This is a genomic window from Ectothiorhodospira lacustris (assembly GCF_022227845.1).
Classification (GTDB): Bacteria; Pseudomonadota; Gammaproteobacteria; order Ectothiorhodospirales; family Ectothiorhodospiraceae; genus Ectothiorhodospira; species Ectothiorhodospira lacustris.
Window position 1 is genome coordinate 1 of record NZ_JAJNQN010000005.1, and the last position, 57671, is coordinate 57671.

General features: G+C 61.7%; 49 protein-coding genes and 1 tRNA gene (1 of these 50 running past the window's edge). 28 read left to right on the forward strand and 22 right to left on the reverse strand.

All coding sequences use genetic code 11. The features are described from left to right. Positions 1-232: 232 nt before the first annotated feature. Both LQ956_RS05220 and LQ956_RS05225 read right to left on the reverse strand, forming a co-directional pair. Positions 233-661: a Fur family transcriptional regulator gene (locus LQ956_RS05220; protein WP_430733430.1), complete on the reverse strand. Its 429-nt coding sequence runs from the start codon at positions 659-661 to the stop codon at positions 233-235. A gap of 121 nt (positions 662-782) precedes the next feature. Beyond that, positions 783-856, reverse strand: a tRNA-Gly gene (locus tag LQ956_RS05225). A gap of 131 nt (positions 857-987) precedes the next feature. Between LQ956_RS05225 and thiS the strand changes: the two genes are divergently transcribed. From thiS to trmB, 3 genes are read left to right on the forward strand one after another with little or no spacing between them, the layout of a single operon-like run. Continuing rightward, positions 988-1188 carry a sulfur carrier protein ThiS gene (thiS, locus tag LQ956_RS05230; RefSeq protein WP_238623276.1) on the forward strand — a complete coding sequence of 67 codons (201 nt, stop codon included), beginning with the start codon at positions 988-990 and terminating at the stop codon, positions 1186-1188. 25 nt (positions 1189-1213) lie between these two features. Then, entirely contained in the window at positions 1214-2026 is an 813-nt protein-coding gene (locus LQ956_RS05235) for a thiazole synthase (protein WP_238623277.1), read from the forward strand. Between the two features lie 55 nt (positions 2027-2081). Continuing rightward, complete coding sequence (gene trmB / locus LQ956_RS05240) at positions 2082-2798, forward strand: tRNA (guanosine(46)-N7)-methyltransferase TrmB (protein ID WP_238623278.1); 717 nt, start codon at positions 2082-2084, stop codon at positions 2796-2798. On the opposite strand, the gene LQ956_RS05245 is transcribed toward trmB, so the two are convergent. Next, the gene (locus LQ956_RS05245; RefSeq protein ID WP_238630222.1) at positions 2791-3645 is read right to left on the reverse strand and encodes a universal stress protein; all 855 of its coding nucleotides are present in this window, start codon (positions 3643-3645) and stop codon (positions 2791-2793) included. The two genes, trmB and LQ956_RS05245, sit on opposite strands and share 8 nt — an antisense overlap. Positions 3646-3822: 177 nt before the next feature. Here LQ956_RS05245 and LQ956_RS05250 point away from each other — a divergent pair, with 177 nt between their 5' ends. From LQ956_RS05250 to LQ956_RS05265, 4 genes are all read left to right on the forward strand, one after another. Further along, positions 3823-5661, forward strand: a complete 1839-nt coding sequence (locus tag LQ956_RS05250) for an SLC13 family permease (RefSeq protein WP_238623280.1) — start codon at positions 3823-3825, stop codon at positions 5659-5661. Positions 5662-5789: 128 nt separating this feature from the next. Next, positions 5790-6680, forward strand: a complete 891-nt coding sequence (locus tag LQ956_RS05255) for a phosphoribulokinase (protein ID WP_238623281.1) — start codon at positions 5790-5792, stop codon at positions 6678-6680. A 141-nt stretch (positions 6681-6821) separates the two neighbouring features. After that, positions 6822-7856: an NADP(H)-dependent aldo-keto reductase gene (locus tag LQ956_RS05260; RefSeq protein WP_238623282.1), complete on the forward strand. Its 1035-nt coding sequence runs from the start codon at positions 6822-6824 to the stop codon at positions 7854-7856. Between the two features lie 25 nt (positions 7857-7881). Next, on the forward strand, positions 7882-8439 hold the full coding sequence (locus LQ956_RS05265; protein WP_238623283.1) for a thioredoxin family protein: 558 nt from the start codon (positions 7882-7884) through the stop codon (positions 8437-8439). A 52-nt stretch (positions 8440-8491) separates the two neighbouring features. Here LQ956_RS05265 and LQ956_RS05270 read toward each other — a convergent pair whose 3' ends face one another. Continuing rightward, on the reverse strand, positions 8492-9421 hold the full coding sequence (locus LQ956_RS05270) for a histone deacetylase family protein (RefSeq protein WP_238623284.1): 930 nt from the start codon (positions 9419-9421) through the stop codon (positions 8492-8494). Between the two features lie 167 nt (positions 9422-9588). Here LQ956_RS05270 and LQ956_RS05275 point away from each other — a divergent pair, with 167 nt between their 5' ends. Continuing rightward, positions 9589-12270, forward strand: a complete 2682-nt coding sequence (locus tag LQ956_RS05275; RefSeq protein WP_238630221.1) for a bifunctional acetate--CoA ligase family protein/GNAT family N-acetyltransferase — start codon at positions 9589-9591, stop codon at positions 12268-12270. 16 nt (positions 12271-12286) lie between these two features. Here the strand turns inward: LQ956_RS05275 and LQ956_RS05280 are convergent, their stop codons facing one another. Together LQ956_RS05280 and LQ956_RS05285 are read right to left on the reverse strand one after the other, a co-directional pair. Continuing rightward, positions 12287-15316, reverse strand: a complete 3030-nt coding sequence (locus LQ956_RS05280) for an efflux RND transporter permease subunit (RefSeq protein ID WP_238630220.1) — start codon at positions 15314-15316, stop codon at positions 12287-12289. Further along, the gene (locus LQ956_RS05285; protein WP_238622845.1) at positions 15313-16443 is read right to left on the reverse strand and encodes an efflux RND transporter periplasmic adaptor subunit; all 1131 of its coding nucleotides are present in this window, start codon (positions 16441-16443) and stop codon (positions 15313-15315) included. The genes LQ956_RS05280 and LQ956_RS05285 overlap by 4 nt, the downstream gene beginning before the upstream one ends. A 166-nt stretch (positions 16444-16609) precedes the next feature. Between LQ956_RS05285 and LQ956_RS05290 the strand changes: the two genes are divergently transcribed. Next, entirely contained in the window at positions 16610-17005 is a 396-nt protein-coding gene (locus LQ956_RS05290; protein WP_238622846.1) for a hypothetical protein, read from the forward strand. Between the two features lie 8 nt (positions 17006-17013). Here the strand turns inward: LQ956_RS05290 and LQ956_RS05295 are convergent, their stop codons facing one another. The 4 genes from LQ956_RS05295 to LQ956_RS05310 all read right to left on the reverse strand — a co-directional run bounded on the left by LQ956_RS05295 (position 17014) and on the right by LQ956_RS05310 (position 22459). Beyond that, a complete protein-coding gene (locus LQ956_RS05295) occupies positions 17014-18018 on the reverse strand; it encodes a YhdH/YhfP family quinone oxidoreductase (RefSeq protein WP_238622847.1) in 1005 nt (334 codons plus the stop codon). A 6-nt stretch (positions 18019-18024) separates the two neighbouring features. Then, positions 18025-19398 carry an OmpP1/FadL family transporter gene (locus LQ956_RS05300; protein WP_238630219.1) on the reverse strand — a complete coding sequence of 458 codons (1374 nt, stop codon included), beginning with the start codon at positions 19396-19398 and terminating at the stop codon, positions 18025-18027. A gap of 522 nt (positions 19399-19920) precedes the next feature. Continuing rightward, complete coding sequence (locus LQ956_RS05305) at positions 19921-21741, reverse strand: AMP-dependent synthetase/ligase (RefSeq protein WP_238630218.1); 1821 nt, start codon at positions 21739-21741, stop codon at positions 19921-19923. 196 nt (positions 21742-21937) lie between these two features. Next, complete coding sequence (locus LQ956_RS05310) at positions 21938-22459, reverse strand: protein disulfide oxidoreductase (RefSeq protein WP_238630217.1); 522 nt, start codon at positions 22457-22459, stop codon at positions 21938-21940. Positions 22460-22683: 224 nt separating this feature from the next. Here LQ956_RS05310 and nadA point away from each other — a divergent pair, with 224 nt between their 5' ends. The 9 genes from nadA to LQ956_RS05355 all read left to right on the forward strand — a co-directional run bounded on the left by nadA (position 22684) and on the right by LQ956_RS05355 (position 35274). Beyond that, entirely contained in the window at positions 22684-23763 is a 1080-nt protein-coding gene (nadA, locus tag LQ956_RS05315; protein ID WP_238630216.1) for a quinolinate synthase NadA, read from the forward strand. Between the two features lie 28 nt (positions 23764-23791). Further along, positions 23792-24982, forward strand: a complete 1191-nt coding sequence (locus tag LQ956_RS05320) for a hypothetical protein (protein WP_238622852.1) — start codon at positions 23792-23794, stop codon at positions 24980-24982. Between the two features lie 130 nt (positions 24983-25112). Further along, positions 25113-26186, forward strand: coding sequence for an HlyD family secretion protein (locus LQ956_RS05325; protein WP_238622853.1), 1074 nt, complete (start codon positions 25113-25115; stop codon positions 26184-26186). Then, the gene (gene rbbA, locus LQ956_RS05330) at positions 26183-28939 is read left to right on the forward strand and encodes a ribosome-associated ATPase/putative transporter RbbA (RefSeq protein WP_238630215.1); all 2757 of its coding nucleotides are present in this window, start codon (positions 26183-26185) and stop codon (positions 28937-28939) included. Before LQ956_RS05325 ends, rbbA begins: the two co-directional genes overlap by 4 nt. Positions 28940-28941: 2 nt before the next feature. Then, positions 28942-30066: an ABC transporter permease gene (locus LQ956_RS05335; RefSeq protein ID WP_238630214.1), complete on the forward strand. Its 1125-nt coding sequence runs from the start codon at positions 28942-28944 to the stop codon at positions 30064-30066. A gap of 39 nt (positions 30067-30105) precedes the next feature. Continuing rightward, entirely contained in the window at positions 30106-30750 is a 645-nt protein-coding gene (locus LQ956_RS05340) for a TetR/AcrR family transcriptional regulator (protein WP_238630213.1), read from the forward strand. Between the two features lie 329 nt (positions 30751-31079). Then, complete coding sequence (locus LQ956_RS05345; protein WP_238630212.1) at positions 31080-32018, forward strand: DUF4747 family protein; 939 nt, start codon at positions 31080-31082, stop codon at positions 32016-32018. A gap of 518 nt (positions 32019-32536) precedes the next feature. Beyond that, the gene (locus LQ956_RS05350; RefSeq protein ID WP_238630211.1) at positions 32537-33613 is read left to right on the forward strand and encodes a DUF4236 domain-containing protein; all 1077 of its coding nucleotides are present in this window, start codon (positions 32537-32539) and stop codon (positions 33611-33613) included. A 995-nt stretch (positions 33614-34608) separates the two neighbouring features. After that, the gene (locus LQ956_RS05355; protein ID WP_238630210.1) at positions 34609-35274 is read left to right on the forward strand and encodes a hypothetical protein; all 666 of its coding nucleotides are present in this window, start codon (positions 34609-34611) and stop codon (positions 35272-35274) included. 99 nt (positions 35275-35373) lie between these two features. Here the strand turns inward: LQ956_RS05355 and LQ956_RS05360 are convergent, their stop codons facing one another. After that, on the reverse strand, positions 35374-35505 hold the full coding sequence (locus tag LQ956_RS05360) for a maturase (protein ID WP_238630209.1): 132 nt from the start codon (positions 35503-35505) through the stop codon (positions 35374-35376). A 114-nt stretch (positions 35506-35619) separates the two neighbouring features. Then, positions 35620-36960 carry a hypothetical protein gene (locus tag LQ956_RS05365; protein WP_238630208.1) on the reverse strand — a complete coding sequence of 447 codons (1341 nt, stop codon included), beginning with the start codon at positions 36958-36960 and terminating at the stop codon, positions 35620-35622. Between the two features lie 446 nt (positions 36961-37406). On the opposite strand from LQ956_RS05365, the gene LQ956_RS05370 reads away from it, so the two are divergent. The 9 genes from LQ956_RS05370 to LQ956_RS05410 all read left to right on the forward strand — a co-directional run bounded on the left by LQ956_RS05370 (position 37407) and on the right by LQ956_RS05410 (position 46811). Continuing rightward, positions 37407-38603 (forward strand): IS4 family transposase, encoded by a 1197-nt coding sequence (locus tag LQ956_RS05370; RefSeq protein ID WP_238630367.1) that lies wholly within the window; start codon positions 37407-37409, stop codon positions 38601-38603. A 587-nt stretch (positions 38604-39190) separates the two neighbouring features. Beyond that, positions 39191-39655 carry a GNAT family N-acetyltransferase gene (locus LQ956_RS05375; RefSeq protein ID WP_238630206.1) on the forward strand — a complete coding sequence of 155 codons (465 nt, stop codon included), beginning with the start codon at positions 39191-39193 and terminating at the stop codon, positions 39653-39655. Positions 39656-39766: 111 nt separating this feature from the next. Then, a complete protein-coding gene (locus tag LQ956_RS05380; RefSeq protein ID WP_238630205.1) occupies positions 39767-40129 on the forward strand; it encodes a hypothetical protein in 363 nt (120 codons plus the stop codon). A gap of 218 nt (positions 40130-40347) precedes the next feature. Beyond that, positions 40348-40626: a type II toxin-antitoxin system RelE/ParE family toxin gene (locus LQ956_RS05385; RefSeq protein WP_238630204.1), complete on the forward strand. Its 279-nt coding sequence runs from the start codon at positions 40348-40350 to the stop codon at positions 40624-40626. Continuing rightward, entirely contained in the window at positions 40626-40919 is a 294-nt protein-coding gene (locus tag LQ956_RS05390) for a HigA family addiction module antitoxin (protein ID WP_238630203.1), read from the forward strand. The genes LQ956_RS05385 and LQ956_RS05390 overlap by 1 nt, the downstream gene beginning before the upstream one ends. Positions 40920-41189: 270 nt before the next feature. Beyond that, positions 41190-41936 (forward strand): SAM-dependent methyltransferase, encoded by a 747-nt coding sequence (locus LQ956_RS05395; RefSeq protein WP_200177326.1) that lies wholly within the window; start codon positions 41190-41192, stop codon positions 41934-41936. A 162-nt stretch (positions 41937-42098) separates the two neighbouring features. Further along, entirely contained in the window at positions 42099-42713 is a 615-nt protein-coding gene (locus LQ956_RS05400) for a hypothetical protein (protein WP_238630202.1), read from the forward strand. A gap of 236 nt (positions 42714-42949) precedes the next feature. Beyond that, positions 42950-44581, forward strand: a complete 1632-nt coding sequence (locus LQ956_RS05405) for a methyl-accepting chemotaxis protein (RefSeq protein WP_274521524.1) — start codon at positions 42950-42952, stop codon at positions 44579-44581. Between the two features lie 328 nt (positions 44582-44909). Then, on the forward strand, positions 44910-46811 hold the full coding sequence (locus LQ956_RS05410) for an SLC13 family permease (protein ID WP_238630201.1): 1902 nt from the start codon (positions 44910-44912) through the stop codon (positions 46809-46811). A gap of 13 nt (positions 46812-46824) precedes the next feature. On the opposite strand, the gene LQ956_RS05415 is transcribed toward LQ956_RS05410, so the two are convergent. Beyond that, complete coding sequence (locus LQ956_RS05415) at positions 46825-47538, reverse strand: hypothetical protein (RefSeq protein WP_238630200.1); 714 nt, start codon at positions 47536-47538, stop codon at positions 46825-46827. 27 nt (positions 47539-47565) lie between these two features. Beyond that, positions 47566-47922 carry a thiol-disulfide oxidoreductase DCC family protein gene (locus tag LQ956_RS05420; protein WP_238630199.1) on the reverse strand — a complete coding sequence of 119 codons (357 nt, stop codon included), beginning with the start codon at positions 47920-47922 and terminating at the stop codon, positions 47566-47568. A gap of 207 nt (positions 47923-48129) precedes the next feature. On the opposite strand from LQ956_RS05420, the gene LQ956_RS05425 reads away from it, so the two are divergent. Further along, complete coding sequence (locus LQ956_RS05425) at positions 48130-49557, forward strand: carotenoid oxygenase family protein (protein WP_238630198.1); 1428 nt, start codon at positions 48130-48132, stop codon at positions 49555-49557. 19 nt (positions 49558-49576) lie between these two features. On the opposite strand, the gene LQ956_RS05430 is transcribed toward LQ956_RS05425, so the two are convergent. From LQ956_RS05430 to atpA, 8 genes are all read right to left on the reverse strand, one after another. After that, positions 49577-49939: a type II toxin-antitoxin system PemK/MazF family toxin gene (locus LQ956_RS05430; RefSeq protein ID WP_008932354.1), complete on the reverse strand. Its 363-nt coding sequence runs from the start codon at positions 49937-49939 to the stop codon at positions 49577-49579. Next, positions 49939-50199, reverse strand: coding sequence for an AbrB/MazE/SpoVT family DNA-binding domain-containing protein (locus LQ956_RS05435; protein WP_238375882.1), 261 nt, complete (start codon positions 50197-50199; stop codon positions 49939-49941). The genes LQ956_RS05430 and LQ956_RS05435 overlap by 1 nt, the downstream gene beginning before the upstream one ends. A 180-nt stretch (positions 50200-50379) precedes the next feature. Continuing rightward, positions 50380-52212, reverse strand: coding sequence for a glutamine--fructose-6-phosphate transaminase (isomerizing) (gene glmS, locus LQ956_RS05440; RefSeq protein WP_238630197.1), 1833 nt, complete (start codon positions 52210-52212; stop codon positions 50380-50382). A 146-nt stretch (positions 52213-52358) separates the two neighbouring features. Beyond that, positions 52359-53723 (reverse strand): bifunctional UDP-N-acetylglucosamine diphosphorylase/glucosamine-1-phosphate N-acetyltransferase GlmU, encoded by a 1365-nt coding sequence (glmU, locus tag LQ956_RS05445; RefSeq protein WP_238620506.1) that lies wholly within the window; start codon positions 53721-53723, stop codon positions 52359-52361. Between the two features lie 86 nt (positions 53724-53809). Next, the gene (locus LQ956_RS05450; protein WP_238620507.1) at positions 53810-54238 is read right to left on the reverse strand and encodes a F0F1 ATP synthase subunit epsilon; all 429 of its coding nucleotides are present in this window, start codon (positions 54236-54238) and stop codon (positions 53810-53812) included. A gap of 12 nt (positions 54239-54250) precedes the next feature. After that, the gene (atpD, locus tag LQ956_RS05455; RefSeq protein ID WP_238620508.1) at positions 54251-55633 is read right to left on the reverse strand and encodes a F0F1 ATP synthase subunit beta; all 1383 of its coding nucleotides are present in this window, start codon (positions 55631-55633) and stop codon (positions 54251-54253) included. A 44-nt stretch (positions 55634-55677) separates the two neighbouring features. Further along, complete coding sequence (atpG, locus tag LQ956_RS05460) at positions 55678-56538, reverse strand: F0F1 ATP synthase subunit gamma (RefSeq protein ID WP_238620509.1); 861 nt, start codon at positions 56536-56538, stop codon at positions 55678-55680. A 14-nt stretch (positions 56539-56552) separates the two neighbouring features. Then, positions 56553-57671, reverse strand: partial view of a F0F1 ATP synthase subunit alpha gene (gene atpA / locus LQ956_RS05465; protein ID WP_238620510.1) — the 3' portion only. Its footprint extends 423 nt past the window's final position; only the last 1119 of its 1542 coding nucleotides appear in the window; the start codon falls outside the window, past its right edge; its stop codon occupies positions 56553-56555.

A 57671-nucleotide genomic window follows, 5' to 3' on the forward strand; every position in this document is an offset into this window, starting at 1 on the left:
GGCAGGCAATCCATGAAACACCGCCCCCTCTCTCCTTGGAATAGGGAACCACCTTCACGCCTCTCGCCTTGGGATAGGGGGCCACCTTCACTCCCTTCTCCCCTCGGGGGAGGAGGGCCGGGGATGAGGGGGAGGCACAACCAAGTCACCGTGCCGAAACCTTCCCCTCACCCCGGGGAGGGGCGCTTTTATGCCCGCCCCAACGAACTTCGTATAGAGGTCTTTGCCGCCTTCAAACCCGGCGGACCCGGATGACCACATCCACGCCCTCAACCACCATGCCTTCCGGCGCATCAGGCAACGCCCCCAGCTGCACCTGTCCCGGCGCCACGTCTTCCAGTATGCCGGAGTCGGTGTGGTACATATGATGATGGGGGGTCATATTGGAGTCGTAGAAGAGTCGGGCCGGGTCCACCAAGACCTCCCGAATCAGACCCTTCTTCGCAAACAAGCCCAGCGTGTTATAGACGGTGGCCTTGGACACCAGAGACTCTACTGCGTTGACCTGCACAAGCACCTGATCGGCGCAGACATGCTGCGGCCTCTCGAACAGGGCCATGGCGATGTCCACCCGCTGCTGGGTGGGCGTGATGTGGTGCTCGCGCAGCATCTTTATCACGGCCTCCCGCTCCAGAGCTGCGTTGGGATGTACCTGTCTCATGGGCATAACCATCACGATTGCGTTTAGACAAAGTCTAGCACAGAAACCTGGGCGCATCGGCCAGCACAAAGAACGTGAAGGCACTAAAGCCTGAGTCCGGAGGAAGGATACGAAAGGGAATTGGAGCGGGTGATGGGAATCGAACCCACGTCATCAGCTTGGGAAGCTGAGGTTCTACCATTGAACTACACCCGCGCAGTGGCCATAGTGTATGCGCTCGGGGTTCGCTTCTCAACGGCTATATGCACGGGGCACTCTGCGCCCCGGAGCTGCTTTACGTTAAGATGTTCGCCCCCAACGATCCGTCTTTTGAAGAACATTCCATAATGGAAATCATTGTCAATGGCGAAGCCCGCCAGCTACCGGAGCCGTCCACCGCAGCCACTCTGGTGGAAGCGCTGGGTCTGACCGGACGGCGCCTGGCCATGGAAGTGAACGGTGAGCTGCTGCCACGCAGCCGGTTCGACACATACCGCTTCAACGCCGGCGATCGCATCGAGATCGTGCAGGCCATCGGTGGCGGTTAATCCTCAACACATACACGGTATCCCCATGTCGACCACAAGCCACTCCCCGGATACGGCTACCGATTCCCCCCTGGTGATCGGTGGCACCACCTATCGCTCCCGCCTGCTGGTAGGGACCGGTAAATACAAGGACCTGGAAGAAACCCGCCAGGCCACCGAGGCCAGCGGTGCCGAGATCGTCACGGTGGCCATCCGCCGCACCAACATCGGCCAGAATGCGGGCGAACCCAATCTGCTGGATGTGCTCCCGCCGGATCGCTACACCATTCTGCCCAATACGGCCGGCTGCTATACCGCCGAAGATGCCGTGCGCACCTGCCGCCTGGCGCGGGAACTGCTGGATGGCCACGACCTGGTGAAACTCGAGGTGCTCGGCGACGAAAAGACCCTCTACCCCGACGTGGTACAAACCCTGAAGGCTGCGGAAACCCTCGTCGCCGAAGGCTTCAAGGTGATGGTCTATACCAGCGATGACCCGATCCTGGCCAAGCACCTGGAAGACATCGGCTGTGTGGCCGTCATGCCTCTGGCAGCCCCCATCGGCTCGGGCCTGGGCATCCAGAACCGCTACAACGTGCTGGAGATCGTGGAAAACGCCAATGTGCCCATCCTGGTGGACGCCGGCGTAGGCACGGCCTCGGATGCGGCCATCGCCATGGAACTGGGTTGCGACGGCGTGCTCATGAATACCGCCATCGCCGCCGCCCGCAACCCGGTCCTCATGGCCTCGGCCATGAAACACGCCATCCTGGCCGGTCGCGAAGCCTACCTGGCGGGCCGGATGCCGCGCCGGCGCTATGCCTCCGCCTCGTCCCCCATCGACGGCACCTTCTTCTAATCCATCGTTACTATCGGCGGGCCCACCCGGGTCCGCCATGGCCTGATCCCGCCTCATGACCAACTCACTGCCTTTCATGCCCACCACTGACGGCCGTCGCCGGATCCGCAGCTTCGTCCGCCGCGAAGGACGACTGACCACCGGTCAGCAGCGCGCCCTGGATGACCTCTGGCCGCGCTGGGGGCTGGCATTCACGCCGGAACCCCTGGATCTGCCCGCCCTGTTCGGCCGACAAGCACCGGTCACGCTGGAGATCGGGTTCGGTAACGGGGAATCGCTGGCACGGATGGCCGCCGAAGACCCGGACCGGAACTTCATCGGCGTGGAAGTCCATCGCCCCGGCGTCGGCCATCTGCTGCAACACATCGAAACCCTGGGGCTGACCAACCTGCGGGTAGCCTGCCACGATGCGGTGGAAGTCCTGAAGCTGCAGATCCCGGCAGGATCCCTGGACCGGATACAGATCTATTTCCCCGACCCCTGGCCGAAGAAGCGCCATCACAAACGGCGCCTGGTACAGCCGACCTTCGTGGCATTGCTGGGATCACGCCTGCGGGCAAGCGGCCTGCTGCACCTGGCCACCGACTGGGAACCCTACGCCGAACACATGCTGACGGTGATGAATCAGGCCGCCGGATTCCGCAACCTGGCCGGCGAGGGTTTCAGCCCCCGCCCCGAATACCGCCCGCTGACCAAATTCGAGCAACGAGGGCAACGGCTGGGACACGGCGTGTGGGATGTCATGTTCACCAGGGAACCGGGCGCTACTTGACCACCAGCACCGGACAGGGGGCATGACCGATGACCCGTTCGGAGACACTGCCCATGAACAGGCGCTTGAGACCTGTGCGGCCGTGGCTGCCGACGACGATCAGATCCGCACCCCGGCCGCGGGCCACATCCACGATCACCGCATCCGGCCGCCCCTGTTCCACCATACCCTCCAGCCCGGCACCCCGCCCCCGACGTTCCCGCATCAGGGTATCCAGTACGCGCTGCACCGTCTGACCGGCCTCTGCACGGCGCTCCTCGTCCAGATCCGCTGAAGTGACCGTCAGCACCGTCAGCGGCAGTTCACAAACCTCAGACAGGTGCGCTGCCGCCACGCAGGCGGCATCCCCCAGGCGGGACCCATCCGTCGCCACCAGAATTCGGCGGCGGGGACGATCCGCTCCCTGGGCGGCCACCAGCACACTGCAGGGGGCATGACCGATGATCCTGGCGGTGGAATCCCCCACCATCAGGCGGGCCAGGTCACTGCGCTGCCGACACCCCACCACGATGCAGTCCACACGCTTTTCCTCCGCCGCCTGCACCACGGGCAGATAGGCATCCACGCCGTGGCGGATCACAGTTTCGCAGCCAATGCCCATATCCACGGCTCGCTTACGCAAGAGTTCCAGATCATCCCGAGCGGCCGCCGTCTCATCCGCCACCCGGTCGGGCGCCATGGATTCGTATTCCGGATTGGTCAGCACCACCCGCATGAGGATGAGTCGGGACTCGCACCGGGATGCCGCGCCCAGCGCCACGGCCTCGGCACCGGCGCTGCATTCCGTACCGTCGGTTGCCAGCAGCAGGGTCTGGAACCGCCCCACGGGGGAGAGCTGTGAGTCCATGGCAGGGGTCTCTTAACAAAGGATTCTGTCAGATGAGCATAGCGAACTTGCAGACCTTCGGACCAGAGGCGACGCCGCACCCGAGGCGCCAAGAGAACAGTTGCATTTCGGGAATACAGTGAAATAATGGAAAGGTTTGGCGCATATATACCATAATCTAATACGCATATAATCGATATGGAATCACTGGTTCTAACACCGCAGATGATGGTGGTCCTGGGGCTACTGGGACTCACCGTCGTGCTCTTTGTCACCGAAGTGGTTCGAGTGGACGTGGCGGCCATCTGCATCATGGTGCTGCTGGGCCTGATGAGCCTGGTACCGGGCCTGCACGACGTCACCGATGTCCAGAACCTGTTCAACGGGTTTGCCAGCAACGCGGTCATGTCCATCATCGCGGTCATGATCATCGGGGCCGGGCTGGACAAGACCGGCGTCATGACCCATGTAGCCGGCTTCATCATGAAGATCGGCGGGCACACGGAGCGACGCATCTTGCCCATGGTGTCCGGCGCTGTGGGCGTCATCTCCAGCTTCATGCAGAACGTGGGCGCCGCCGCCCTGTTCATCCCCGTGGTCTCCCGGATCAGCGCCCGTACCGGGCTAAACATGTCCCGCCTGCTCATGCCCATGGGGTTTTGCGCCATTCTCGGGGGCACGATCACCATGGTGGGCTCCAGCCCCCTGATCCTGCTCAACGACCTGCTGCCGGAGGGCATGGAGCCCTTCCAGCTCTTTGACGTGACCCCCATCGGGCTCGCCCTGGTAGCCACCGGGATTCTCTATTTCGTCCTGCTGGGGCGCTACGTCCTGCCTGTCACAAAGGGGGAAAGCACCAACGCGGAAAGTACCGAGGCCTATTTCCAGCGGGTCTACGGCCTGGACTTCGTGATCCGGGAAATGCGCCTGAGCGACGGTAGCCACCTGGCAGGCCAGACCGTCGGTGATCTGGAACGGGAGTTTCCCATCATCATCGTGGCCACGTTCATGAACGGCGAGCGCCGGATCGGCCCCTGGAGCGGCCTGGCCATCGAGCCCAATGCCCATCTGGCCCTGCTGGGGCGCCATGAGGCGCTGGAGGCCTTTGCCGCCAGGACCGGCAACCGGCTCAGCGACCGACTGGATATCTTCGCCGATGCCCTGGCCCCCAACCGGTCCGGGATCGGCGAGGTGGTGATCCCGCCCAGTTCCCACCTGGTGGGCCGCTCCGTCACCGACATTGCCATGCGCAAGACCTACGGGCTGTCGGTGCTGGGCATTCATCGGGGCGAGGAAACCATCCGCCAGGGCCTGCGAGAAGTTCCACTCCAGGCGGGGGATGCCCTGGTCTGCCATTGCCGCTGGGACTCGCTGGCCCGAATCGAGAAGGACCGGGACTTCGTGGTCATCACCAGCGACTACCCCCACGAGGAGTTGCGCCCCCAGAAGGTGCATTTTGCCCTGACCTTCTTTCTCATCACCCTGACCCTGATCCTGTTCACCGAGCTGCGTCTGTCGGTGGCCCTGCTCACGGGGGCCGTGGGCATGATCCTCACCGGCGTGCTGAGCATCGATGAGGCCTACCGGGCAGTGAGCTGGAAGACGGTCTTCCTGCTGGCCAGCCTCATCCCCCTGGGCGCCGCCGTGGATCAGACCGGTACCGCCGCCTGGATCGCCCAACAGACCCTGTCTCTGCTCGGCCAGGTATCTCCCTGGATTTTGCAGGCCACCATGGCCATACTGGCCACGTTCTTCACCTTGGTGATGTCCAACGTGGGAGCCACGGTGCTACTGGTTCCGCTGGCGGTGAGCTTTGCCGTCGCGGCACAAGGCATGGGCATGGACGCGGACCCGAGGGTGTTCGCCCTCACCGTGGCCATCGCCACCTCCAATTCTTTCCTCATCCCCACGCACCAGGTCAACGCCTTGATCATGGGTCCCGGTGGCTACCGGGTTATGGACTTCGTGAGGGCGGGGAGCATCATGACGATTCTGTTCCTGATCGTATCGCTGGTGATGCTGAACCTGGTGTTCTAGGCGCATCCCGATACGAGGCAGGACTCACGACGTGCACACGATAACAAGGCGCACGGCCCCGGCCACTGGTGCGCCGCAAAAAATAATGGGTCGCAGACTTTTACCATCAAGCAAAGAGGAGTCAGAACATGTCGAAGAAACATCCCATCGTGGCCGTCACAGGCTCATCCGGCGCCGGCACTTCCACCGTCAAAAACGCCTTTGAGCACATTTTCCGCCGCGAACACATCAACCCGGTGGTCATCGAGGGTGACAGTTTCCATCGCTACAACCGGACGGAAATGAAGCAGGCGATGAAAGAGGCGGGCACCCGGGGCAACAATCATTTCAGCCACTTCGGCCCCGATGCCAACCTGTTCGACAAGCTGGAGGAACTGTTCAAGACCTACGGCGAAACGGGTACCGGCAAAAAGCGCTACTACATCCACAATGATGATGAGGCCGCCCATCACAATGCCCGCCTCAACAGCAACCTCAAGCCCGGCGAATTCACCTCCTGGGAAGATATTACCGACGGTACGGACCTGATGTTCTATGAGGGCCTGCACGGCCTGGTGAAGGATGGTGACGTGGACGTATCCCGGCATGTGGACCTGGGCATCGGCGTGGTCCCCATCGTCAATCTGGAGTGGATTCAGAAGATCTTCCGTGACAACGCGGAACGAGGTTACACCGCCGAGGCCATCGTCGACACCATGCTGCGGCGCATGCCCGACTACGTGAACTTCATCACCCCGCAGTTCTCCCGCACCGACATCAACTTCCAGCGGGTGCCCACGGTAGACACATCCAACCCGTTCATTGCCCGCGACATCCCCACCCCGGACGAAAGCCTGGTGGTGATCCGCTTCCGCGATCCCAAGCGCTTCGGGGTGGATTTCGTCTACCTGCTGAACATGATCCATGACTCCTTCATGTCACGGCGCAACACCATCGTGGTGCCCGGCGGCAAGATGGGGCTGGCCATGGAAATCATCCTGGCCCCCATCATCCGCGACCTGCTGGAAAAACGCAGATAAGTCCCGTCACGCCCGGCATCGCAGGGGACTTCCACGCGGGAGTCCCCGACGAATACCCATCACGGACAGACCCATTGCCGTGTCATTGCGCACATCCTGGATTACCATGCCCTGAACGCTTGAACCGGACAGGAGAAGATCATGCAATACAGGCCTCTGGGCACCTCGGATATCACGGTGAGCGAACTCTGCCTGGGCACCATGACCTGGGGCGAACAGAATACCGAAGCCGAGGCCTACAGCCAGCTGGACATGGCAGTGGACCACGGCATCAACTTCATCGACACGGCGGAACTCTACCCGGTCCCTCCCGGCGCGGAGACCCAGGGCCGTACCGAAACCTACCTGGGCAACTGGCTGGCCCGGCGGGGAAGCCGTGATGACCTGGTGATCGCCACCAAGGCCGCCGGCCCCGGCAGCGAGCTGGGGCATATCCGCGGCGGCCCCCGCCATGACCGCGCCCACCTGGAGCAGGCCCTGCACGACAGCCTCCAGCGTCTGCAGACCGACTACGTGGACCTGTACCAGATCCACTGGCCCATGCGCAGCACCAACTACTTCGGCAAGCTGGCCTATGAGCACCAACCGGAAACGGATGACACTCCCATCGCCGAAACGCTGGCAGTGCTGGGAGATCTGGTCAAGGCGGGCAAGGTGCGCACCGTCGGCATTTCCAATGAGACACCCTGGGGCCTGATGGAATACCTGCGCGTGGCCGAGCGCCAGGACTTGCCTCGCGTCGTCTCCATCCAGAACCCCTACAACCTGCTCAACCGCAGTTTCGAAGTGGGGCTGGCGGAAATGGCGCACCGGGAACAAGTGGGGCTGCTGGCCTATTCACCCATGGCCTTCGGCGCCCTGAGCGGCAAATATCTGGAGTCCCCGCCCGCAGATGGTCGCCTGAGCCTGTTCTCCCGGTTTTCCCGCTACTCCGGGGAACACGGCGTAGCGGCCATCCGCGCCTATGTGGACATCGCCCGGCGCCACGGGCTGTCACCGGCCCAAATGGCACTGGCCTTCGTCAACAGCCGCGGCTTTTTGACCAGCAACATCATCGGCGCCACCCGACTGGATCAACTGGAAGAAAACATCGCCAGCCTGGACATCACATTGAGCGAAGCCGTCCTGGTGGAGATCGAGGCGGTGCACCAGCGCCACACCATCCCCTGCCCATGACGTCATCACGAGGAGGACACACACCATGGCAAGAACAGAATCCAAGATGCTGGAACTGGGCACCCCGGCCCCGGCATTCCACCTGCCCGACCCGAGCACTGGCCGGCAGGTATCCCTGGATGACTTCCCCGATGCCCGGGGCTATGTTATCGCCTTCATCTGCAATCACTGCCCCTTCGTGCAGCTGATCCGTCATGAATTTGCCCGTTTCGGCCGAACCTATACCGACAAGGGGCTGGCGGTCATCGCCATCAATGCCAATGATGTCGAGAACTACCCGGAAGACAGCCCGGAGAAGATGCAAGACGAGGCCCGTCGTTTCGGCTACACCTTCCCCTACCTGTTCGACGAGACCCAGGCGGTGGCCAGGGCCTATGATGCCGCCTGCACGCCGGATTTTTATCTGTTCGACGCAGACCGCCGTCTGTTCTACCGGGGACAGTTCGATGCCTCCCGCCCCGGCAGCGACATCCCGGTCACCGGCGAAGACCTGCGCGCCGCCGCCGATGCCCTGCTGGCAGGGCAGCCGGCGCCGCAGGAGCAGAAGCCCAGTCTGGGCTGTAACATCAAGTGGAAGGAATAGTACCAGCCACCCTTCTCCCCTTTTGGGGAGAAGGGTCGGGGATGGAGAGCCGTCACGGCCCGATCAGGGCATCCACGTGCACACAGGCCGACCGCCCCAGGGACGACAGGGCATACCCCCCTTCAAGACAGGACACCACCCGCCCTTCACCATGACGCTGGGCAATCTCCCGCAGTTTGCGCGTCACCCAGGCGTAGTCGTCCTCAATGAGCATGAAGTCGGCCATGTCCTCCTCCCGATGGGCATCAAAACCGGCTGAGATCATCATCAGCTGGGGCCGGAAGGCCTCCAGAGCCGGCAGCCAGTGCTCCGCCACCGCTTCTCGGAAATCCGTACCCGTCGTCCCCTTGGGCAGCGGCACACCGACGATATGCGAGGTATCCGCCTCCGTGCCGGTAAAGGGATAGAAGGGGTGCTGGAAGGTGGAACAGAACATCACCCGTGGCTCATTCCGGAAGATCTCTTCCGTCCCATTACCGTGGTGGACATCAAAATCCACCACCGCCACTCGCTCCAGACCGTGACGCGCCAAGGCATGGGCGGCCCCTACTGCAATGTTGTTGAAGATGCAAAAACCCATGGCGCGGGCACGCTCCGCGTGGTGACCCGGGGGGCGCACGCTGCAGAAAGCCGAGTTGGCCTCACCGCCCATGACCAGATCCACCGCCAGGATGGTCGCCCCCGCCGCGCGCCGGGCCGCCTGCAGGGTATGCTCGGTCATCACCGTGTCCCCCTCATCCAGACAGACCATCCCGCCCACGCCCGGTGCCGAGGCCTCCACCCAGTCAATATAATCCTCGGCATGGACGCGCAGCAGCTGTTCCCGGGTGACCAGGGGCGCGTCGTAATAGCGCAGCAACATACCCAGCCCCGAGGCCAGCATGCGATCATCAATGGCCGCCAGACGCTCAGGCACCTCAGGATGATGTGTGGCAACCCGATGCAGGGTACAGTCATGATGGGTGATGAATGCGATGGTCATGGTCATGGACTCCTTGATAGTCGTGACCATACTACCGCGAAGCAGTGCAGCAAAAAGAGGCGCGCAAACTGATGAAAGCCCTACTCGGAAAGCGGTTTCGCCGCACCGCAGCATCCACCGTACTATACTCGGACGAACACTCACTCAGGGGCATCGACCGTCGAATCATGGGACCTCACTTTCTCAGCCGCATCTTCACCCCTCGCAGCGTGGCCGTCATCGGCGCCAGCGAGCGGCCCAACGCCCTCGGCACCCTGGTCTTCAGCAACCTCATCGATGCCGGCTTCAATGGCGAGCTCTACCCGATCAATCCCAAGCATGAGAACGTCCAGGGTCGCAAGGCCTACCCGGATGTGGAAGCCATCGGTCGTCCGGTGGACATGGTGGTCGTGGCCACGCCCGCGCGCACGGTGCCCGGCATCCTGCGTCATTGCGGCGAACACGGGGTAAAAGGCGCCGTGGTCCTGTCCGCCGGGTTCAGCGAGGGTGGCCGGGTGGGCAAGCGCCTGGAACAGGAAGTGATGGAGATCGCCAAGGAGTACGATCTGCGTCTCCTCGGTCCCAACTGCCTGGGCATCATGCGTCCCAGCCGGGGCATGAACGCCACTTTCAGCAATAACCGGGCCCAGCCCGGCAACCTGGCCCTGGTCTCCCAGTCCGGCGCCATCTGCACCGGCATCCTGGACTGGGCGGAAAGCCAGGAGATCGGCTTTTCCGCCGTGGTCTCCATGGGCGATGCCTCGGACGTGGACTTCGGCGAGGTGCTGGACTACCTGGCCCTGGACCGGGAGACCCGCAGCATCCTGGTCTATGTGGAAGGGGTCCGCAACGCCCGACGATTCATGAGCGGCCTGAGGGCAGCGGCCCGCATGAAACCGGTCATTGTCATCAAATCAGGTCGTCATGCGGAAGGCTCAAGGGCGGCCATGTCCCATACCGGCGCCCTGGTCGGGGCCGACGATGTCTTCGACGCCGCCCTGGAGCGCGCCGGCGCCGTGCGGGCCATGACCATCCAGCAACTGTTCTCCGCGGCCCGCATCCTCTCCAGCGGCTACAAGATCGAAGGCAATCGACTGGCCATCGTCACCAACGCGGGCGGCCCCGGCGTGATGGCCACGGACCGGGCCGTGGAACTGGATATCACCATGGCCCAACTCAGCGCCGCCACCATGGAAAAGCTGAACAAGGCCCTGCCGGACCAGTGGTCCCACGGTAATCCCATTGACCTTCTGGGGGATGCGGATGATGGTCGTTTCGATGCGGCCCTCAAGGCCTGCCTGGATGATGAAGGCGTGGACGGCACCATCGTCATGCTCACCCCCCAGGCCATGACCGATCCCCTGGGCGTGGCAAAGACCATCACCCCGATGGCCCGCAAGGCACGGAAACCGGTACTGGCCTGCTGGATGGGAGACAAGCAGGTTCGCGCCGCCCGGGAACACTTCACCCGGGAACGGCTACCCCACTTCACTACCCCGGAAGCCTCGGTGGAGGCCTTTGCCTATCTGGCCGCCCACAAGCGTAACCAGCGCCTGCTGCTGCAGGTGCCCGGCCCGCTCTCCGACCGCACCCGCACCGACGTGCAGGGTGCCCGGCTCATCATCGAAAGCGCCCTGTCCGAAGGCCGCAAGGTCCTGAGCACCATGGAATCCAAGGCGATATTGTCCGCCTTTCGCATTCCGGTCACCCAGACCATGCGCGCCAACACCGCCAGTGAGGCCCTGGTGGCCGCCGGCACGGTGGGCTATCCCGTGGCCATGAAGATCGACTCCCCGGACATCACCCACAAATCCGACGTGCAGGGGGTACGGCTGAACATCGCCAGCGCCGAATCCGTGCGCAGCGCCTTCCAGACCATGATCGAGGACACCCGGCGCCTGCGCCCCGACGCCCGCATCAACGGCGTCACCATCGAGCGCATGCACAAGAGCACCTATGGTCGAGAACTGATGGTGGGTGTACTTCGGGACCCGGTGTTCGGCCCGGTGATCAGCTTCGGCGCCGGCGGGACTTCCGTGGAAGTCATCAAGGACCGGGCCGTGGCCCTGCCGCCCCTGAACGAGGTCATCATCGAGGGCATGATCGCCCGCACCAAGGTGGCCAAGCTGCTCAAGGAATTCCGCAACATGCCGGCGGTAGACGACGAAGCCCTGGAACAGGTGCTGCTGCGGGTTTCGGAGATGGTCTGTGAACTACCGGAAATCCAGGACATGGACATCAACCCCCTGATCGCCGATGAGCGGGGACTGGCTGCGGTGGATGCCCGCCTCTCCGTGGACTATCCCCCGTCGATGCCGGACCGCTATGCCCACATGGCCATCCACCCCTACCCTGCCCATTTGGTGAACCAGTGGCAACTGCCGGACGGTGTCAACCTGACCATTCGCCCGATCCGACCGGAGGATGCCAAGATCGAGCAGGAGTTCGTGCGCAACCTTTCACCGGAGGCGCGCTATTTCCGCTTCATGCAGGCGGTGCATGAACTCACCCCCCACATGCTGGTGCGCTTCACCCAGATCGACTATGACCGGGAGATGGCCCTGATCGCCGTACGTGAGCAGCCGGACGGCTCGGAACTGCAGATCGCCGTGGCCCGTTACACCGCCAACCCGGACCAGCAGAGCTGCGAGTTCGGCCTGGTGGTGGCGGACGAATGGCAGGGCCGGGGCATCGGGTCGCACCTGATGAACGAACTCATGGACGTCGCCCGCTCCCGGGGCCTGCGCACCATGGAAGGGGAGGTGCTGTCCCAGAACACCAACATGATCGCCCTCATGCACCGGCTGGGCTTCACCTCCCGCAATAGCCACGAGGATGACGGCATCAAGGTGGTGAGCAAGCGGCTCTGAACCTCATCAAGCGCCGTCAGCTGCCGAACAGGACCGCATAGAACAGCGGCACCGCCAACAGGGTCAGCAGAGATGCCAGGGCCAGGCCGAACATGATGGCGATGGCCATGGGGGCCCAGAACGGACCGGACAGGGCCAGGGGAATCATGCCCAGCACCGTGGTCAGGGCCGCCAGCATCACCGGGCGGACGCGGCTCACCGCCGCCTCCACCAGGGCTTGGCGCGTATCCTCCGCCCGCTCCATCTCCAGATCGATCTGCTCCACCATCACGATGGCGTTCTTGATGATCATGCCTGACAGGCTCATCACCCCCAGCAGCGCCATGAAGCCGAAGGGCTGCTGCAGCAACAGCAGGCCCGCGCTGACGCCCACCACCCCCAAAGGCACGGTCAGCAGGATGATCAGGGAACGGCGGTAGCTGTTGAACTGGGCCATGAGCACCAACGCCATCAGCCCCAGCACCACCGGCACCGGCTGCAGGACGCCCCGCTGGGCCTCGGCAGACTTGGCCGCCTCCCCGTCCCAGGCCAAGCGATAGCCCACCGGCAGCGGCAGATCCTCCACCGCACGGGCCAGATCCCGCACCACCTCATGGGCAGTGGCGCCGGGCACCAGATCCATCTGCAGGGTCAGCGCCCGTTCCCGGTCCAGGCGCCAGATCACGGCGTCTTCCCAAACCACGGAAATATCGGCCACCTGCAGCAGGGGCACCGGCCGGTTTCCCTGTTCGGGCCAGATCACCATGGTCTCCACCCGGGTGGGATCGGTGCGCTCCTCCAGGGGAAAACGCCAGACAATCGGGATGCGCTTGTCATCTTCCAGATACACGCCGATGGTCTGGCCGGCAAAGGCCGTGGCCAGGGCCTCGGCCACGGCGGCACTGGTGATATTGGCTCGGCGGGCGCGTTCCTGGTCCACCTGGACCTGGATCTGCGGTGTCTTGTCCCGCCAGTTAGGGTACACATGGGCCACCCTGGTATCGGCACGCAGCCGTGTTGCGGCCTCCTCCGCCAGTTCCCGCAGCACCACCCGGTCAGGCCCCAGGATGCGCAGCATCACCGGATAGCGCACCGGGTCGCCCAACTGCATGGGCCGCACCCGGGGTTCGGCATCGGGAAAGCCCTCGCGCATGAAGCTCAGGGTCCGGGCCATCATCGGCTCCAGGTCCCTGACCTCATGGAGATTGACCAGAATCTGACCAAACGCGGGATTGGGACTTTCGGGCAACATGGGCAGATAGAAACGGGGCGTCCCCTCGCCGATGAAGGCCGTCACCGTGTCCACCTCCTCGTGTGAACCCAGCCAGTCCTCAATGGCCGCCATGTCGGCGGCGGTGTGGGTGATGCGACTGCCCTCCGGCAACCAGTAGTCCACCATGAACTGCGCCCGCTGCGCCGGCGGGAAAAAAATCTGAGGCACCAGCATGAAACCCAGCACCGCCACGATCAGCAGACCCACGAAGGTGGCCATAGCCGTGCGCCGCCAGACGAGCAGCTTGTCAAGCAGCCGGCGAAAGCCCCTATACAGACGTCCCCCATAGGGGTCCTGACCTTCCCCGCCGGAGCGGACCTTCATCCAGCGATGGCACATCACCGGCGTGACCGTGATGGCCAGCACCCAGCTCAGCAACAGACTGAAGCCCACCACCCAGAACAGGGAGCGGGTGAACTCACCGGTGGCCGTATTAGTCAGGGCAATGGGTGAGAAGGCCAGCACCGCGACCAGAGTGGCCGAAAGTAGCGGCAAGGCCGTCTCGGCCACCGCCTCCCGCGCCGCCTCCAACCGGTCCAGACCCCGCTGCATCTTCACATAGGTGAGTTCCGCCACCACGATGGCGTTGTCCACCATCATGCCCAGTACGATCACCAGCGCCCCCAGAGAAACCCGGTGCAGATCGATACCGGCGATCCACATGGCGATAAAAGTGGCCAGGATGGTGAACGGCACCCCGGAACCCACGATCAGCCCGGTGCGCAACCCCAGGGAAATCAGTAGCACAGCGATGACGATCGCCACCGCCATAGCCAGATTGACCATGAATTCGTTGATGGCCGTGCGCACCTCCCGGGGCTGGTCGGCGATGATGCCGAAAGCCATGCCCACCGGCAGGGTACGGGTGATCGCCTCCAGGCGCTCGTTCACCAGGCGTCCCAGATCCACCACGTTCACCCCCGACGTGGGCACGATGCCGATGGCCAGGGCCGGGGTCCCGTCATAGCGCAGCAGGGCCTCCGGCGGGTCGGCAAAGCCCCGGCGCACCTCGGCAAAATCCCGCAGATAGACCAGATTGCCGGTAACCGAACTGCGAATGGCCAGGTCCCGGATCTGGTCCAGAGACTCGAATACTCCGCTGGCAAAGATACGCACCTGCCGAGGCCCCAGTTCCACAAACCCCGCCGGGGCCACCACGTTCTGACGGTTCAGGGCCTGCACCACCAGATGGGGGGTCAGCCCCATCTCGGCGATCTTGTCCCGGGAGGTCTCCACGAACACCCGCTCCCCCTGGGCACCGAAGATCTCCACCTTGGCCACCCCGGGTACCCGCAGCAGCTCCCGACGCACGGTATCGGTGATGCGGTCCAGGTCATCGTAGCCGTACCCTTCCCCCGTGAGCGACAGCAGCATGGCGAAAACATCCCCGTACTCGTCATCCACGAAGGGGCCGACGACACCCTCCGGCAAGGCCAGGGCCGCCTCACTGACCTTGTGGCGCAGTTCATCCCAGATCTGGCGCAGCTGCTCGGCCCCGTGCCGCTCCTGGATATCGACGAAGATCACCGAGACCCCGTCCCGACTGTAGGACTCCACCTGATCCAGTACCCCCATCTGCTGGATCTTGAGCTCGATGCGCTCGGTCACCTCCTGCTCCACCCGCACTGCCCGGGCGCCAGGATATTCGGTGTAGACCACGGCGGTACGCACCGTGAACTCCGGGTCTTCCAGCTGCCCCAGCTGGGTGTAGGCGATCATGCCGACCAGCACCAGCAACACCACCACGAAGCCCACGAAACGGCCATTGCGAATGGACCAGACGGCGGCATTCATCGGCGCGCGCCCCGGATATCATCCTCGGTCAGCAACCGCACCCACTGGCCCTCTTCCAGATGTTGCACCCCGGCCACCACCACCCGCTGCCCGACCTGCAGGTCCCCCTTGATGCGCATGCCTTCGCGCTCCAGGGGACCCAGGCTCACCGGGACCCGGTGTACCCGCTCATCCGCCTCATCCAGACGCCAGACATGGTGTTCGCCCTGGTGCTCCAGCACCGCCGTCAGGGGCACCAGGAAATGATCGGCGATGCGCCCTTCCGGCAGGCCTGCGCGAAAATCCACTCGAGCGGTCATGCCCGGCAGGATCTGCCGGTCCGGGTTAGCCACGGCGATACGCACCGGGTAGGTCTGGGTGTCCTCATCCACATCCACCCCGATGGCCTTCAGGCGTCCGGGATAGTCGCGGTCCAGAGCGGCAAAATGCACATCTACCGACGTCAGGCGCTCCCGATGCACCACCAGGGTCTCCGGCATACCCACCCGAAGCTCGATCACATCCAGGCGATCCAGCACAAAGACCACCCGCTGGGGACTGACCTGCTCGAAAGGCTCAATGGCACGCACCGCCACATGGGCATTGAAGGGCGACCGCAGCACGGTGTCCTCCAGGGCCGCCCGGGCCGTTGCCAGTCCTTCGGTCAGCGCATCCCGCTGCCCCCGGGCCTGGCGAAAACCGGCCTGGAGACGATCAAAATCGGCGCGACTGATGGTACCGTCGGCCACCAGAGTCCGACCCCGCTCAAAATTGGCCCGGGCCTCGGCCAGTTGCCCCTCGGCCGCCGCCAGCTGTCCCTCCAACTCACGCACCTTGAGCCGATAATCCCGGTCATCCAGGCGCGCCAGCTCGGTGCCGGCGAGGACATAATCCCCTAGATCCGCCCGCACCGAGACCACCTGGCCGGACACCCGGAAGGCCAGGCCGGTTCGTTCCGCCGCCTCGGCCCGGGCGCTGAAACTACGCGCCGCCAGTCCCGTCGGACTTTCCAGGGCAACCGCCATCACCGGACGCGCCCGGGGTTCCGGCTCCGGTTCGGGCGGGCCGCCGCAGGCACTGAGCAGGCAGACAGCAAGCAGGGAAGACACGAAAGGAAACCAGGGCCGGTTGGGAGCAAGAGGAGGCATCCGTTCTTTCCTTTGGCAGATCGACATGGAGGTCAAACCGGGATATGGGGCCAGAATAACAGGGATGGCAGGCGCTTCGAGACGGCTACAAAATCGAATTGACAGGAAAGGCCTGATTTGGGCGTTATCAATGACACGGCCGGGGCCGATGCATTAGTATGCGCTTATGAATGACTCAGGCTCCTGGACACTCTGGCTGCTCGTACCCATGGCGTTGGTTGCAGGTATCGGCATCACCCTCTGGGCCACCACCCCGGAGCTATCCCTGCCCGAGCGTTCCATCATCGTGCATGTGCAGAACCGCACCGACGAGACCATCCCCACGGTGGAAATCGGTTACGCCAACGTCGATACCGAGCAGCACACCACCCTCCTGCAGTTACGGGCCGGAGAGACCCGCACCATCACCCTCAATCATGAACCGGGCCTGGGCTACAACATCGAGGCCCACCTGGCTGACGGCAGGGTGCTGGATATCTGTGGCGGCCGGCATCCCGAAAGCCGCGTGATGCGGGAAGTGATCACTCGGGATTCCATCCTCTCGGGCATCGGCCAACCCTGATCGCCGAATCAGGTTTCGGAGCGAAGATTCACCAGGATTCGCCCCCAGGTCCTACCCGCCAGCATGCGGCGGCTGAACTCGGGCAGCTGCGACAGGACAATCTCCTCACTCAAGATGGAATCCAGATGAGGAATCGCCCAGTCACTGCCCAGCCGCTCCCACAGGGGACCTCGCATGGGCAGGGGACAGTTGGCGGACGTCACCCCCAGCAGTGACACGCCCCGCAGGATGAAGGGCATGACCGTGGTGCGCAGATCCGCGCCACCGGCCAGCCCCACCACCACGATATTGCCCCAGTCATCCACGGTGCGAGCCAACCAGCCCAGGACTTCACCACCCAGCACGTCCACGGCGCCCGCCCAGCGGGCCGTCTCCAGCGGGCGAAAACCCATGGACACACCATGCCGGTCCAGCACCTCCGACGCCCCCAACGACCTGAGCCAGGGGGCCATCTCCGGCTTCCCGGTGAGGGCCACCACCTCGTAGCCCTGGGCGGCCAGCAGGCTGATCGTCAGGGCGCCGACCCCGCCGCTGGCGCCGGTGACCAGGATCGGACCCATTTCAGGGCGCTGATGGTTTTCCTGAAAACGCTTGAAAATCAGGGCGGTGGTTAGCCCCGCCGTGCCCAGGATCATGGCCTGACGGCAATCCATTCCGGCAGGCAGGGGCACCACCCAGTCGGCGGGCACCCGGATGCGACCGGCGAACCCCCCGTGGTGATACTCCCCCAGGCCCGCCCCGGTGACCAGTACCGGATCACCGGGCTTGAAGCGGGTATCCGAAGAAGCGATTACTTCACCGGCCGCATCGACGCCGCCCACAATGGGAGAACGACGCAGCACCCGACCGCTGCCGGTAATACCCAGGGCGTCCTTGTAGTTGAGCGAGGAATAATGAACCGCCACCTCCACGTCCCCGGGCATGAGATCGGCCTCATCCATACGGATGAAATCGATGCGCTCAGGCCCTTGAGCCTGGTCACGTATCAGCAGGGCCGGGAAGGTGGCGTCCATGAGACCTCAGAAGTTGTAGCGCATGGCAGCAGCCAGGATGTGGACGTGGCCGCGGGTGGTGCCGTTGATGTTGACTTCACTGGCGACGGGCGTGTTTTCGAAGAAGGGCCGCGTCAAAACCAGAGACTCTTTGCTGATATCGATATAGGTATAGGCCAGATCAAAGCCCCAGTGGGATCCTTGCTGGTAACTGGCACCGAAGGAGAACCAGGTCCGATCACCATCCGGGGTCCGGGTGGTGCGGAAATCGTCCTGGGTCGGGGTACGGTCATACTGCATGCCCCCACGCAGGGTCCAGCGATCATCCAGGCGGTATTCGGCACCGATGGACAGCGCCCAGGTATCCTTATAGTTCTGCAGAGTTTCGCTATCATTGCGGTCAGTATCGAACTTCACCCGGATCTCGTCGAAGTTGGACCACTTGAACCAGCTGTACTGACCCAGCAACGTCCAGCGGTCATTCAGCCGGTGCATCACACCCAGGGTCACGATGTCGGGAAGACGCAGGGCCGCCTCCCCACCTTCACTGGTCACAGAACCCGGATCGGGAAGAAGGGGGTTCGGGCTGGAAAAATTCGGGGCGGTAATGCGCGCCTTGCCATCGAGGGTGTGCTTGATGCCCTGGCGGTAGTGAATGCCCAGGCGCGTGTCCTGCGTGGGTTGGAACATCACCCCCAGATTGAAACCATAATCCCAGCTGTCGGCCTCAAGACTGACTTCGCCATCGGTATCCACCGAGGGACCACCAGGGCGGGTCGGATCCGGCACGGCATTCTTCAAGGTGGCATCCGCATACTGGATGTCCAAGCCAAAACCCACGGAAAACCGCTCATTGACCTGGTAGGCAATGGAAGGCTGGAAGTTGATGACCTTCAGCTCCGTCTCCGTGGAATCGTAGCGGGCGAAAAAGTCCTTGTCGTAGGTATTGGCCAGACCGAATGGCGCGGTGATGCCGAAGCCATACCAGAGCTGATCATTAAAGGGTCTGGCATAAAAGAAATTGGGCACCGGCGTCGGATCATAGGGATTTCCGCCGTTGCCGCCCCCATAGGGCAACGGATTATCCAACGTCCCCGGCGTGGCGGCCGTGGAATTGCTGTTCCGGGCATCCGCCTTCGGCACCAGCAGATGCGCCGCAACCTGGACCTCCGGCCCCGACAGATACGTCATGCCCGCCGGATTGAAGAAGATGGTACTGGCATCGGAGGCGATGGCGGCATCCCCGGCAAAGGCCCGCCCCAAGCCACTGACACTCTGCTCCTGAATATAGAACCCGGCCGCCTTGACCGGCTCGGACCACATGGCGCCACCCGCCAACGCCAGTGAAACGGCCGCCCCCAGTGAAAGGCCGTTACGAATACGAACTGCCTGCATCGTCATCCCCTGCATCCCCTATTTTTAATGTCGTCTTTGTAGTGTCGTCGATATTATTAAACCGGCAATTAAACAAGCATGACCATTTTCAACTTTAAACGATTGAAATCAATGGCTTGAGATTTTAAGTCAAAGACTTTTGATTGCCGGGTTAATACGTTCTGAAAAGCCCCCTACCACCACTCCCGTCCCTTGCTACCACACCTGCTTTCGCCATCACTCCTGCCCTTTGTCGTCACCCATGCCCCTTGCCGTCACTCCCGCCCCCTTGACGTCACTCCCGCGAAAGCGGGAGCCCAGAACTGTCAATCCATGACTGGATTCCCGCTTTCGCGGGAATGACAAACTCAGTACATCACTTTGGTGAAAAACTCAGTGCATCACTTTGGTGAAAAACTCAGTGCATCACTTTGGTGAAAAACTCAATACATCGCTTTGAGGAAGTCCTCTCCCCCCCTTACCGTCAATCGCTTCAATCGCACCGCCGAATCATTCCAATCGCAGCCGCAGATCGCTCCAGCACAGGTCTCAGCGATTGCTGTGCGCCTCGTACATCTGCTCGATCTCCCGCTGGAACTGGGCCATGATCAGGTTGCGCTTCATCTTCATGGTGGGCGTGAGCAACCCGCCATCCACTTCCCATGGCTCCAGAGAGGCGGTCAGACGCCGCACCTGGGCATAGCCGTGGAACTCCTTGAGCTGAACGCCCACCCGCTCCAGCAAGGCCTTTTCCACCTTGCGGCTGCGCAGGGCCTCGGCATCCCGAGGGTCCACCTCCAGCGTCTTGGCCAGTTTCTCCCATTCTTCGGGGTTGAGCACCACCAGGGCACTCAGATAGGCCTTACCCTCCCCCAGCACCAGGGCCTGTTCGAACACCGGGTCCAGGGTGATGGCCATTTCCATGTCGGCGGGCGGCACCTTTTCCCCATTGCCCAGCACCAGAATTTCCTTGATGCGGCCGATGATGAAGATATGGCCCTGCTCGTCGAACCGGGCCTTGTCGCCGCTGTGCAGCCAGCCATCGGCATCAATGGTCTCCCGGGTGGCCTCCTCGTTATTCCAATACCCCTGCATCACCGAAGGACCACGCACCAGCAGCTCGTCATCGGCGCCGATCTTCACCTCCACTCCGGGCAAGGGCGCGCCCACACTGGCGGGGAGATTGTCATCGGGGCGGTTCACGCTCACCACGGGGCTGGACTCGGTCATGCCGAAGCCATGGAAGACCGGCAGCCCCAGGCCGATGAAGAAACGAGCAATGGGCGGCGGCAGCGGCGCACCACCACAGACCGCATAGCGCAGGCGGCCGCCCAGGCGAGAAGTGACCTTGTCGGCCACGATCTTCTTCAGGATCGGCCAGAGCAGCAGACCGGGATGCCAGCCGGCACGCCCCTGCTGATGTTCGAACCGCCGCCAGCCGATATTCACCGTGGTCAGGAACAGTTTGCGGGCCAAGGGCGACTTTTCCTCCAACCCGGCGTTGATGCGCCCGTAGATGCGTTCATAGATACGCGGCACCGAGATCATCACCGTGGGACGCAAGGTGAGCAGATCCTCCCCCAGCCCCTGAATAGAGCGGGCGTAGGCCACCTGGGCGCCCACCATCATGGGCATGTAGCAACCGGCAGTACGCTCCAGGGTGTGGGAGAGCGGCAGAAAGGAGAGGAACAGGTCATCCGCGCCCATGGGCGCGCACTGCTGGGAGGCGTAGGCGTTGGAGAGGATATTGTGATGAGAAAGCATCACACCCTTGGAACGTCCGGTGGTGCCGGAGGTATAGACAATAGTAGCCAGGCCGTGAGGGTCCGCCTCGTGGGTGATCAGTTCCCCTTCCAGTCCCTGGGTCCAGTCATCCAGGGAAACCAGGCGCTCTTCTTCGGGGAAATCCCCCTTGGGAACAGCCTCCACCGAGACGATGCGCTGTACCGTCTCCAGACGATTCCGCACCTCCTGCAGCCGCCGCCACTGGGCCTTGCCCCCCAGGAGCAGCATCCGGGCACCGGCGTCCTGAAGGATATAGGCGATATTATCGGGCCGGTCGTCGGTATAGAGCGGGATGGTAATCAACCCCAGCCCCATGGAAGCCTGATCGAAGACGACCCATTCCCGGCAGTTGCGCAGCATGACCGCAACCCGGTCGCCGGGCTTGAACCCCTCCTTGAGCAGTGCCGCCTGCCAACGGGCCACCTCTTTGGCCACTTCGTCCCAGGTTCGGGTTTGCCAGCTGGCAGAAACCGTGTCGTACTGACGATAGGCCACCGCTCCTGGTGTTCTCTTGACTCGCTCCCTGAACAGTCCCGCCAGGCTGCCCGCGGTCTCCGGCGAAACGACGTCTTTGGGCTCGTGCATGTCTACTCCTCTTGCAGGGGTCTGACGCCCCATCTCATTCAGCGCTCACAGGCGCATCGCCGGGCCGGCCCCGGAGGAGCAGTGTCCCGGATCTTTTGGGGGTGAATATAACGTGATTAAAGCCCCGCAGCCCAGCTACCGGATTAAAATTCCATGACAGGGCGCACAGCTGTTACGGATTTACCGTTCCATCACCTCAGAGCAACCGGGCCATCCACAGCCGTGCACGCAAGCCCCAGCCGGTGGTGAACCCTCGCTCCCGGAACCGGATATTGCCGTCGGCATCCAGCACAAAGCTGGCCGGTACGGCCCCCACGCCGAAACGGGCCGCCAGGGCACCGTCTTCGTCGGCGATCACCGCCTGAGCATAACCATGCTCCGCCATATAAGCTGCCAGCGCTTGGGCATCCCCGGACTGCATGGCCACGGTCAGTACCGGCCATGCCTGGCTGATCGTCTCAATACTGCCCTGCTCCAGACGACAGATCCCGCACCAGGTAGCCCAGAAATGCACCAGTACCGGCGCCCCCTGGTAATCGGCCAGGCTCACCGGGGTTCCGTCCAGTAGCCGGGCCTGAAAGTCGGGTGCCTCGCCACTGATCATGTCCCGCTGCAGCCAGGCCTTCAAGGCCAGGAAGATCAGCAGCACAACCAGCAGTTCGACGGCCGGCCGCCACCAGCGGCGCCCCTTGGCGGGAGACAACTGCGGCTTACTCATATGGGCAACCTATTGTTTTTGATTAACAACATTAAGAGACACCGCCACGGATTCAGCAGACAACGCCACTGAACGGGCATAATATCTTCCGGTCCAAACACAATGACCGTAAACAAACACACCCGATTTCCGCACCCGAGGGGCGCTTCGGGCCTCCAGTCGGGCCAGGATCGATTAAGATCAATTAAGGTAGCACCCTGCATGCCCAAGGGGATTCAAGATTCATGACCGCAGTCACCGCACAACCCCTCCACCGCTTCCAGGTCCCTGAAACCGCCTGGGTGGAGAGTCACATGCCCCGCTTCACCGGCGCCGAGCGCGACGCAGTGATCGAGCGGATCAAAACCCTACTCAAGGAACGGGATGCCGTGCTGGTCGCCCATTACTATGTCCATGAAGACCTGCAGCGGATCGCCGAAGAGACCGGCGGCTGCGTCTCCGACTCCCTGGACATGGCCCGCTTCGGCCAGGAACACCCGGCCTCCACCCTGGTGGTGGCGGGGGTACGCTTCATGGGCGAGACCGCCAAGATCCTCAGCCCCGAAAAGACCGTGCTCATGCCCACCCTGGAAGCGGAATGCTCCCTGGACCTGGGCTGCCCGGCGGATGAGTTCGAGGTCTTCTGCGACGCCCACCCCGACCGCACCGTGGTGGTCTACTCCAACACCTCCGCCCGGGTAAAGGCCCGCGCCGACTACGTGGTCACCTCCAGCATCGCCGTGAAGCTGGTGGAACACCTCAAGGTTCAGGGCAAGAAGATCCTGTGGGCACCGGACCGCCACCTGGGGCACTACATCCGTGAAACCACCGGTGCCGACATGGTGCTGTGGGACACCGCCTGCGTGGTCCACGACGAATTCCGTACCCGCGGCCTGGATGACCTCAAAAAGGCCCACCCGGAAGCCGCCGTGCTGGTCCATCCGGAATCCCCCGCCGGCGTCATCGCCCAGGCAGATGCGGTGGGCTCCACCTCCCAACTGATCAAGGCGGCCCGGGAACTGCCCCACCCCACCCTGATCGTCGCCACCGACAGCGGCATCTTCTACAAGATGCGCCAGGCGGCCCCGCACAAAACCTTCATCGAAGCCCCTACCGGCGGCCATAGTGCCACCTGTCGCAGCTGCGCCCATTGCCCCTGGATGGCCATGAACGGCCTGCACAACCTGCTCCAAGTGCTGGAAGAAGGGGGCAACGAAGTGCAAGTGGACGAGTCCGTGCGCGAGGGCGCCCTGCGCTCCACCCAACGCATGCTGGACTTTGCCAAGCAACTGCAGACACCCGTCCTGGGACGCGGGGACGCCTAGGCGCCCTCTCCCACCAGCGGCCCGCGCCATGACACCTCCGGCAGCGCATCAACCGGCCATCCCCATGGGAGTGTTCAGGAAACTGGTGGCCACGCTGACGCCGGAGGAACTCGCCCGCCTGCCCCCGGACAAGCTGCCCGAAAACATCCCCCTGGATCTGGTGGAAGACGCCCCGCTCTACTCCAGGCGCACCTTGGAAAGCCTCATTCTGGCGGCCAACGCCTATCATCTGGGACGTCGGCTGGACCTCCAGGACCGCTATGGCGACGAAGTGATGGCCGCACTGGACAAGTCCAAGGTGACGGGCAACACCGCCAACGTGAAGATATTCCACTACAAACTGGAAGACCTGGAACGCCTCCATAGCCAATGGCGGGCGGACGAGGAACCAATCATTCTGGAGCGACTGGGCAACGGTATCCGCACGCTGAACGCCCTGCTGCTGGACGTAAGGGCGGAAAACAGCGATACCAGCATGGCCGCCCAGCTGCTGCGGACCCGGACCGTCGACGCTGAACACACCGAAACGATCCAGCAGGCGATCACCGAACTCCGCACCCATAGCGAACGCATCGAAGGCCTGCTCGGTCGTTACTTTCGCCTGCGGCTGGACATCGTTCGGCATGAAATGCACGGCAAGCTCCAGCAGATCAGCCGCCTGGATCAGCAAGCCGAGGTACTCAGGGAACAGATCGAACACCTGCGCACGGAACTGGAACAGACCCAGACCCTGTGGCGCCGTACGCTCAAGAAAAACCAGACCAATCATCAGGCGGACCACCTGCAGTCCCGCATCAGCGCCCTGGTGGCGGAGCAACGCGCCCGCGAGGTGAGCATTTCGGAAAACCAGCTGACCCTGTGGCTGGACGCCCTGGTGGACGCCGCGCTGCACCCGAAAACCCGCCAGGCCATGTCCGGCCATCAGTCCGACGCCCGCGTGGCCCTTTACGCCCTGCTCAACCGCTACTGTCAGCAGCAGGAGGCCTCCGCCATGCAGATCGCCCGCAACCCGTTCCTGCAGGTCGACCCGGCCCAGGCGATCCGCTTCATGCTCCTGTCGGAGCAGTTCATCCTCGATTACTTCAGCAAGAAACGAAACGAGACCACCGCCTGGATCAGCGACGTGGCCCAGGTACGCAGCGAAGACCTGGACGGACTGGAGCGGATGATCCTCGGCGAACTCAAGAAATCCAGCCGGTTCCGGCGCCGGGGCGGCTGAAGCACTCGGTCCGGCCCAGTTAAAAACCGACCAGTCGGTTTTTAACGTGATACAGATCAAGACCCGGGGGCAACGCAGCGTGCCACACTGACCACAGCATCCCCCCTGCAACGCCACACAGGTCTGCATCATGCACCCCCCACTCAAGACACTGAGCATTGTCGCCACCCTGCTGGTGGTTGCCGCCGGCACGTTCTACGCCTGGATGCAGTTTCAGGACGGCGCTGTCCACCCGGGTCTTGCCTCGGGTAACGGCCGCATCGAGGCCACCGAGGTCGACGTGGCCACCAAGCTGCCGGGTCGGGTGGCGGAGATCTTCGTGGACGAAGGGGATTTCGTCACCACCGGACAGGTACTGGCGCAGATGGACACCCGCTCCCTGGAGGCCCAACTGGCCGAGGCCCGCGCCCAGCACCAGCAGGCCCTCACCACGGTGCTCAGCGCCAGGGCCCAGGTGGCCCTGCGCCGCAGCGACCTGGCCGCCGCCCAGGCCCTGGTGGTGCAGCGGGAAAGCGAGTTGGACGCCGCCCAGCGCCGGCTGGTCCGTTCGGAGAGCCTGTCCCAGCGGGGCGCCATCTCCGAACAGATCCTGGATGACGACCGCGCACGCACCCAGAGCACCCGCGCGGCGGTGGATGCGGCCAAGGCCCAGGCGGAAGCCGTACGTGCCGCCATCGCCGCTGCCGAGGCCCAGGTCACCGGCGCCGAGTCCGGCGTGACCGCCGCCGCCGCCACCATCACTCGCATCGAGGCAGACATTCTGGACAGCCGGCTCACCGCCCCCCGGGACGCCCGGGTACAGTTCCGGGTGGCCCAGCCGGGCGAGGTGCTGGGAGCCGGTGGCCGCGTGCTCAACCTGGTGGACCTGAGCGACGTATACATGACCTTCTTCCTGCCCACCGAGCAGGCCGGCCGGGTGGCCCTGGGCAGCGAGGCCCGCATCATTCTGGACGCTGCCCCCCAATATGTGATTCCCGCCCGCATCTCCTTCGTGGCCAGCACCGCCCAGTTCACCCCCAAAACCGTGGAAACCGCCTCCGAACGCCAGAAACTCATGTTCCGGGTCAGGGCCCAGATCGACCGGGAACTGCTGCAACAGCACCTCACCCAGGTGAAGACCGGCCTGCCCGGCGTGGTCTGGGTGAAACTGGACCCGCAAACCCCCTGGCCTGACGCCCTCGCTGCCCGGGTACCCCGCGGATGAACGCCGCCCCCGTGGTCGCCCGACTGCAAGGGGTGGGACTGCGCTACGGCCCGGTCATCGCCCTGCGGGATATCGACCTGGATATCCCCGCCGGCCGCATGGTGGGCCTGATCGGGCCGGACGGGGTGGGCAAGTCCAGCCTGCTGGCCCTGCTGGCCGGCGCCCGGGCCATGCAGACAGGACAGATCACGGTCCTGGACGGCGACATGGCAGACCGCCGTCACCGTGAGGCGGTCTGCCCCCGCATCGCCTACATGCCCCAGGGACTGGGGCGCAACCTCTACCCCACCCTGTCGGTGGAAGAAAACCTGCAGTTCTTCGCCCGCCTGTTCGGCCACGACGCCCCCGAACGCCGCCGCCGCATCGACGACCTCACCGGCAGCACCGGCCTGCAGCCCTTCCTGAGCCGTCCGGTGGGCAAGCTCTCCGGCGGCATGAAACAGAAACTGGGCCTGTGCTGCGCCCTGATCCACGATCCCGACCTGTTGATCCTGGACGAGCCCACCACCGGCGTCGATCCCCTGGCCCGCGCCCAGTTCTGGGACCTGATCACCCGCATCCGCGGGGATCGCCCGCAGATGAGCGTGCTGGTGGCCACCGCCTACATGGACGAAGCCCAGCGTTTCGACTGGCTGGTGGCCATGGACGAGGGCCGGGTTCTGGCCACGGACACCCCGGCGGCCCTGCTGGCCAATACCGGCAGCCGGCACCTGGAAGAGGCCTTCATCAAGCTGTTGCCGGAGGAAAAGACACGGGGCCACGAACCGGTACGCATCCCGCCCCTGGAGGATGGCGAGGCCCGCGACGTGGCCATCGAGGCCCGGGACCTGACCATGCGCTTTGGTGATTTCGTCGCGGTGAACCGAGTGAGCCTGCGCATCCGCCGGGGGGAGATCTTCGGCTTTCTGGGCTCCAACGGCTGCGGCAAGACCACCACCATGAAAATGCTCACCGGCCTGCTCCCCCCCAGCGAGGGTCAGGCCTGGCTGTTCGGACACGAGGTAGACCCGCGGGACATCGACACCCGCCGCCGGGTGGGCTACATGTCCCAGGCCTTCTCCCTGTATGGGGAACTGACGGTGCAGCAGAACCTGGTGCTGCACGCCCGTCTGTTCCAGGTGCCCGAAACGGAGATACCGGCCCGGGTGGACGAGATGGTCCGGCGCTTTGACCTGGAAGACGTGCGCAACAGCCTGCCCGATAGACTGCCCCTGGGGATGCGCCAGCGGCTTTCCCTGGCGGTGGCCATGGTCCATCGCCCCGAACTGCTGATCCTGGACGAACCCACCTCCGGGGTGGACCCCGTCGCCCGGGACAACTTCTGGCGCCTGCTCATCGACCTGTCCCGGCGGGACAGGGTGACCATCTTCATCTCCACCCACTTCATGAACGAGGCCGAACGCTGCGACCGCATGTCCATGATGCACGCCGGCCAGGTGCTGGACAGCGATGTCCCCGCCAGACTGGTGGAAAAACGCGGTGCCGACACCCTGGAGCAGGCCTTCATCGACTACCTGATCGAGGCCGGCGCGGGCACCGATCAGGCCGTGGCGGACGACGGCCACAAACCCCAGGCCACGCCCCAGACGCCCCCCGCCCCCACCCGCGGTCACAGCCGCAGCCCCCAGTTCAGCCCGCAACGGCTACTCAGCTACCTGTGGCGGGAGACCCTGGAACTGCGCCGCGATCCGGTCCGCGCCTCCCTGGCCCTGCTGGGTTCGCTGATCCTCATGGTGATCATGGGGTTCGGCATCAGCCTGGACGTGGAAGACCTGCAGTACGCCGTCCTCGACCATGATCAGAGCACCCTCAGCCAGCACTACACCCTGAGCCTGGCGGGTTCCCGCTACTTCAACGAACGGCCCCCGATCCGGGACTACGCCGACCTGGACCGGCGCATGGTCAACGGCGAACTGACCCTTGCCATCGAGATTCCGCCCGGCTTCGGGCGTGACCTGCTGCGGGGTCATCCGGTGGAGATCGGCATGTGGATCGACGGCGCCATGCCGCGACGGGCGGAGACCGTCCGCGGCTATGTCCAGGGCATCCACCGGCAATGGTTGCTGGAACAGCAGGCCCTGCGCCTGGGCACCGCCGCGGCCACCCCCGTCGCCGGGATCGAAACCCGCTTCCGCTACAACCCGGACGTGCGCAGCCTGCCCGCCATGGTGCCGGCGGTCATCCCCCTGCTGCTGCTCATGCTGCCGGCCATGCTCACCGCCCTGTCGGTGGTGCGGGAAAAGGAAATGGGCTCCATCACCAACCTCTACGTCACCCCGGTCACCCGCGTCGAATTCCTGCTGGGCAAGCAGATCCCCTATGTGGCCCTGGCCATGATCAACTTCCTGCTCATGGCCCTGCTGGCAGTGACCCTGTTCGGCGTGCCCGTCACCGGCAGTTTCCCCACCCTGCTGCTGGCGGTGCTCATCTTCAGCATCATCTCCACCGGCATGGGCCTGCTGGCCTCCACCGTCACCCGCAGCCAGGTGGCCGCCATGTTCCTGGCCATGATCGGCACCCTGATCCCCGCCATCCAGTTTGCCGGCATGATCCACCCGGTGAGTTCCCTGGAAGGCGCCGGCCGCCTCGTCGGTGAAATCTACCCGGCCACCCACATGCTCCTCATCACCCGGGGCATCTTCAGCAAGGGCCTGGGCCTGAGCGACCTGTACACCATCTTCTGGCCCATGCTGCTGGCGGTGCCGGTGATCATGGGACTGTCCATCCTGCTGCTGAAAAAGCAGGAGCGCTGACCATGCGCCGCCTCATGAACATTCATCGCCTGGGCGTCAAGGAACTGTGGAGCCTCTTGCGGGACCCGATCATGCTGGTCCTGATCCTCTACACCGTCACCATCTCGGTGTACACCGCCGCCACCGCCCTCCCCTCCGGCATCAACATGGCCGCCATCGCCATCGTCGACGAGGACCAGTCCCCCCTGTCCGCCCGCATCGCCTCGGCCTTCTATCCGCCCATGTTCGAGCGACCGGCGCTGATTACCTGGGCCGAGATGGACCCGGGCCTGGACGCCGGACGCTACACCTTCGTGCTCAACATCCCGCCCAACTTCCAGCGGGACGTGCTGGCCGGACGCTCGCCGGACATCCAGCTCAACGTGGACGCCACCCGCATGAGCCAGGCGTTCATCGGCAACACCTACATCCAGCAGATCGTCATGGCGGAGGTGCAGGAATTCGTGCAGCGCTACCGTGACGCCACGGGGCCACCGGTGGATCTGGCACTGCGCGCCCGCTTCAACCCCGGCCTTGACGAGGTCTGGTTCGGCGCCCTGATGCAGATCATCAACAACGTCACCCTGCTCTCCATCATCCTCACCGGCGCCGCCCTGATCCGGGAGCGGGAGCACGGCACGGTGGAACACCTGCTGGTGATGCCGGTCACCCCCGGTGAAATCATGCTGGCCAAGATCTGGTCCATGGGCCTGGTGGTCCTGCTGGCCGCCACGGCGTCCCTGTTCCTGGTGGTGCGGGGCCTGCTGGGCGTGCCCATCCAGGGCTCGGTGTCCCTGTTCCTGCTGGGCGCAGCCCTGCACCTGTTCGCCACCACCTCCATGGGCATCTTCATGGCTACCCTGGCCCGCAACATGCCCCAGTTCGGGATGCTGATGGTACTGGTGCTGCTGCCCCTGCAGATGCTCTCCGGCGGCATCACGCCACGGGAAAGCATGCCCGAGCTGGTGCAGCAAGTGATGCTGGTGGCCCCCACCACCCACTTCGTGGAACTGGGCCAGGCCATCCTCTACCGGGGCGCCGGCCTGGACGTGATCTGGCCCCAGTGCCTGTTCCTGCTCCTGATCGGTACGGTACTCTTCAGCGTTTCCCTGGCCCGCTTCCGCAAGACCCTGGGACGCATGGGCTGAAGAACGCGCGCCACCCATACCGGCAACCGGAAAGTCATCATGTCCAGCACCGTCGCCCCCCGGCCTCCCGCCAGACGCCGCCGCCTCGCCGCCGAAGAACGCATGCGGCAGATCATCGAGGCAGCCCTGATCGAGTTTTCGGAGAAAGGCTTCACCGCCACCCGGATGGATGACATCGCCGCCCGGGCCGGCCTGTCCAAGGGCGGCCTCTACGCCCACTTCAAGAGCAAGGACCAGATTTTCGAGAGCCTACTGTTCAAGGTGCTCAGCCCCAGTTTCAACAACCGCAAATGGATGCTGGACGATGGCGACACCCTGGCAGAGGTGGTGGACGCCTTCATTACACACACCTACGACCGGGTTACCGACCCGGATTTCATCGCCGCCCTGCGCCTGCTCATCACCGAGAGCCACCGCGCCCCCCACCTGGTGGACTACTGGCGCCGCGAGGTGCTGGACATCTATCTGAAGGAACAGAAGACCATGCTGGAGCACTGCCGCGCCCGGGGCCTCGTACGCCACAGCCCCCTCACCCAACAGGCGGAACTACTCATGGCCCCGGCCCTGTATGCCGCCATCACACGGATGATCTTTGGAGAAGAAGCCACCCAGGCCAGCCTGAAAGACCTCAGACGCGCCCATGCACAACTGCTGATGGAATTGCTGGAGCCGGTGGAGGCGTGAAAATCGTCACAAAATGAACTAGCCTTGGTAGCAGTGTGGATTTTCGGCAAGGAGCCGGAGACATGGAGATCAACAGGGCCGGTGCAATACCGGCCAACTGTGTGCTGACGCATCTTCCCGCCACCCGCCCCGGGTGGCGATGGAACCGTGCCGGTGAAGCGGGTGGGCTTCGGCGGCGGTTTTTTTCTTTGGGTTTCCTTTCATTGAGTCATGAGTTTACCGGCGGGACTGGCTGGGGCCAGGGGGTGTCCGGTGCCCGGATGGGGGAGGCAGATGGCGGGGATTGATTCTGTTAGGTTCGGACGCATTTTAATAAATGGAGAATGGTTTTGTCACGAAGGTTTAATTTTGACCTCTACAGGTTGAATGTCGTTGATTTCGAGGATCTTTTTCTAGAAGACGCGGATCAGTCGAGAATAAGGTCTGACACTGAAATAAAGCGGGTGCTCGAGGCGTCTTGCGATTCAAAACGTGACCAAACCCAAGAGACACGGACGGCGGAGTTTCTTTGGAGCGTCAGAGAGTTCCATTGTTATCCGTTAATTCATGGGCGTGCGTTTTGTTCACTAATTTTGGCCCGAAGCACAATAAGCAAGGATGGCCTCATAGTAACTGAAGAAGGCCTATCGGCAGGAAAATCGGCCGCGACCCCTCCGTTGGCTTCTGCGGCGACGGTTTTCTTCGATCTATCCAGACATTTGGTGGCGGTTGAACATACAGGTGAGTTGAGTCAGACGGCGTGGAAGGATTTTTTTGAGCAGATTATATCTGAAACTGCTTTATCTCTGGGGTTTACTTCCTCTTTTGAGCTAGAGCCTGTATCCGAAAAGCATGGAATAATCGGGCTCTTCAGGTCTTTTGATAAGCTCACACGCATGAAGGTTACTTTGCGCATACCAAATCCCGAACTAACACGTTACACCAAATCTTTGTATGACGATTTAGTAAAAAGTGGGGTTCGTGAATATACGCAAGATATGAAGAGTCCGAATGGGCTATCTAAATCTGAAGACGCACGACCGTATGCATCTGCTTACCTTGCAGAGCAAGGTTATAAAAAAGGAGATGTTCAATTTACTGGTATTCGAAATGACGCAGAAGAAACTGTGTGGTCGGGTTCGGTCTCGGCCAGGGGATCAATAAAGCAAGTGCGGGATTTCGTGCGAGGAATGCATACTACTGCCAAGACAAAAGAAGCTCAGGCAGCACTATCTGCGATCATAAATGAAATTGACAAGCTCCACCCGAAAGGCGAGATGGATGAGTAAAAACTTACTCGTTTTCTGGGCCTATCTCGTTGAGATTATCGCATCAACGGTTATAGTTATTTTGACATTCTCTGTCTTCGAATTCTCAGAAATTATCAGATTTATTAACTCTTCCTCCAAGGACGTTGCAAGCAATTTCGCGGTAGTTTTGTTGGCGGCCTCATTGGGGCTTTTTTGGACTTTTTATTCTAAATCTGACTCTCCTTTTGTGCAGTGGCTGCATGAAAAAGAGGCATTTGAAATTTATGCGCGCTCATTCTTATTTTCTATCGGAGTTTACGTCCTCCTGGTTGTGTCATTAATATTAGTGATGAATATCACAAGTAGCTTAGTGTCAATTTTATCACTATGGCTATCTGTTTTGGGATTGATTAATGTTTACAGCCTAATAAAAAACACATACGACCTGATGAAACTAAATGCATTATTTAATCGCAAGAAAGAGAAACACTAACCATGCAATGCACGCGACAAGCGCGTGATTGCGGCGTTAGATGCAAAAGAAGGGAGTTCCATAGATGGGATTTTATATTCGCAAAGCAATTAGTGTCGGACCCTTCAGGTTCAATTTATCGAAATCCGGCGTTGGCGTATCAGCTGGAGTCAAAGGGTTACGTTTTGGAACTGGGCCTCGGGGTAACTACGTCCATATGGGAAGGGGAGTTTTGTATTACAGAAAAACCTTACCCTCTGGTTCCACTGGAGGAAATCAAGCTCCAAATAGCCCTGAATTGCAGCAAAGTAACACCGAGATTGGGCATGAACCATTAAGAGAAATAGAGAGCGCGCATATCACACAGATGGTTGACTCATCATCGGCTGATCTCGTCGCTGAAATGAATGCCAATAGAAAGAAGGTAAGAATCTGGCCGTTTGTAGCAGTGCTTGGTGCTATTTTAACCTTCATCGCCTTTAAGAATTCAGAAACACCAACTCTTGCTCTTGTTATAGCAGCCGTTTCAGTCGCGCTCACTGTTTTTGCATCGGTCAAAGACAATTTAAGAAAAACCACGGTTTTATTCTTTGATCTTGAGCCAGAAATAGAATCGCTTTATCAGAAACTTCATCATTCTTTCGAGCAGCTTTCATCATCGTCTAGCAAATGGCATATAGAGGCGGAGGGGGCTATCAAAGACAGAAAGCGTAATGCTGGCGCAACGAACGTAATCAAACGAACCTCAATATCACTGGGCATAGGGAATCCTCCGTATGTAAAAACCAATGTATCAATTCCATCCATACCAGTTGGCAGGCAAACCTTATATTTTTTCCCTGATAAGGTGCTTATTTTTGAGCCAAATGGTGTTGGCGCTGTGAGTTATCCAAATCTTCGAATATCGGTGGAAAGCACACGGTTTATCGAGGATGGAAGTGTCCCAAAAGATGCAAAGGTTGTTGATAGAACTTGGAAATATGTTAATAAGCGAGGCGGCCCAGATAAACGCTTCAAAGATAATCTTGAATTGCCAATAACCTTATACGAAGACCTGAACTTCACAAGTGATACAGGGTTAAATGAACGAATTGAAATATCAAGGGTTGGTCATGGGGACGGCTTCTCAAGTGCTATCGCCATGTTGGCAAAAAGCATCTAATCGGATAGCCGGGGGTTTTTCTCCGCCGGCCTTCACAACACCCCGCATGCGGGTCCGCACGGGGCGTTTCCTCCGGAGTTCAAAGGACCATGCAACCATGGTGACCTTCAACGCTGGTTACCCAACGAATCGCCAAGGCCGTTTCACCCGGTCGGGCGCATTACGGCCGTTGAGACACGCGGGTCTCTCTCGTTGCCGGAGGTTCGGGCCTTCACCGTGTCTCACCCATTACGGTGAGCATTTGGCTACTATGCCGTCTGCTGACTTCTGCCTCATCACGCCAAGCGTTGCCGATTGGCGCGCTGTCCGGGTCACGGTAGGGTCCGGTGGTGATTCCAGTCCTTTCGGGCTGGCCCTCAGTCCGGCTCCCATGGCGACCACAGCCCCGGTAGGGTTCGATGGTTATTCCGGCCCTTTCGAGCCGGCCCTCAGTTCGACTCCCATAGGGACACGGACCGCAAGTGAGACAGATCTCCCCGAATAAGAACATGAACTTTCAGTGCACAACCGCCGCATTTACCCTATCCCCTGCACCTGATGGGCTTTGTCACCTTGTGCTGACTCGCCCGGGGACTAAGCCTTCTATGCGATTTACTCGCCCCATCCCTGGGGCTCGCCCTTCGGGCCAGCCTGCGGCTGTTCAAAATCGCTCCCGGCGATTTTGTCTGTCCGTCGGCTCGCACCTTTGCGCTCGGGCTTCCTTCAGACATTCCCTCACGGGTTTGCCCTGGCCGTCGGCTAGTAGTTACAGTCGTTCACAGTGTGGACATCACAGGTACTCCTACAGGGGACTTTCACCCCATCAGTTCATGCCCGTGTCGGGCGTACACAAGCAAAGTCACAGCGACAGCTTTTCCGTTGCGGCTATCGATTCCACTTCAAAGCTGCGCGTGCTTTGGTGTTAGCCTATGAAAAAGACCGCAATCTTTTTGGATACGAACGTACTACTTTCTATATTTGGCCGTTACCGGAATGGGTGCAAAGAGTCGTTCATAATGGACTCCCAAGACTTTAAACGGATTACCTTTGAGAAATGTACTTACGAATCATATTTAGCATTCAGAGGGATTGGAGGGAAAAAACCAGATGAAGGGAGGCAGGATTGGGCAAATAGATTTCTAAAGAAAGAATCAGACCCCATTCCGTTAGGAGATGCAGCAGGGAAGCTTCATCAAGGTTCCATCTTTCATGCCCACTATTGGGTTGGTCAGGCTGACGAAACTCAATATGTGCTGCCAGAGAATTATGACCAGTACATGGAAAGAGTGAAAAGATATGTGCGTAAAGAAGATTGGGATGCGGCTTCGCTAGACTGGGAGAAATATCAACTGATATTTCAAAATCACAGAAAGTACCAGTTATTATTTTCAGAGTTCAGGGGCTTCCTTGAAACCATTCAATGCGCGGTTACTTCGTATGAAGAGCTGTACAGGCAATCTGAATATTTGCGCAGGCTTGAAATTATGGAAGGCATAAGCCAGCGCTCAACGATTCCAAATGAAGATTTTGAAATCGTTGTGGCAGCTCTTCTTTCAGAGTGCAATGCATTCGTAACGATGGATCACCGCTTATTAAAAGCGGCAGCGAGTATTGAAGCAAATATCAAGACTTGTGTTTTTATACATTTAGACGAGGTTAAAGAGTATGCAAAATCAAAATAGGCTAATCGGGTAAGGGTAGGTGTTTAGCCCGCCCTCCCCACACCACCTAGCATGCGGGTCCGCACTAGGCGGTTCATAAGAAGGGAGCACACGACGATTTCAGGCGCAACCATGCGCTTTCATCCATTGATCGCGGATGCTGATCAAGCCCTGGCATTGCAGCCAGTCATTGGTCATCCCGGTCTGGGTGCCGAGGGATCGGGACAGGTGCCAGTAGCTTTTGGAACTCATGCCTGTCCAGATGGCGTGGCGAGAAATCCAGCCGGTTCCGGCGCCGGGGTAGTTAACGGCCGAAGTGCGCAATTCAGTGATGACCAGCCATCCTTCGTGGGGATTCCCCGCGGTCTATGGCAGCACTTGGGGCGTTAGCAGGAAGGTCAGCACAAACAAGGCCAACGCACCACCGGCACGGATCGCAAGACCCGAACCATTCCAGCCCACCTGGAGAAACCCAGGTATCACGGCGCCGACCACGGATACCGCCAAGCTGAGTAGAATCCGTAGCATGACTACAAAGTTCTGGTCGGCAAAAGGCTCGTTGCGAATCACGAGATATCCCACCAGGCCGACGATGAACAGGGCTGTGATCGCGCCCAACATGCGCTCCCAAGGCTTAGCATGCCACCTTTCCTGCATGATTTTTTCCGCCTCTTCCTGTTTTTTGAGATCACCTAACAGTCCTTCGGAGGCCGTGAGCAAGCTTGTCAGCTCTCCAGTCCAGGCCGTGCTATGGGACTCATACGCCACGTCGAGGATGTTCCGCTGTCTGGTGCCATAGCGCTTCTCCTTTCCGAGCAGCTTCGACAGCGTCTCCAGATACGTGATCAGATGATTTGCCGCATCGGAAAGTGGCGCGGGTCTGAGATTCGTTTGGGTAGCCTGGACAACGCGTTGAAGACATTGCACTTCGCTATGGACACGTATCAAATGCATGCGTAGCTGACGTGCCTGATCCCTCCGAGCCCCCCTGCCAATCTGCAAGACCCAGCAACCGATTGGCGTGGAACATTTCGGCAAGGTCTTGCGAAAAAAACGCAAATTGCTACCGGGGTCGGGAATGGCATCCACACCGACACTGTATTCCGGCAGCACAAGCACCTCCGAGGCATCGAGTTCGATGACGACCAAGGGTTCCCCGGCCGCACACCACCAACGTTCGGTAGGATAGGGTTGGCCGCTGCGATCCTGTCGAGTGGTGGCGATCCGAAAATGGTCAGCCAAGGCATCAGCGGCTGCAGCCAGTGCAACATTGCGTCTGCCGTCACGTCCTGTCGATACCCTGACCGGTAGGACCGCCAAGGCTTTAACAAGCTCTATTGCCGGCAGATGCGTGCAGCCAGCTGCGTCACCAGTGGCAACGCGAAAACCGATTTCGAAGCGGGATGTTGCCTTTCCGGTACGAAAATAGCGCCGAAACAGATGGTAAAACCGCACCTGACAGCCATTCCACGACAGATAGCTCCAGGCAGCGTCCCGCGGCAGCAGGCAAGCACCGCGGGCGCGACAGAACATATCCTCCCCCTGAGCAACCTGGCTGCCGCCCTGCAGACGCACATGCACCATGCCGGTATCACGGATGAAGTGCTTTCCCGGTTGCGCGGGAACCGTCGGTTTGGGCAGGCGATAGGTTTTGGATGTCGTAAAGGATCGCAAGTCCGTGATGGGGAAGGCGAAAAGGATCAGCATCGAATCCCTCCGAGACTATCAATCACGGACGCGGAATAAAGCGGCCGGAAGGTCGAACCTTACCGGCCGCACGCGGCTCTGCGCTTTCACGCACTGCCATGAGGTCGTTCGCCGAAGCAAATCGACACTCGGGCCAAGCAGACCGAGTATAGATCGAAATAAAGAGCTTGGCAGGCGGATGATCCTGAGAGAAAAAACCACCCCAGGCCGGCCTGAACCACCACATTGGACACGCCCATCCCGATTTTGCTGATTGAGTTGCTGGAGCCGGTGGAGGCATAAATACCCCCTGGTGGCTGCAGCTCTGAGCCTGGGCTATCCCCACGTTTTTGCGGGCGGAATTCCTTGTGAAACAGGGGGATAAGGGGAGATGGGGGTGGACATGCACCGGCAAGATCGTGATTCTTTAAGGTGACGAAGCCAAAAAAGAGCCACGAAACACACCGATGCGCGCCACGGACCTGATTCACGCAAACTTGGGGGTTGCTTGTCAATCCATTCACCGCACCCGCTTCAACGCGCTGCTGATCGCCACGGCGGCGGCTCTGGACGGGCAGACCACCTCGGTCACCGGTCTTGGCCGGGCATCGCAGCGAAAGATCACCGAAAAGGCGAACATCAAGCAGATGGATCGGCTTGTCGGTAACCCCAGGATGCATCGGGAGGCAACGACGGTTTATCAGGCCATGACCCACTGGCTGGTGGGGCAGGAAGGGCGCCCGGTGATTCTGGTGGATTGGTCGCCGGTGGCGGTGAATGAGAGCATTCACGTGCTGCGCGCATCGCTGCCCGTGGGCGGCCAGGGAAGAACCCTGTACCAGGAGTGTCACCCTCAGGCCAAGTACGCTAACCGAGAGATCCAGGAGGACTTTTTGAAGCGCCTCTCGGAGGTTTTGCCCACCGGAGTCTGCCCGGTGATCGTCACGGACGCCGGTTTCAAGAAACCCTGGTTCCGCGCCGTGGAAGCCTTGGGCTGGGACTGGGTGGGCCGAGCGCGAGGCTTGGTCCAGATGACGCGGCCGGGCGAGGATACTTGGCTCAATACCCGCCAGCTGGGGAGCTTGCTGGATGAGAATCAGCCGACCTTCATGGGTGCCTTTGCCATGACCCGCAACGATTCGCTGGTGTGCCAGGTGTATGGCCTGCGCAAGACTCTCCAGGGGCGTATTCATGCGACCCGGTCTGGCCAGCGGTCCCAGAGCAGTAAAAGTCGTGCGCATGCCGCTGGCAAACGGGAACCCTGGGTGATTGCCACCTCCCTGCCTGGAGGGTCGAAGATCACCGAACGGGTGACAGAGCTCTATTCGTTGAGGATGCAGATTGAGGAGGATTTCAGATCCAGCAAGAACGAGCATTATGGACTTGGCGTGAATCGTTCCCGTTCCCGCTCTGCGCAACGATTTGACGTGCTGCTGCTGATTGCTGCCCTGGCCAGCTTCGCGGCCTGGTTGGTGGGTCTGGCAGCAGGGCATGAGGGGCGCCATCGACATTACCAACCGAACACTGCCAAGCGACGGGTGCTATCCCATTTTTTCCTGGGCTTGAGGGTATTGCGGCGAGAATCCGCCAACATCCTCGACGACACCTTACACCGCATCAGATCGGCCATACGATCCGTGTTTGCCGCCGGGATCCCTGCATGATTTCGTGGGGATACTCCAGCGTCTGCTGGCTTCTGCCTCATCACGCCAAGCGTTGCCGATTGGCGCGCTGCCCGGGTCACGGTAGGGTCCGGTGGTGATTCCAGCTCTTTCGGGCTGGCCCTCAGTTCGACTCCCATAGGGACACGGACCGCAAGTGAGACAGATCTCCCCGAATAAAAACATGAACTTTCAGTGCACAACCGCCGCATTTACCCTATCCCCTGCACCTGATGGGCTTCGTCACCTTGTGCTGACTTGCCCGGGGACTGAGCCTTATATGCGATTTACTCGCCCCATCCCTGGGGCTCGCCCTTCGGGCCAGGCTGCGGCTGTCCAAAATCGCTCCCGGCGATTTTGTCTGTCCGTCGGCTCACACCTTTGCGCTCGGGCTTCCTTCAGACATTCCCTCACGGGTTTGCCCTTGCCGTCGGCTAGTAGTTACAGTCGTCCGCAGTGTGGACATCACAGGTACTCCACGGGGGACTTTCACCCCATCAGTTCATGCCCATGTCGGGCGTACACAAATCAAGGCAGCAGGACGCCAGCGGAGCTGGCGCCTCTGCTTGAAGCGTTAAGAGACAAAGACTGTGGAAATCGTTCCTCTGGCTGACAAGAAAGAGTTCATTACGGAGTTGGCGAAGCTCCACCATTCAGAGTGGAGGCATTTGAACCCCTCGCTTACACTGGAAGGTCGAACCGAAGCAATTTCCAAAGCTGCAAGACGAGAGGGTATTCCTTCAATCTTTGTTGCTGTTTCAGGGAGTCAGCTTATTGGTTCGGCTGCTCTAGTACAGAACGACATGGACACTAAACCGGATTTATCCCCTTGGCTGGCTGCCGTTTATGTCAAAGAGTCTTTCCGGCATCACGGAATAGCAACTGGATTGATCGCTCGGTGCGAAGCTGAGGCAGTTCGCTCCAGTGCTGATACTTGGTACCTCTATACTGAATTCGCCTCGAAAATTTATGAGAAGCTTGGGTGGCGCCATCTAGAAAGATGCAAATATAAAGGAGTCGCGGTCGATGTTATGTGCAAGCAGATTACCTCTTAACCGGCGCAGGCACAGCGACGGCCTTTTCGTTGCGGCTGCGCCTCCACTACAAGGCCGCGCGTGCTACGGGCGTTAGGCACCGCCCAATATTGCAAACTATGGGAGTTGTAAATGAATGTAGAAATTCTAAGAATTCGGGAGAGAACCCTTGATGGAATGCGCAGTTATATGGAGGCGGTTCTTGAGGATAAAGGCGATCCTGGCTACACCGAGGCGGATATAGAAAAGTGTGGTGAGATACTTGATTCATACATTCAAAGAGTCTCATCCAGTGACCATGGAGACGAACAAGCCGTAATGTCAGTAGTCAAGGACACGGTCTTAGCACTAAACATATTAAATTTGGAGTCTGGCGAATCTCTCATCGAAACAGATCAACGCGAAGACTTGGCTGAATTGATTATCAAAGCAGCTGCTGATGTAGGGGTTGGCAATGGTAAAGATGATCTAACTGAGGAATGGCGCGAGTGGTAACACATCAGCCTAATCGGATAGCCGGGGGTTTTTCTCCCCCGGCCTCCACAACACCCCGCATGCGGGTCCGCACGGGGCGTTTCCTCCGGAGTTCAAAGGACCATGCAACCATGGTGACCTTCAACGCCATAGGTACGTTGGTCCACACTGTGGACATCTCAGATGCTCCAGCAGGAAGCCTTATTGTTGCGTGATGCGCAACGTGCTAGCATTGCCTCATGATCAAATCATTCCGTCACAAAGGACTGAAGCGGTTCTACGCGACTGGCAGTACGTCTGGCATACAGCCGGATCATGCCAAGAAGCTGCGTATGCAGCTGGCTGCTCTGGATACTGCTACTTCGGTGGAAGACATGGACATCCCTGGTTTTCGGCTTCATTCATTGAAGGGAAAGGACAAAGGCCGGTGGTCGATTCGGGTTGACGGAAATTGGCGCATAACGTTCGAATTTCAGGACGGCAACGCCTACATTCTTGATTATGAGGATTATCACTAATGACTATGCATAATCCGCCGCATCCTGGTGAGTTCATTCGCCAGGTGTATCTGGAGCCTTTCGGTATTAGCTCTCGTCAGCTTGCTTCAAGTCTGGGTGTTTCCCCCTCCACGTTGTCCAGGCTGCTCAAAGGAGACAGTGGTATCAGTCCCGAAATGTCTCTGCGGTTATCCAAGGTTCTTGGGCGTACTCCTGAAAGTTGGCTCGCGATGCAGGATATGTACGATCTTTGGGTGGCCCGCAAAACGGTCAACCTGGATGACATTCACCCTCTGAACTTTGAAGCAGCCTAATCGTATAACCGGGGTTTTTTCTCCCCAGACTTCCACAATACCCGCACGCGGGTCTCTCTCGTTGCCGGAGGTTCGGGCCTTCACCGTGTCTCAGCCATTACGGAGCATTGGTCATTCCGGCTCTTTCAGTAAGACCTCAGTTCGACTACCATTCAGTTCGATTCTCGCAGAGACACCAATCCAGGTTGCAGCACCCCTTCGGTACCCCCGCTCCCACTGGCGTTGAACCATGCCGGCATCCATTCATGTTCGTTAAAGAGGCTTTCCACATTGGATATCCCACGTATCTTTAACATTACCGAAAGTGCTCACCGCATTCATAATCCTTTCACGCCAGAAAAGTTCGCCACCCTCGGCGCCGTGTTGCGCCTTGAACCCGGAACTCGTCTGCTCGATCTCGGCAGCGGTTCGGGCGAAATGCTCTGCACCTGGGCACGGGATTTCGGGATTACCGGCATCGGTGTCGATATGAGTCAGTTGTTCAGCCAGCAAGCGAAACTCCGCGCTGAAGAACTCGGTGTCACCGATAAAGTGGAATTCATTCATGGCGATGCTGCCGGCTATGTCGCCGACATCAAGTGCGATGTGGCTGCATGTGTCGGTGCCACATGGATTGGTGGCGGAGTTGCCGGCACCATTGAGCTTTTGGAAAAGAGTCTCAACAGCAACGGGATCATCCTCATCGGTGAACCCTACTGGCGTCAGTTACCGCCGTCGGAAGAGGTTGCCAAGAAGTGCTTTGCCAATTCCATCTCGGACTTTCATGGGCTTCCGGAGCTGGTTGCGTCTTTTGACGAGCTCGGCTACGACGTTGTGGAAATGGTTCTGGCGGATCAGGAAGGTTGGGACCGATACGAGGCGGCCAAATGGCTCACCATGCGCCGGTGGCTTGAAGCGAATCCCGATGACGACTTTGCACAAGAGATTCGATCCCAGCTGAATGACGCCCCCAGGCGCCACGTCGCATACACGCGTGAGTACCTTGGATGGGGGGTATTCGCTCTGATGGCGCGGTGATGAGGGTCCGGCAATCCGGATAGTTTGAGGAACCTCGGGAGCACATGGCGATCATGGCCATGTGCTTTCGGCAGCTGGAGAGTGGGCTGCCGATATCCCGAAAGCATGTTTGTCGGTAATCTTTTTTCCGAGCCTCATCCCACGCCTCCGATCCGGTGCCTCATGCTCTTCACCTGCCCTGCCTGCAAGCGGAAGACCATCTTTTTCCCCACCGTGCTATTGCATGTCTGGGGCAGGTGGCCCCACTCCGCGGCCAACCGGTTCGAGTGTACCCATTGCCACGCGGAACTGGCCTGCCACTACTCGCCGGTACCCTTCCTTTTGCTCGGCGCCATCCTGCAGATCCTGATTCTGCAAAGCGGCGCAATCAGGGATCTCTGGATGGGGGCGCTGATCGCGGCCGGGCTGGCGTTGTTCTTCTTCCCCATCCGGGATGCGTTGAACATGTCGCTTCTTTTCCATCGTTTTCCGGTGCGCCGGTTCAAAAATCCCTTCGATCAGGGCTTTTACTACATTGAGAGCAGGTTGCTGTCGCAGTGGGTGTTCGTGCTGGTGGCCGGGCTCACGCTGAAGTCGCTGGTTCAGGCCAACCCCGGGGCCCAGGCCCATGCGGGGTCGATGGTGTTTCTGCTGTTGGCGGGGGTGGTGGGTCTGGCTGCCGCCATTGCCTATGGCTTTGCCATCTATCGTATCGGTCGGCATGGCACGCTGCCGCGGGTCGGTGTGAATGTGGCGCTGATGATCGGGGGGGTGGTGATGGTTTATTTCTGGCGTTAGGGTGGCGGCCCCTTTCACATCGTGGCCACTGGATGGATTCCCGCTTTCGCGGGAATGACGCGTGTGCCTGTGATGCTTCAGCGCATGCCTGTGATTCTCCAGGCTGAATGACCCGGGAGAAGCCGGCTGAAAGATGCCCTTGATCAGAGCCAAAGGAAAATTCATGCGCCGGCAACCTGGTTTCCGGATCGGAGGGATTATACTTCCGATATAACCCACAGCTTGGATGTATCGTCATGCCCTTGCTCCGCTCCCTTCGTGCACAGCTGGTCGGCCTCCTGGGTGGCGGTCTGTTGCTGGTGCTGATCGTGGCCGCCGCCTGCTTCGTGGCCTTGGGGCAAGGGTTGGGCCAGTACCGGTCCCTGGTGGAAGAAACCATTCGGGTTGCCACCCAGGTGGACGCCGCCAATGTGGAGTTCAAGGTACAGGTGCAGGAATGGAAAAACGTCCTGATCCGAGGGGCCAATCCCGCCGACCATGACCGTTACTGGCGCAGCTTCCAGAACCACGAAACCCAGGTACAGCAGCGCCTGGAAGCGGCGGCGGCCACCGCCCGGCAGATGGGCGACACGGAACTTCTGCGCCAGATCGAGACGCTGCGAACCGAGCACCAGCGCATGGGGCAGGCGTATCGCCAGGGCAATGAGCGTTTCCTGGCCGCGGGCGCGAATCCCGCCATTGGCGATGCCGCCGTGCGGGGTATCGACCGGGCGGCCTCCGAGCAGATGACCGCGCTGGTGGAGACCCTGCATCGGCGGGCCACCCAGGAATCAGGGAGGATCAGCGATGCCGCCGGCCGGACCCTGATGCTGGGCTGGATCATCCTGATCGCGGGCATTGCCGGGGTGGCCGCCTTCAGCCTGTGGATGGTGAACCGGGCCATCGTCCTGCCCATCAATCACCTCGTCGATCATATCGACGAACTCAGTCATGGGCGGGTGGCCCGGCGGGTGGAGGTCAGGCGCAAGGACGAACTCGGGCGTCTGGCCTCGGCCGCCAATCTGCTGCGGGATTTTCTGGCCGAGACCTTTCAGAGCCTCAAAGAAAGCACCAGTGCCCTGGACAGCGCCAGTTCCGAACTCAATACCATTGCCGGACGCATGGCCCAGGGCACCCGGGATCAGTTTGACCGTACCGACCAGGTGGCCACTGCCATGCACGAAATGTCCGCCACCGCCCAGGAGGTGGCTCGCCACGCGGCCGAGGCCGCCGACGCCGCCGATGAGGCCGACCGTGCCGCCGGCGAGGGGCACCGGGTGATGCAGACCACCATTGAACGAATCACCACCATGAGCGGGGAGATCGGCAACACCGCCGAGGTGATCCGCCGCCTGCAGGAGGACAGTGCCCGCATCGGCAAGGTGCTGGAGGTGATCCGGGGCATCGCTGAACAGACCAACCTGTTGGCCTTGAACGCCGCCATTGAGGCGGCCCGGGCCGGGGAACAGGGCCGGGGCTTTGCGGTGGTGGCCGACGAGGTCCGCACCCTGGCCCGGCGCACGGCGGAATCCACCGCCGAGATCCATCAGATCATCGATACGGTGCAGAACGGCGCTCTGGATGCCGTGAGCGCCATCGAGACAGGCCAACGCAGCAGCACCGCGGGACTGGAGCAGGTGCATGCGGCCGGAGCGATGCTGGAGCGGATCACCGCCGCCGTGGAAGCCATCCGGGACATGAACCGACAGATCGCCACGGCGGCCGAGGAGCAGACCTCGGTGGCGGAGGATATCTCCCGCAATCTGGTGGAGATCACCGACATCGCCACCACCAACCAGGACAGCGTGCAGCGTACCGAGCAGGCCAGCCGGCATCTGCATACCCTCTCCGGGCGTCTTGGACAGGTGTCGTCAAAACTGTCGGCCTGAGGCGCCTTGCCGAAGCGGGTATTTCAGGAGGTCGCTGCCCTGGTCATGCGGGGGCGGGCGGGGGCATACCCCCTTTTGAATGCTCCGGGCCCGTCATTCCCGCGTAAGCGGGAATCCAGACGCACACAGTCATTCCCGCGCAGGCGGGAATCCAGTGATCCACTGAAAGTCCTTGACTCCCGCTTTCGCGGGAGTGACGGTAGGGGGGCGCCCCGGAACATGGTGGGCGTGCTCCCCAGCACAGGACGTACCCCCCAACACACATTTGCCCTCCGCCCGCGGGCAATGCTGAGTTGATTCATCCCGGACACCAGGGACCTGACGCGCGATGACACAGGATCAATGGCTCATTCTGACCATCCTGACCGCAACGGTCGCCATGTTCCTGTGGGAACGCTGGCGCCACGACATGGTGGCGGCCGGTGCCCTGCTGGCCTGCGTAGTGGTGGGCCTGGTGCCCGCCCGCGAGGCCTTCGCCGGGTTCGGCCACCCGGCGGTGATCACGGTTGCCTGCGTGCTGGTGCTCAGTCGCGGCCTGCAAACCTCGGGGGCCGTCGACGTGCTGGCGCGCACCGTGTTGCCGGCCCAGTCCGGACGCATGCTCAGTCTCATGGCGCTGATGGGCCTGGGGGCCTTCCTGTCGGGGTTCATGAATAATGTGGGGGCCATGGCCTTGCTCATGCCGGTGGCGATCCATCTGTCCCAGCGACTCGAACTCACCCCCGGTCAGGTACTCATGCCGCTGGCCTTCGGCACCATTCTCGGCGGCATGACCACGCTGATCGGCACCCCACCCAACCTCATCGTCTCCGGTTTTCGCGCCGAAACCGGGCCGGGCAGTTTTGCCATGTTCGACTTCACCCCGATCGGCCTGGCCGTCGCGCTGGCGGGTGTGCTGTTCGTTGCCCTGATCGGCTGGCGACTGGTGCCGGCGCGCAAGCAATCAGGCATCGAGGGCTTCGAATCCGGCGCCTATATCACCGAGGTACGCGTCATGGAAGACAGCAAGGCCGCGGGCATGCGGCTACGGGAGATCGAGAATGCGCTTGCCGATGTCGATGCCCAGATCATCGGCCTGGTACAGAGGGAAGTGCGCATCATCGCCGCCAATTCAGGGCGCAAGGTGCATGCCGGCGACATCCTGATGATCGAGGCCGAGGCCGATGCGTTGACCGATGTGCTGTCCATCCTCGGTCTCAAGCTGGAAGAGGAGGTCAAGCCCGAGAAGGACGCCCTCCCCGAAGCGGATGCAAAGGCCGATGCCGCCGCGGCCAAGGACAAAAAAGGCAAGGATGCGGACACGGCCGGCAAACGGGACAACGGCGACGGCGACGGCGATGACATCGAGGCCGCCGAAGCCCCGCTGAAATCCGGTGACATCGTGCTGATGGAACTGGCGGTACTGCCCAACTCGCCCCTGTCCGGACGCTCGGCCAGCGACATCCTTCTGCGCACACGCTATGGGGTGAACCTGCTGGCCTTGTCCCGGGAGGGCAAGCGTTCGATGAAGCGGCTGCGTTCGATGGCGATCCAGTCGGGCGATCTGCTGCTGATGCAGGGTCCCCCCGAGTCCATCTCGGAGTTCGCTTCCGACAATGCCTGTGTACCCCTGGCCCAGCGGGAGCTGCGCATCCCCAACAAGCGCAAGATTTGGGAGGCCAGTCTGATCATGTTGTTTGCGATCGGTGGTGCCGCCTTCGGGCTGCTGCCGGCGGCGGTGTCCTTCGCCATTGGGGTGCTTGCTTCCATGGCCCTGCGCACCGTGCCGCCGCGAGCGGTGTACGATGCCATCGACTGGCCGGTGATCGTGCTGCTGGGCGCCCTGATCCCGGTAGCTGGCGCCATGGAGGCCACCGGCACGGCGGACCTGATAGCCCGCCTTCTGATCGAGAACGTGGCGCAGGGTCATGCCGTTGTCGGGCTGGCGCTGATCCTGGTGGTCACCATGTTCCTGTCCGACCTGATGAACAATGCCGCCACCGCCGCCGTGATGTGCCCCATTGCCATCGGCACCGCCGCCGCGCTGGGCGTGAGCCCCGACTCCTTCCTGATGGCGGTGGCCATCGGTGCCTCCTGCGCCTTCCTCACCCCGATCGGCCATCAGAACAACACCCTGATACTCGGTCCCGGCGGTTTTCGCTTCAGCGACTACTGGAAGCTGGGCCTGCCCCTGGAGATCATCGTGGTGGCGGTCTCGATACCCCTGCTGCTGGTGGTGTGGCCGCTTTGAGAGATCGCCTTCCCTACGCCAGCCGCAGCGCCTGGCGGAACAGTCCCTTCAACGGGGGCTCCAGAAAGGATCTGGCCTCGCCGGGCGCAATCTTCCTGTCGCGGCAGAAACAGGCCAGGGCATAGACGATCTCCGGGCGCCCCAGCGAGGCGGACCGGTCGATGGCCGGGCCGGCGCATTTGCCGCATCCGCCCACCCGGCTGATGAAGGCGGTGTTGGCCATAAAAATCCCGAATCCCATCCAGACCGCGATCAGCTCCGCCACATGGGTCTCGTTGCCCGCCTGGGCCGGTGCCGGTCGGGAGCGCGTGTACATCCACCAGCCGGCCAGGTCCCGGGCCAACTGGGCCACCAGGGCCTGACGGTTCGTCCACAGCAACGGGTCGTACTCAAGCACCAGCGGCTCCGTCTCGCTGGGTACCGCCGGAAACCGTGTGCCGTCACCGGCCGGCACCAGCTGCATCGGTACCGCTTCAAGCCCGGCATGGCGGCGAATGGCGGCAAAGGTGGCCACGGCGGCCTCGTGGGGTGACTGTACCTGGGCCGGGAAATGTTCGCGGATAGGCATGACCAGGTGGGCCTGGTCCAGGGGACGCAGGTCATCCTGCTGTGCCATGGCCCACGCGTGAACGTCCCGGATCCAGGCGCAGGTGGTGTCGTCGACGATGGGGGCACGGCGAAACAGGTTCAGCCAGGCGGGAACGGCGGGATTCAAGATTGAACTCATGGGAGGAACCGGGTGCGGGCATGATCTTCAGATCGTACACTGACTGCTGTGTCTACGGCGCCATTTGGCCCACTGGTTGTAGGCAAAGTCACCGCAATGGAAAAGCCCCGGCAGACTCAACAGGGCGGCGGTCCTGCCCATGCCCGCCGCGCGCCAGTAACCCAGGGTGGCGGCAAAGCCCACCCGCATCCGTTCACCGTCGAAATAATGGATGCGGGTCAGCAGGGCTTCCAGTGAATAGCCCTCGGGCGGCCGGAAATCGGCGGCACTGATGTCTATCAGACTGACCCGTGGCTCCAGACGGGGACGCAGCTTGTTGATTTCCTTCCGGCACAGCCCGCAGGAGGCGTCATAGTAAAGACGAGGTTGCGATTCGGTCGACACGGTCACCTCCGGATTCATTCATTTGCGGAAATCCTGTAGAACCATTCTAACCCTCATATATCCTGATGGCGATGTACCCTTGATGAAAGAAGACAACAGGGTTGCTGCACCAAGCCCCTCGGGGAGAGGGGCGTATCTGCGATGGAATCCGGGTTCTTTCGCGTTGACTCTCATGCATCTTGACAGTTGGCGGAACGGGAGCTTGATATGACGGCAGCAAGGGTTGGCTATCACCTGGGTGTCACGTCCCAGGGCCGGGAGGTGGATCAGGACGCCCTGCCCCTGCGCGGGCACCTGCCCGACTGGCTGAAGGGGGTACTGCTGCGCAACGGTCCAGGCCTGTTCGAGACCGGCGACTACCACTGCCGTCACTGGTTCGACGGGCTGGCCATGCTGCAGTCCTTCACCCTGCGGGGCGGGCGCGTGGGGTTTCGCAACCGGCATCTGGCCACTCGCACCCTGGAACAGGCCCGGCACAACGGACGTATCCAGGGCTCGGGATTCGCCACCGACACCCATCATTCCCTGCTCAAGCGCCTGCGGGGTCTGGTGCGGCCCGTCCTCACGGACAACGCCAACGTGAACATTGCCCATCTGGCCGGCCAGGTCGTATGCCTGACCGAAACGCCCCTCCCCATGGCCTTCGACCCGGACACCCTGGAGACCCGGGGCCCCCTGCCCTTCACCGACACCACCGAGTTGCACCTGAGCACGGCCCACCCCATGGCAGACAGCCACAGCGGGGATCTCTACGGCTTCGGGATACGGTTCGGCCTCAACAGTGAATACCTGCTGTTCCGCATCCCCGCCGGCACACGGCGGCGCCGGATCATCGCCCGGTTGCCGGTGAAGACCCCCGCCTACATGCACAGCTTTGCCCTCACCCGTCACCACCTGGTATTGAGCGAATTTCCGCTGGTGGTCACGCCCCTGGACATGCTGATCACGGGCCGGCCGTTCATCGAAAACTTCCGCTGGCTACCGGAGCTTGGCACCCGCTTCCAGGTCTTCGACCGGCAGCGCGGCACCCACCTGGCCACCTGCGTGGGTGAGCCCTGCTTTGCCTTTCATCACATCAACGCCTTTGAGGACCAGGCCGGTCGGCTGCAGGTGGATCTGGCCGCCTATCCGGATGCCGACGTCATCCGCCGCCTGTACCTGGAACCCCTGCGCCGGGGCTGGACGGAGCCGGCCTGCGGCGAGGCCTGGCGCTTCACGCTGGATGTCCGCCGGGGCACCGCGACCCGCACCGTGCTCGGTGAACGCGGTCTGGAGTTACCCCGCATCCATGCCACCCGATGCAGTGGCCGGGACTATCGTTACGTCTACGGAACCGGCAACCATGTCCCCGGGGCGCTGATGGATGAACTGGTGAAGCTAGATGTCGGACGCGGCACGCACCTGACCTGGAGCGAGGCCGACGGCTACCCCGGCGAACCGGTGTTCGTGCCCAGACCCGGCGCCACCGAGGAGGACGATGGCGTGCTGCTGAGCGTGGTCCTGGATGCCGCCGCCGGCACCAGTCACCTGCTGATCCTGGATGCCCGCACCCTGGAGGAACGGGCGCGGGCCACCCTGCCCATCCCCCTGCCCTTCGGCTTTCACGGAGCGTTCCTGCCCGATCATGCCGGGTAGGTGGCGTTTGCAAACGGGGTCAGGAAACGAATTTCTCAATCACGCTGTCCGCCCCGATCAGGGGGAGAATGCGGACCAGCACCTGATCCATTACGCCGTTCTCGGCCTTGGTGATGAAATCGGCTTTCCGGTCTTTCCAGGACAGGGTCTGGATCAGGCTTGACGCGACTACGGAAGGCTTGTCCAGATTACTCACGGGAACCTCGGTGGCAGTACCGCGAATGCTTGTGCTGATTGGGCAGCAGATCAGCAATCCAGTCTGCCCGTTGTACTGCCTGGATGACAATACCAGCGCTGGTCGGTATTTTCCGATCTCCTTGCCCTTGGTGGGCTCGAAGTCCAGCCAGACAATATCGTTTCGATCAGGAACGTACTGAACCATCAATCCCCCACCTCGGCCGAGGAGGGTCGGGCAAGCTCGTCCGCGTGAGCACCATGGGCATCAAGCCCTTTCAGCAGCTCGGCTTCCGAGAAGGGAAGGTTGACCTTGCGCGGCGCCTTTTCGGCAGCCTCGATCACAATTTTTCCGGCCTTCACATCAATGGTGATCGGGCTGGAAATGTCCAGTTTGGCTTGAGCCAAAATCTTGCTGGACAGGCGCACAGCCGCGCTGTTTCCCCAACGCTTGATTTGGCTTTGCATATCCCCCCCCCCCGGCCAACCGCCATGGACGCACAATGCGCCTACCATAGTCGGCATGAAAACAGGTGTCAACATATGTATCTACCTGCCAGACAGATTTCAATTCCCGCAATCCTGACAACGGTTGTGGGATGAAAATAAAGTTTCATCCCACACAAATAGGACCGAAGACGTCGCCCCCTACTCCACCGTGACTGACTTGGCCAGGTTACGGGGCTGGTCCACGTCGGTGCCCTTGAGCACGGCGGTATGATAGGCCAGCAGTTGCAGGGGGATGGTGTGGATGATGGGAGAAAGCCAATCGTCCACCGGCGGCACCGCCAGGCTCTGGATGGCGCCATCGTGGCCCAGGGCTTCCACGTCGTCGGTGAAGACCAGCAAATGCCCACCCCTGGCCCGGACTTCTTCCAGGTTGGACTTGAGCTTTTCCAGCAGGGGGTTGTTGGGGGCGACCACCACCACGGGCATGTCCGCGTCCACCAGGGCCAGGGGGCCATGCTTGAGTTCGCCGGCGGGATAGGCCTCGGCGTGGATGTAGGAGATTTCCTTGAGCTTGAGGGCGCCTTCCAGGGCGATGGGGTAATGACAGCCCCGGCCCAGGAACAGGGCGTGCTGCTTTTCCACCAGGGTCATGGCCAGGCGTTCGATGGGGCCGTCCAGGTGGAGTACCTTTTCCATCACCGCCGGAAGGGCGCGTAGCTGTTCCACGAAGTGGCGGATGCGGGCGGCATCCAGGCCGTGGTGGCGACCCAGGGCCAGGACCAGCAGGAACAAGGCCACCAGTTGGGTGGTGAAGGCCTTGGTGGAGGCCACGCCGATCTCCGGCCCGGCATGGGTCATGAGGACCATGTCGGACTCCCGCACCAGGGAGCTTTCCGGCACGTTGCAGATGGCCAAAGAACCCAGGTAGTCATCTTCCCGCGCCTGCCGCAGGGCGGCCAGGGAGTCGGCGGTTTCGCCGGACTGGGAGATGGTCAGCAGCAGGCAGTCGGGCAGTACGGCATGGCGGCGATAGCGGAATTCGCTGGCCACTTCCACCCGGCAGGGCAGACCCAGCAGACCCTCGATCCAGTAAGCGGCCACCATACCCGCATGGTAGCTGGTGCCGCAGGCCAGGATCTGGACCGACCTCACCCGCTTGAGCAGGGCCTCGGAGTCGGGACCCAGGATACCTTCCAGCACCCCGTCACCGGACAGGCGGCCCTCCAGGGTCTCGGCCACGGCCCGGGGCTGTTCGTGGATCTCCTTGAGCATGAAGTGCCGGTAGCGGCCCCGGTCGGCGGCGTTGGCAGTGAGGCTGCTTTCGGTGACCGGACGTTCCACGGGACGCAGTTCGGCATCAAAAAGCTGCACCTGGTCCCGGCGCAGTTCCGCCAGATCGCCGTTTTCCAGGTAGATGAAGCGCTGGGTCACCGGCAGCATGGCCTGGATGTCGGAGGCGATGAAGTGTTCGCCGATGCCCACCCCGATGATCAGGGGGCTGCCCTGGCGCACGGCGATGAGGCGGTCGGGCTGGTCGCGGGCAATCACGCCCAGGGCATAGGCGCCGGTGAAGTGGGTCACCGCCCGCTGCACTGATTCCAGCAGGTCCAGCCCCTGGAGGCAGTAATCCATGATCTGGTGGGCGATCACCTCGGTGTCGGTGTCCGAGGTAAAGGTGTAGCCCTTGGCCTTGAGTTCGCCGCGGATCTCGGCGTAGTTCTCGATGATGCCGTTGTGGACCACGGCGATGTGGTCCCGGCTCATGTGGGGGTGGGCGTTGTATTCGGTGGGGCTGCCGTGGGTGGCCCAGCGGGTGTGGGCGATGCCCAGGGTGCCGCGCAGGCCGGCTCCGGCCAGGCGCTGGGCGAGGGCTTCCACCTTGCCGACGGCCCGCTCCCGCTGCAGGCCGGCATCCGGGTTCAGGACCACCAGGCCGGCGGAGTCGTAGCCGCGGTATTCCAGGCGGCGCAGGCCTTCGATAAGGATGGGTTCTACGTCACGCTGGGCGATGGCGCCGATGATTCCGCACATGGTTTGCTGGCCTCTGCTGGTCTTCGGGTCCCTCTCGCTCTTCGGGAGGGGTTGGGGTGAGGGATGGGTTTGACCGGGTGGCTGGGTTTGGCTTCCCCCCTCATCCCCGGCCCTTCTCCCACGAGGGGAGAAGGGCGTTTTCTACCTCAGCGCTTTTTCACCGGTCGCTGCCAGTCCGGGCGGGTCTCCTGGGGGGCGCGGGTCAGGGTGAGCCGGCCCGGCGGAGCCGGCTGGTTGATGGTGGAGCCGGCACCAATGGTGGCGCCCTCGCCGATGGTGACCGGGGCCACCAGGGCGGTGTTGGAGCCGATGAAGGCGTGGTCGCCGATCACCGTCTGGTGCTTGTTCACCCCGTCGTAGTTGCAGGTGATGGTGCCGGCGCCGATATTGACCTGACGGCCCACCCGGGTGTCACCCACGTAGCTCAGGTGGTTGATCTTGCTGCCCTGCCCCACCCGGCTCTTCTTGATCTCCACGAAGTTGCCTACATGCACACCGTCGTCCAGTTCGGTGCCGGGGCGCAGGCGGGCGAAGGGGCCGATGGTACAGCCGGGGCCGATGCGGGCGTCTTCGATCACACTGTGGGCGCGGATCACCGCGCCGGGACCCACGTGGGCATTGGTCAGCACGCAGTGGGGACCGATATGCGCCCCCTCCCCCAGCACCACATGGCCTTCCAGGATCACGTTCACATCCAGGGTGACATCCCGGGCGGCGGTGACGGTACCGCGGATGTCCAGCCGGGCGGGGTCCATGACGGTGATACCGGCGCGCATCAGGGCCTCGGCCTGACGACGCTGATACAGGCGTTCCATGGCTGCCAGTTGCACCCGGTCGTTGATGCCCATGAACTCATCGGCATCCGTGGCCGGGATCACGGTCACCGGGACCTCTTCGGCCACCGCCAGACCAATGCAATCGGTGAGATACAACTCACCCTGGGCGTTGTCCGGCGAGAGCTGGTCCAGCCAGCTCGCCAGGGCGGTGCGACGGGCCGCCATGAAACCGGTGTTGACCTCATTCACGGCCCGCTCTCCGGCATCGGCATCCTTTTGTTCGACAATGCGCAGGGGCCTGCCCCGGTCGTCGCGAATGATGCGTCCGTAGCCGGCGGGGTCCGGCAGGATCATGGATTGCACGGCCAGGGCATGGTCGTTCAGGCCGTCCAGCAGGGCCTGCAGACTCGCGGCACTCACCAGGGGGACATCGCCGTAGAGGATCAGCACCCGGTCATCGGGACCGGCCACCGGCAGGGCCTGGGCCACGGCATGACCGGTGCCCCGCTGCTCCCGCTGTTCCACCCAGGTGACGGGGGCATCGGTCAGTCGCTCACGGACCTGGTCGCCGCCATGGCCATAGACCACCGCAAGCCGCTCGGGCCTGAGTGAGTGCGCGGTTTCGATGACGTGAGAAAGGAGTGGGCGTCCGCCCAACGGATGCAGCACCTTGGGCAGTGCCGATCGCATACGTGTCCCTTGCCCGGCGGCAAGGATGATGATGGTGGTTTCCATAGTCACCCGCAGTCCTGCCTTGGGTTGTGCGCGGAAACGGAAACACGGTCATGCCGTCGGCATGACCGTGTGTTCCCGGGTACTGCTTACTGGTTGGTGCTCTTGCGCAACTTCTGGATCATGCGCAGGCGCGCCGCAGCCTCAATCAACTCCGACTGTGCCTTGGCATAGTCGAAGTCGGACCGGCGGTTGGCCAGGGCATCTTCCGCCCGCTGCTTGGCCTCCAGGGCCTCGGCCTCGTCCAAGTCCTTGGCGCGGATGGCCGTATCCGCCAGTACAGTCACCACATGGGGCTGCACTTCCAGCAGACCACCGGAGATGAAGATGTGATGCTCTTCTCCGGACTCGGACACCTTCACCCGGATTTCGCCGGGTTTGAGCAATGCCACGAACTGGGAGTGACGAGGCAGAATACCCACCTCGCCCTGTTCTGCCGGCGCCACCAGCATGTGAGCCGTACCGGAGTAGATGGACTCCTCCGCGCTCACAATGTCGACGTGAAACGTCATAGCCATGGGTGCCCCCGATTACTTGTTGAGCTTCTCCGCCTTCTCGACGGCCTCTTCGATGCTGCCCACCATGTAGAAGGCCTGCTCGGGGAGATGATCGTACTCACCGTTGACGATGGCCTGGAAGCCGTGAATGGTGTCCTTGAGGGACACGTATTTGCCCGGTGCGCCGGTGAACACTTCGGCCACGAAGAAGGGCTGGGACAGGAAGCGCTGAATCTTACGCGCGCGAGCCACCACCAGCTTGTCATCTTCGGACAACTCGTCCATGCCCAGGATGGCGATGATGTCCTTGAGTTCCTTGTAGCGCTGCAGGGTGTTCTGCACGGCACGGGCGGTGTCGTAGTGCTCCTGACCGATGACCAGCGGGTCCAGCTGACGGCTGGTGGAGTCCAGCGGGTCCACGGCGGGGTAGATGCCCAGCTCGGCGATCTGACGGGACAGCACCACGGTGGCGTCCAAGTGAGCAAAGGTGGTGGCCGGAGAGGGGTCGGTCAGGTCGTCCGCAGGCACGTACACGGCCTGGATGGAGGTGATGGAACCCTTCTTAGTGGAAGTGATGCGCTCCTGCAACACACCCATTTCCTCGGCCAGGGTCGGCTGGTAGCCCACCGCGGAAGGCATGCGGCCCAGCAGTGCGGACACCTCGGTACCGGCCAGGGTGTAACGGTAGATGTTGTCAATGAACATCAGCACGTCACGGCCTTCGTCACGGAAGAATTCGGCCATGGTCAGACCGGTCAGGGCCACGCGCAGACGGTTGCCCGGCGGCTCGTTCATCTGGCCGTACACCAGGGCCACCTTGTCGAGCACGTTGGAGTCTTTCATTTCGTGGTAGAAGTCGTTCCCTTCACGGGTACGCTCACCCACGCCGGCGAACACGGAGTAGCCGGAGTGCTCGATGGCGATGTTGCGGATCAGCTCCATCATGTTCACGGTCTTGCCCACACCGGCGCCGCCGAACAGACCCACCTTGCCGCCCTTGGCGAAGGGACACAGCAGGTCGATCACCTTGATGCCGGTTTCCAGCAGTTCGGTGGAGCCCGCCTGCTCTTCATAGCTGGGGGGCGCGCGATGGATGGACCAGTGTTCATCGGCCTTGACGTCACCGGCGTTGTCCACCGGCTGGCCCAGCACGTCCATGATACGGCCCAGGGTGGCCTTGCCCACGGGCACGGAGATGGGCTTGCCGCTGTTGGACACCTTGATGCCGCGGCGCAGGCCGTCGGAAGAACCCATGGCGATGGTACGCACGATACCGTCACCCAGCTGCTGCTGCACTTCCAGGGTCAGGCCGACCTCCTCCACCATGAGGGCATCGTAGACCTTGGGCACGGCGTCACGGGGGAACTCTACGTCCACCACCGCGCCGATAATTTCAACGATGTTTCCAGCACTCATGTTGATAATCCTCTAGTCTCTCAAATCTTGAACCGGGGTCGGCCTCAGACCGCTGCGGCGCCGCCGACGATCTCGGAGATCTCTTGGGTAATGGCTGCCTGGCGGGCCTTGTTGTAGACCAGCTGCAGCTCATGGATGAGATCTCCGGCGTTGTCGGTGGCGGACTTCATGGCCACCATGCGGGCAGCCATCTCACAGGCAACGTTCTCGACCACCGCCTGGTAGATCACCGACTCGATGTACCGGGTCAGCAGCGTATCCAGCACCGGCACGGTGTCCGGTTCGTAGATGTAATCCCAGTGATGCTTGAGCTCCTGCTCGCCGGTCGGCACGATGGGCAGCAGGGTGGTGGCCTTGGGCTGCTGGCTCATGGTGTTGACGAACTCGTTTTCCATCAGGATCAGCCGGTCGATACGACCTTCGTCGTAGTGGTTCAGCATGACCTTGACGCTGCCGATGAGGTCATTCAACCGGGGCCGGTCGCCCAGGTTGCCCACATTGGCCACGACTTCGCCGCCAAGGCGCCGGAAGAATCCGAGCGCCTTGTTGCCGATCAGGCACAACTCGATCTCCGCGCCTTGGTTGCGCCATTCGGTCATGGTCTGCACGGTCTTCTTGAACAGGTTGATGTTCAAGCCGCCGCACAGGCCGCGATCGGTGGAGACGACGATGATGCCCACCCGCTTGACCTCGCGTTCCTCCAGGTAGGGGTGCCGATATTCGGCATGGGCCATCGCCACGTGCCCCATCACCTGACGGATCTTGTCGGCATAGGGGCGGGTCGCCAGCATGCGGTCCTGCGCCTTGCGCATCTTGCTGGCGGCCACCATCTCCATGGCCTTGGTGATCTTCTGAGTATTCTTGATACTCTTGATCTGGCCGCGGATCTCTTTTGCGCCTGCCATAAGTCAGCTCCCGGTTACCAGCTGTGGTTTGCCTTGAAGTCTTCCAGGGCAGCCTTCATGCCGGCCTGGATCTCATCGCTGTAGTCGCCCTTCTCATTGATCTTGGCGAGCAGTTCCGCCTGGCTGGAGCGCAGATAGTCGTGCAGGGCGTGCTCAAAATCCACCACCTTCTTCACGTCAACATCGTCCAGGAAGCCTTGTTCGGCGGCATACAGGGAGAAGGCCATCTCGGCAATGGACAGCGGGGCATACTGCTTCTGCTTCATGAGTTCCATGACGCGCTGACCACGCTCCAGCTGTTTGCGGGTGGCCTCGTCCAGATCGGAGGCGAACTGCGAGAACGCAGCCAGCTCACGGTACTGGGCCAGGGCCAGACGCACACCGCCGCCCAGCTTCTTGATGATCTTGGTCTGAGCCGCACCACCCACACGGGACACGGACAGACCGGCGTTGATGGCCGGACGGATACCCGAGTTGAAGAGGTCGGTTTCGAGGAAGATCTGACCGTCGGTGATGGAGATCACGTTGGTGGGCACGAAGGCCGACACGTCACCCGCCTGGGTCTCGATGATGGGCAGGGCGGTCAGGGAGCCGGTCTTGCCTTTCACTTCACCGTTGGTGAAGGCTTCCACGTACTCGGCGTTGACGCGGGAGGCGCGCTCCAGCAGACGGGAGTGCAGATAGAAGACGTCACCCGGATAGGCTTCGCGGCCCGGCGGGCGGCGCAGCAGCAGGGAGACCTGACGGTAAGCCCAGGCCTGCTTGGTGAGGTCGTCATAGATGATCAGGGCGTCTTCGCCGCGGTCACGGAAGTACTCACCCATGGCGCAACCGGCGTAGGGGGCGATGTACTGCATGGCGGCGGAGTCGGAGGCGGTGGCAGCGACGATGATGGTGTGATCCATCGCGCCGTGCTCTTCCAGCTTGCGCACCACGTTGGCAATGGAGGAGGCCTTCTGGCCCACTGCCACGTAGATACACTTGATGCCGGTACCCTTCTGGTTGATGATCGCGTCGACCGCTACGGCGGTCTTGCCGGTCTGGCGGTCGCCGATGATCAGCTCACGCTGACCGCGGCCGATCGGCACCATGGCGTCGATGGCCTTCAGACCGGTCTGCACCGGCTGATCCAC

Coding starts and splice junctions, on each gene's coding strand:
- rbbA (WP_238630215.1), top strand. CDS start 26,183: ATGAACGCCGCCCCCGTGGTCGCCCGACTGCAAGGGGTGGGACTGCGC.
- LQ956_RS05220 (WP_430733430.1), bottom strand. CDS start 661: ATGAGACAGGTACATCCCAACGCAGCTCTGGAGCGGGAGGCCGTGATA.
- LQ956_RS05265 (WP_238623283.1), top strand. CDS start 7,882: ATGGCAAGAACAGAATCCAAGATGCTGGAACTGGGCACCCCGGCCCCG.
- thiS (WP_238623276.1), top strand. CDS start 988: ATGGAAATCATTGTCAATGGCGAAGCCCGCCAGCTACCGGAGCCGTCC.
- LQ956_RS05355 (WP_238630210.1), top strand. CDS start 34,609: ATGGACTCCCAAGACTTTAAACGGATTACCTTTGAGAAATGTACTTAC.
- LQ956_RS05425 (WP_238630198.1), top strand. CDS start 48,130: ATGACGGCAGCAAGGGTTGGCTATCACCTGGGTGTCACGTCCCAGGGC.
- LQ956_RS05245 (WP_238630222.1), bottom strand. CDS start 3,645: ATGGACTCACAGCTCTCCCCCGTGGGGCGGTTCCAGACCCTGCTGCTG.
- LQ956_RS05365 (WP_238630208.1), bottom strand. CDS start 36,960: ATGCTGATCCTTTTCGCCTTCCCCATCACGGACTTGCGATCCTTTACG.
- LQ956_RS05390 (WP_238630203.1), top strand. CDS start 40,626: ATGACTATGCATAATCCGCCGCATCCTGGTGAGTTCATTCGCCAGGTG.
- LQ956_RS05280 (WP_238630220.1), bottom strand. CDS start 15,316: ATGAATGCCGCCGTCTGGTCCATTCGCAATGGCCGTTTCGTGGGCTTC.
- LQ956_RS05290 (WP_238622846.1), top strand. CDS start 16,610: ATGAATGACTCAGGCTCCTGGACACTCTGGCTGCTCGTACCCATGGCG.
- LQ956_RS05435 (WP_238375882.1), bottom strand. CDS start 50,199: ATGCAAAGCCAAATCAAGCGTTGGGGAAACAGCGCGGCTGTGCGCCTG.
- LQ956_RS05300 (WP_238630219.1), bottom strand. CDS start 19,398: ATGACGATGCAGGCAGTTCGTATTCGTAACGGCCTTTCACTGGGGGCG.
- LQ956_RS05350 (WP_238630211.1), top strand. CDS start 32,537: ATGGGATTTTATATTCGCAAAGCAATTAGTGTCGGACCCTTCAGGTTC.
- LQ956_RS05370 (WP_238630367.1), top strand. CDS start 37,407: ATGCGCGCCACGGACCTGATTCACGCAAACTTGGGGGTTGCTTGTCAA.
- LQ956_RS05310 (WP_238630217.1), bottom strand. CDS start 22,459: ATGAGTAAGCCGCAGTTGTCTCCCGCCAAGGGGCGCCGCTGGTGGCGG.
- nadA (WP_238630216.1), top strand. CDS start 22,684: ATGACCGCAGTCACCGCACAACCCCTCCACCGCTTCCAGGTCCCTGAA.
- glmS (WP_238630197.1), bottom strand. CDS start 52,212: ATGTGCGGAATCATCGGCGCCATCGCCCAGCGTGACGTAGAACCCATC.
- atpD (WP_238620508.1), bottom strand. CDS start 55,633: ATGAGTGCTGGAAACATCGTTGAAATTATCGGCGCGGTGGTGGACGTA.
- atpG (WP_238620509.1), bottom strand. CDS start 56,538: ATGGCAGGCGCAAAAGAGATCCGCGGCCAGATCAAGAGTATCAAGAAT.
- LQ956_RS05305 (WP_238630218.1), bottom strand. CDS start 21,741: ATGCACGAGCCCAAAGACGTCGTTTCGCCGGAGACCGCGGGCAGCCTG.
- LQ956_RS05415 (WP_238630200.1), bottom strand. CDS start 47,538: ATGAGTTCAATCTTGAATCCCGCCGTTCCCGCCTGGCTGAACCTGTTT.
- LQ956_RS05400 (WP_238630202.1), top strand. CDS start 42,099: ATGCTCTTCACCTGCCCTGCCTGCAAGCGGAAGACCATCTTTTTCCCC.
- LQ956_RS05410 (WP_238630201.1), top strand. CDS start 44,910: ATGACACAGGATCAATGGCTCATTCTGACCATCCTGACCGCAACGGTC.
- LQ956_RS05360 (WP_238630209.1), bottom strand. CDS start 35,505: ATGAGTTCCAAAAGCTACTGGCACCTGTCCCGATCCCTCGGCACCCAG.
- LQ956_RS05380 (WP_238630205.1), top strand. CDS start 39,767: ATGAATGTAGAAATTCTAAGAATTCGGGAGAGAACCCTTGATGGAATG.
- glmU (WP_238620506.1), bottom strand. CDS start 53,723: ATGGAAACCACCATCATCATCCTTGCCGCCGGGCAAGGGACACGTATG.
- LQ956_RS05275 (WP_238630221.1), top strand. CDS start 9,589: ATGGGACCTCACTTTCTCAGCCGCATCTTCACCCCTCGCAGCGTGGCC.
- LQ956_RS05430 (WP_008932354.1), bottom strand. CDS start 49,939: ATGGTTCAGTACGTTCCTGATCGAAACGATATTGTCTGGCTGGACTTC.
- LQ956_RS05325 (WP_238622853.1), top strand. CDS start 25,113: ATGCACCCCCCACTCAAGACACTGAGCATTGTCGCCACCCTGCTGGTG.
- LQ956_RS05385 (WP_238630204.1), top strand. CDS start 40,348: ATGATCAAATCATTCCGTCACAAAGGACTGAAGCGGTTCTACGCGACT.
- LQ956_RS05255 (WP_238623281.1), top strand. CDS start 5,790: ATGTCGAAGAAACATCCCATCGTGGCCGTCACAGGCTCATCCGGCGCC.
- LQ956_RS05335 (WP_238630214.1), top strand. CDS start 28,942: ATGCGCCGCCTCATGAACATTCATCGCCTGGGCGTCAAGGAACTGTGG.
- trmB (WP_238623278.1), top strand. CDS start 2,082: ATGACCAACTCACTGCCTTTCATGCCCACCACTGACGGCCGTCGCCGG.
- LQ956_RS05340 (WP_238630213.1), top strand. CDS start 30,106: ATGTCCAGCACCGTCGCCCCCCGGCCTCCCGCCAGACGCCGCCGCCTC.
- LQ956_RS05450 (WP_238620507.1), bottom strand. CDS start 54,238: ATGGCTATGACGTTTCACGTCGACATTGTGAGCGCGGAGGAGTCCATC.
- LQ956_RS05260 (WP_238623282.1), top strand. CDS start 6,822: ATGCAATACAGGCCTCTGGGCACCTCGGATATCACGGTGAGCGAACTC.
- LQ956_RS05285 (WP_238622845.1), bottom strand. CDS start 16,443: ATGCCTCCTCTTGCTCCCAACCGGCCCTGGTTTCCTTTCGTGTCTTCC.
- LQ956_RS05320 (WP_238622852.1), top strand. CDS start 23,792: ATGACACCTCCGGCAGCGCATCAACCGGCCATCCCCATGGGAGTGTTC.
- LQ956_RS05250 (WP_238623280.1), top strand. CDS start 3,823: ATGGAATCACTGGTTCTAACACCGCAGATGATGGTGGTCCTGGGGCTA.
- LQ956_RS05235 (WP_238623277.1), top strand. CDS start 1,214: ATGTCGACCACAAGCCACTCCCCGGATACGGCTACCGATTCCCCCCTG.
- LQ956_RS05270 (WP_238623284.1), bottom strand. CDS start 9,421: ATGACCATCGCATTCATCACCCATCATGACTGTACCCTGCATCGGGTT.
- LQ956_RS05405 (WP_274521524.1), top strand. CDS start 42,950: ATGCCCTTGCTCCGCTCCCTTCGTGCACAGCTGGTCGGCCTCCTGGGT.
- LQ956_RS05295 (WP_238622847.1), bottom strand. CDS start 18,018: ATGGACGCCACCTTCCCGGCCCTGCTGATACGTGACCAGGCTCAAGGG.